The organism is Leuconostoc citreum (genome assembly GCF_007954785.1).
Classification (GTDB): Bacteria; Bacillota; Bacilli; order Lactobacillales; family Lactobacillaceae; genus Leuconostoc; species Leuconostoc citreum.
In genome coordinates, this window is record NZ_CP042410.1 from 230685 (window position 1) to 288355 (window position 57671).

The following is a 57671-nucleotide window of genomic DNA, read 5'->3' on the forward strand; positions in this document are numbered from 1 at the left end:
TTGAATATCAGTGTTGCGGAGGTAACGTAACAAGTTACGACGGCTACCAATCTTCTTCATCAAACCACGTTGTGAGTGGAAATCATGCTTGTGAGCTGCCATGTGTACGTTCAACTCATTAATATCAGCAGTTAAAACTGCGATTTGTACTTCAGCTGAACCTGTATCGCCTTCGTGGCGAGCATATTCCTTGATGATTTCGTTCTTACGTTCTTGTGTAAGGGCCATAATCATATCCACCTTTCTAAAATGTCGCCAATGACTGTGTAAAACGACGGTGAGACGCTGAACAAAGTCATTGGTCATGCTGTTTTTACAACATGATTAATTATACGCGATTTTTGATAAAATGCAAGCGTGTTAAGCACTTGAGTTATGGTAAAATGGATAAGTATATGTTTAGATGTGCAACGTGTTTGAAATGGCATGATATAGCACACAAGTAAAGGAGTAGATGAATGTCTGAAACAACAATTTCAAAAGAAGAAGTTGCCCATGTTGCTAAATTAGCTAAGTTATCTTTTGATGATAGCGAACTAACGCAATTTACAACACAATTAGGTGATATTTTAAATATATTTAATACTTTAGGTGAAGTAGACACTGCTGCAGTCGAACCCACTTATTCAGTCACTGAAAATGTTAACCATTTGCGTGATGATGTTGCACATAATTGGCACCAAAAGCAAGGCTTACTAGAAAATGCGCCACTGGCATCAGCTGGATTGATTAAAGTGCCGGCAATATTAGAGGATGAAGGAGAATAATGATGACGATTGATTTTTTTGATAACGATTTAACATCTCTTCATAATGGCCTTTTAAATAAGCAGTTTACGGCTAGTGAACTAACTAAAGCCACGCTTGAAAAAATCGAGAAAACTGATGACAAGCTACATGCTTTTATTATGACGAACCCAGAAATAGCTTTGTCACAAGCTGAAAGCATAGATGAAAAGCAAAATTTTGCTCACGTCTTATCGGGACTTCCATTAGCATTAAAGGATAACTTAGCTACTAAAGGAATTGAAACAACTGGTGCTTCAAAAATTTTGGAAGGTTTTAAGCCAGTCTATGATGCCACTGTTGTTGAAAAGCTTAATCAGGATGGTGCCATTTCTGTCGGAAAAGCGAACATGGATGAATTCGCAATGGGTGGCTCAACAGAAACATCATATTATAATAAGACAGCTAATGCATGGGATCAAACAAAGGTGCCGGGCGGATCATCTGGTGGTTCAGCGGCAGCTGTTGCTGCAGGATTAGTGCCGTTCGCCTTGGGTTCTGATACTGGTGGTTCAATCCGTCAACCAGCAGCATTCAATGGTATTGTCGGTATGAAGCCAACATATGGTCGTGTATCGCGTTGGGGGTTGTTTGCGATGGCTTCATCGCTTGATCAAGTGGGGCCTTTTACACGTACTGTAAAAGATAATGCATTGGTTTTGAATACCATTGCTGGTTTTGACATTAAGGACTCTACTGCTTCAAAACGTGAAGTGCCTGATTTTACAGCACAGTTAACCGGTAATATTAAAGGTTTAAAGATTGCTGTACCAAAAGAGTATTTTGGTGAGGGAATTGATCCTAAAGTGGCAACAACAGTTAAAGCAGCAATTGCGCAGCTCGAGGCAATGGGGGCTACGGTTGATGAAGTGAGCTTGCCACACACAAAGTACGGTGTTGCTGCCTATTATATTATTATGTCTTCAGAAGCATCTTCTAATTTACAGCGTTACGATGGTGTACGCTATGGCTATCGCGCTGATGATGTTAAAAATCTTGAAGATTTGTATGTTAAGACACGATCAGAGGGCTTTGGTGATGAAGTAAAGCGTCGCATTATGCTAGGGACATTTTCATTATCTGCTGGTGCTTATGATGCGTTCTTTAAAAAAGCAGCTAAGATTCGTACTTTATTAATAGAAGACTTCAATAAAGTATTTGCTAGTTATGATGTCATTGTCGGTCCCACAGCGCCAACTGTTGCTTATGGCCTAGGAGAAGAGGTAGATGACCCAACAGCTATGTACTTAGCTGATGTACTGACTGTACCGGTTAATTTGGCTGGTCTGCCCGGATTATCTGTTAATGCAGGGTTTGTAGACGGTTTGCCAGTCGGCTTGCAGATTATTGGTAAGCCATTTGATGAACAGACTGTTTACCAAACGGGCTATGCCTTTGAACAAGCCACGCGTCTATTCGAACAAATACCAGATATTGCAAAAGAAGACTAAGAAGGGGACAGTTGATTATGGGAACAGGAAATTTTGAAACAACCATTGGATTGGAAGTTCACGTTGAAATGCAAACCAATTCAAAGCTTTTGTCACCATCGCCAGTCCATTATGGTGATCAGCCAAACGAAAACACGAATGTGATTGATTTTGGCTATCCTGGTGTTTTGCCGGTTGCTAACAAAGGGGCATTAGAATATGGTATGCGTGCAGCGCTAGCCTTGAATGCCACCATCTCACCATTTATTCGTTGGGATCGTAAGAATTATTTTTACCCAGATAACCCAAAAGCTTATCAAACAACGCAATCACAGACACCTATTGGTACAAATGGCTATCTTGACGTCGTATTAGCTGATGGACAAACCAAACGCATTCGTATTAAAGAAATGCACGTCGAAGAAGATGCCGGTAAAAACACACACGGTGCTGATGGCTATTCATACGTGGATTTGAACCGTCAAGGAACACCTTTAATTGAAATTGTATCGGAAGCAGATATCGCCTCCCCAGATGAAGCTTATGCTTACCTAGAACAGTTGCGCCAAGCTATTTTGTTTACTGGTATTTCTGAGGCTAAAATGCAAGAAGGTCAAATGCGTGCGGATGTTAACATTTCAATTCGGCCATTTGGGTCAACCGAATATGGCACTAAAGTTGAAATGAAAAATATTAATTCATTCAACTATGTCCGTAATGCTTTGATTTTTGAAGAGAAACGCCAGGCAGAGGTGTTGCGCTCAGGTGGTGTCATTCAACAGGAAACACGTCGCTACAACGAACCAACAAAGTCAACAATACTCATGCGTGTTAAAGAGGGTGCAGATGATTACCGTTATTTCCCCGAACCAGACTTATCACCTGTTGTGATTGATCAAGAATGGATTGATCAAGTAGCAGCTGAATTACCAAAATCTGCTAAGGAACGCCAGCAGGACTATGTTACACATTTGGGCATTGAACAATACGATGCTGAGGTATTAACTCAGACTTTAGCGATGGCTGATTTTTATGACGCAACTATCGCAGCTGGGGCCGATGCAAAACGTGCAGCTAATTATCTAATTGGCGATGTGAATGCTTTCATGAATAAGCACCAAGTTGAATTACAAGAAACACAATTAACGCCACAGCATTTGGCAGGTATGATTAAGTTGATTGAGGCTGGTACGATTTCAACAAAACAGGCAAAACAAGTCTTTGAGGCAATTATGACAGGTGAGGAACCAGAAGCTTTTGCTAAGAAAAATGGTTTGGTTCAAATTAGTGATCCGGCTGTCCTACTAGAATGGATTACAGACGTATTAGATAATAATCCGCAATCCATTGAAGATTTCAAGGGTGGTAAGGATCGCGCAACTGGCTATTTGATTGGACAATTGATGAAAATGTCTAAAGGGCAAGCCAATCCTGGCATTATGAACAAATTATTATTAGAAGAGCTAGCCAAGCGTTAATAATGCTGGATAGTCACATAACAGGTAAACTTACCTGTGTACATAAGTTTTATGAAAGGATAGTGTGGCACGGTAACGTGTTTAACAAATAATTAGCATTATTTGTGATGTCACACGCTAACATGAGAGCAAGAATTATTTATAATCCAACATCCGGTCGTGAAGCAATTAAGCGGGAAATGTTGGACATTTTGCAAGTTTATGAGTCAGCTGGTTATGAAACATCGGCATTTGCCACGACGCCAGAACCAATGTCTGCTGCCATAGAAGCCAGACGAGCCGCTGAAGCGGGATTTGATTTGATTGTTGCTGCCGGTGGTGATGGCACGATTAATGAGGTGGTTAATGGTTTAGCACAATTAGATAAGCGGCCAATGATGGCGGTTATTCCAGCTGGCACTACAAATGATTACGCACGTGCTTTAAAGTTGCCTCGCGATGAACCTCTAGAGTCAGCCAAAGTTATTTTGCAAAATGAAACAATTAAGATGGATATTGGTAAAATTGACCAATATGGGCAGTCAAAGTATTTTATGAATATTGCAGCCTTAGGCACCATTAGTGAAGTTACCTATGCTGTGCCGTCATTAATGAAGTCATTATATGGGTACTTGGCATATCTAGTTAAAGGCGCGGAGTTAATTACAAGAATTAAGCCAGTAAACGCTAAGGTTGTGTACGATGAGGGTGAATATTCTGGGAAAATTTCGATGATTTTTTTGGCATTAACTAATTCAGTTGGTGGCTTCGAATCAATTGTGCCAGATGCTAAGTTAGACGATGGCAAGTTTACATTATTGATTATCAAGGAATCTAACCTTGCCCAAATTCTCCAGATTGTTGCGCAGATGCTCAATGGGGGGAAGCATGTTGATAACCCGCAATTGATTTATAAAAAAACTAACAAAGTGGAAATCATACCATTGGATGATGACCGGTTAAAGGTTAATTTAGATGGTGAATATGGTGGCGATGCCCCAATGCTTTTCACTGATTTACAGCAACATATTGAATTTATTGCGAACCGTTCTGGTATGCCAGAAGCAGCAACTGTTTCGGACCGAACTAAACAGCAATTTATGGCTGACGTCGAAAAACTCGACGTTAAATAATGTTTGTAGTGGGTGTCGAAAAACCCAAGAAAAGGAGTGTGCGATTAATATCATACGATGATGAATTATGTCGTAATGATGAGCACAAATATTATGGCAAAAGCAAATCGTGTCTATAAAACGAAGGATCCCGTAACCAAAAATCAACAAGTTGAGGCTGAAGTGGTTGATATTACTTATCAAGGTATGGGTGTCATTAAAATCGATAATTTTCCAATTTTTGTAATTGATGCCATACCTGGTGAAGTGGTACAAGTTGGTATTACCAAAGTGTTAAAAAGTTACGCTTTTGGTCGCGTGATTAAGCGCGTAAAGGCCTCACCAAATCGTGCCGAAAATGTCGATAAGGTCGCAATTACAACAGGCATTGCGCCATTGGCGAATTTGAAATACGAAGCCCAGTTGACATTTAAGCAACGGCAAGTAGAACAACTCTTTAAAAAAGTTAATGTTAGTGTTGAAGTGAACCCAACGATTGGGATGACAGATCCAACAAAATACAGAAACAAAGCGCAGGTGCCTGTCCAAATGGTTAATGGCCAATTGGAAACAGGCTTTTATCGGCGTGGATCACATAAATTAATGCCAGTAGAGGACTTCTATATTCAAGATCCAAAAGTTGACGAAGCTGTTTCCGTTACACGTGATGTGTTACGCGATCTTGGTATTTCGGCATATGACGAGGAAACACATAAAGGTGTTGTACGCCATATTATGGCACGTCGTGGTTTTTATTCACATGAACTGATGGTTGTGATTATCACCAATACGAAAAAATTACCCGAAGCCGATAACATTGCAGCAGCTTTACGTGCAAAACTACCTGAATTAAAGAGCTTTATCCACAATATTAATAATCACGATACCAACGTCATTATGGGTCAGTGGAATGAAACAGTATGGGGTGCAGATGAGATTCATGATCAGCTAATGGGAAAGGACTTCATCATTGGCCCAAACTCATTTTATCAAATTAACCCGCAGACAACTGCTGTTTTGTATACATTGGCTGCCGAGAAAGCAGGCTTAAAACCGACAGATGTAGTGGTAGATGCTTATTCAGGCATTGGTACGATTACCTTGTCAATTGCTGATCAAGTGGCCAAAGTTTATGGTGTGGAAGTTATTGAAGATGCTGTCCTAGATGCAGAAAAAAATGCCCAAAATAATCATATTGACAACGTTGAATTTGTTACAGCCGATGCGCCCGAGCAGATGACACAATGGGCAGCAGATGGTCTGAAACCGGATGTTGTATTTGTTGATCCACCACGTAAAGGCTTAACCAATGAATTAATCTCAGCTGTTAGTGCGATGCAACCGAAGACATTTGTATATATAAGTTGTAATCCTGCGACCTTGGCACGTGATACAGTTCAGATATTAGCAGAAGGTTTTCATATTGATGGGCCAATTCAACCAATTGACCAATTCCCTCAAACAACACATGTTGAAAGTGTGTTGGTATTTAAGCGTTAAGCACTATGTGAATACTATTTTGTCAAAACAACTCAAAATAATTTGACAAATATTGGTTAACTCTGTAATATATATTAGGGCTCCCATTAAATGGGACAGACGTTAAAAGCTCCCAAGTATTATACTTGGGAGCTTTTCTATTTTTATTTTTACCCCTGAAACGTTGCATGCGCGTAAGCGCTTAATCATGAGGAGGCATCATGGCAGAAAAACAAGTTAAGTATATTTTTGTTACCGGTGGCGTTGTGTCATCTTTGGGAAAAGGTATCGTAGCGGCTTCACTTGGCCGTTTGTTGAAGAACCGTGGCTTAAAATTGGCCATTCAGAAATTGGATCCATATATTAATATTGATCCAGGCACAATGTCCCCATATCAACACGGTGAGACTTTTGTGACAGGAGACGGTTTGGAAACAGATTTGGACATGGGGCACTATGAACGTTTCATGGACATTAATACAAATATGTATTCTAACGTGACAACAGGCCGTATTTATTCTGAAGTATTGGCCAAAGAACGCCGTGGTGATTATAATGGTGGCACAGTGCAGGTGATTCCGCATATTACTGATGCTATTAAAGATAAGATGAAAAAAGCGGCTGAATCAACAGATGCTGATGTTGTTATTGTTGAGGTTGGTGGCACTGTTGGGGATATTGAAAGTTTGCCATTTATTGAGGCATTACGCCAAATGAAATCAGATCTTGGCAGTGATAATGTATTTTATATTCACACGAGTCTTATTGTCTATTTGACAGCTGCGGGCGAAGCAAAAACTAAGCCCACACAACATTCTGTGGCACAATTGCGTTCATTAGGTATTCAACCGGATATGATTGTTCTGCGCACCTCTTCACCGTTAGAAGATAACTTAAAAAAGAAAATTTCAACTTTCACAGATGTCGACCCTGATGCAGTCATCGAGTCACGCGACGTTGAAACATTATATGACATTCCTTTGAACCTCCAAGCACAAGGGATGGATGACGTAGTGCTTAATAAACTAAAGGTTGATGCACCAAAAGCTGATATGGTGGCCTGGTCAGAAATGGTGGAAAATATCAAGCATCCAAAGAAGACAGTTAATATTGCTTTAGTCGGCAAATACACTGATTTGCCCGATGCTTATATCTCTGTCAATGAAGCATTAAAGCATGCTGGTTATGCCCAAAATACTGAGGTTAATATTAACCATATTAAATCTGAGACAGTGACTTCAGACAATGTGGCAACGCTCTTGGCAAACGCTGATGGCGTGATGGTGCCAGGTGGATTTGGTGAGCGTGGGACGGAAGGTAAGATTCAAGCCATTCGCTATGCCCGTGAAACAAATGTGCCATTCTTAGGTGTTTGCTTAGGGATGCAACTTGCTTCCGTTGAATTTGCGCGGCATGTTTTAGGTTATGACGATGCTAACTCAACTGAGTTGAATCCTGAGACACATGCACCTATTATTGATTTGATGAAAGATCAAGAAAATGTTGAAAATCTTGGTGGGACACTACGTTTGGGACTTTATCCGGCTATGCTAACACCAGGAACATTAACTGCTAAGGCTTATGGTAACGTTGATGAAATTGAGCAACGTCACCGCCACCGTTACGAATTTAATACGAAGTTCCGCTCAGAATTTGAAGCAGCTGGTATGATTTTTTCTGCAACGTCACCAGATAATCGTTTAATGGAAGTCATTGAGTACCCAAAAAATGATTTCTTTATCGCAGCACAATACCATCCAGAATTCTTATCACGTCCAGAGCGCCCAGAAGGTTTGTACCATGACTTTATTGGTGCAGCACTTAAGCACGAGGCAAAATAAATTTATTTTTGAACACGCGAACGCGTGTTTTTATTTTCGAACAAAATACTTGCTTTGCTTGGTATAATAATAATATGTTAGCAAATCCATCAAAACACATTGAACAAAAACTCGCGTTGCTGCCATCAGAACCCGGGTCATATCAAATGAAAGATAAGAACGGCAAGATTATTTATGTTGGTAAAGCCAAAAATTTAAAGAATCGTGTTCGCTCTTATTTCAAGCAAGATCATAGTGGCAAAACAGCAGAATTAGTGCAAAATATCACCGATTTTGATTATATTGTCACAAATTCCGATAAGGAAGCTTTTTTACTAGAAAACGAATTAATTAAAAAGTATAAGCCTTATTATAATATTCGCTTGAAGTATGGTACTGGTTATCCTTATATTAAAATTACTAAAGAGCGCGATCCTAAAATGGCTTTAGTTAATGAAGTCAAGCGAGATGGCGGCTTTTATTTTGGACCCTATCCAAACGTTTATGCTGCACAGGAAACCTTACGATTTTTGGAAAAAAATTATCCTCTACGACGCTGCAACGGTTATCAAGGCAGGCCATGCTTATACTACAATATGGGACAATGCTTAGGACCGTGCTGGCATGATGTACCACAAAAAGCGTATGATGATCAAATTGCGCGTATTAAACACTTTTTAGATGGTAATACTGCTTCAGTTAAAAAAGCCATTGCACAGAAAATGCAAATAGCTGCCGAAACATTAGAATTTGAGCGTGCGGCTGATTTAAGAGATCAACTCAAATATATTGATGAAACAGTTGAAAGTCAACGTGTACTCTCAAAAGACACGACACCTCGCGACTTGTTTAATTATTATCTTGACAAGGGTTGGATGACGGTTGAAGTCTTTTTCTTAAGACAAGCACGTCTAATTCGACAATACAAACAGACATTTTCGGTTGTCGGGGCAGCTGATGAAGAAATGATGAACTTCATGCAACAGTTCTATGCACAGCGTAACATTCAAAAACCCAATGAAGTATTAGTACCCAAAGGGATTGATATTAATGCATTATCAGAGATGTTACAAATTCCTGTACGTGTACCTGTGCGTGGTGAAAAACGTGATTTGCTAGATTTAGCTCAAAAAAATGCTCGAATTGCTTTAGAAGAAAAGTTTCGTTTGATGCAGTTGAATGAGAAAAAAACGACAGGCGCGATGCGCGAAATCACCCATGCTTTAAACATTCCTATGGGCAAAAGAATTGAGGCTTTTGATCATTCACATACCCAAGGTGTCGAAATTGTCAGCGCTATGGTTGTCTTTGATGATGGCGTGCCCAACAAAGACCTATATCGTAAATATAAAATTAAATCGGTCAGTCACGCTGATGAATGGTCTGAAACCCAAGAAGTAATCCGCCGCCGATACTCACGTATTTTGAAAGAGGGCGGTGAAATGCCAGACCTTATTTTAATGGATGGTGGAGAAATTCAGCTACACGCTGCCAAAGAAGTGTTAGAAGATGAACTTGGTCTAACTAGCTTGCCGATTGCAGCCATGGTGAAAAATGATAAGCATAAGACAGCTGATCTGATTGATGGGCGAACAGGTGAAGTAGTAGTTTTGAGTAAGCAATCTGAAGGTTTCTTCTTGATTCAGCGTGTACAAGAGGAAGTGCATCGGTTTGCGATTAATTTCCATCGCCAACTGCGTAGTAAGAACTCGTTAGCATCACGCTTAGATATGATTGACGGTGTCGGCCCTAAAACGCGACAGAAATTACTACGTGAATTTGGGTCACTACCAAAAATAGCTGGGGCTTCCATTGAAGCATTGCAAGCCATCGGCATTAATGAAAAATTAGCGCGTGTTATCCATATGAGTTTAAAATCAGGCATACAATAGTAATAAACCTCATGGTCGCACGACGACGCGTTTTATGTTAAACTAGAGTATTAAAAGTATCGCAAGCTCAATGATATGAGCGGACAAGGAGAATCGCATCAAACAAGACGCGTCCGATTAGTAACAGCGTGTCGGTTGGTTTGGTGCACTAAAGCTATGGCATTTGTAGATCAAGCAGAAATTGAAGTAAAAGCTGGAAAAGGTGGCGATGGTATTGTATCCTTCCGTCACGAAAAATTTGTGGCTATGGGCGGTCCATTCGGTGGAGATGGTGGCCACGGAGGGTCAATCATTTTTAAAGTGGACGAAGGTCTACGCACTTTGATGGATTTTCGTTATAATCGTCATTTTAAGGCTCAGCCTGGTGGCAACGGTGGCACAAAAGGAATGACAGGTGCCTCAGCCGAAGATCGATATATCAAAGTGCCACAAGGCACAACGGTAAAAGATGTTGAAACGGGCGAAGTTTTAGGCGACTTACTGGAAAATGGTCAAGAATTAGTTGTCGTAAAAGGTGGCCGTGGTGGCCGCGGCAACATTCATTTTGCTACACCAGCTAACCCAGCACCTGAATTGTCAGAAAATGGCGAGCCAGGTCAAGTCCGAAAGCTTAAGTTAGAGCTTAAGGTGCTTGCCGATGTTGGACTCGTTGGTTTTCCTTCGGCGGGAAAGTCCACGCTATTGTCTGTTGTTTCTAATGCAAAACCTAAAGTTGCGGCTTACCATTTCACAACGCTGTCACCTAATATTGGCATGGTTCGTCTAGATGATGCGCGCGATTTTGTTATGGCCGATTTGCCCGGTTTGATAGAAGGTGCATCTCAAGGTGTTGGACTTGGCTTCCAGTTTTTACGTCACGTTGAACGTACGCGTGTCGTACTGCACCTTGTGGATATGTCAGGTATTGAAGGAAACGACCCGTACACACAATATCGTAAAATATTAGATGAACTAGGTCAGTATGATGAAACAATACTAAATCGACCACATATTGTTGTGCCAACGAAAATGGACATGCCAGATTCTGAAGAAAATTTGGTTAAATTCCGTCAAGAAGTTGCCGCTGATTCAGGTTTGCCTGTACAACCGGAGATTATGCCTATTTCTGCTTTAACGCGTGAAGGGGTTCAACCTTTGATGCGATTAACTGCTGACTTATTAGCCACTGCACCTGTACCGGAAAGTTACCGTCCTGTGGTAGAAAAGGTGTCTAACGATAAAACTTATGACTTTAAGCCAGAACAGCATAACTTTACTGTTGAATGGTCCGAGGAGACAGAAGAGTGGGTTATTGGCGGCGCTGAAATTGAGAAACTATTCTTAATGACAAATATTCAGCGTGATGCAACGATTATGCGTTTTGGGAGACAGCTCAGGCATATGGGCGTTGATGACGCGCTTCGCAAAGCTGGTGCCAAAGACGGTGATGATGTGCGCATCAATAACTCGGATTTTGTATTCGAATTCAGTGATTAATGTTTTAAAACAGCCAGTGTACTACTGACTGTTTTTTATTGCTTAAAATAGTTTGTGAATAAAAGAACATTGATATAGCAAGCTATTTCACAATCTTTATTTCGCATAGACTAGTGAAAAGTGCTATGATATGGTTATTGAAAAAAGTTTGGAGGAAATGAGTGACACCACGCGATGAGTGAGAGCTATCATTCAAGCGCAGCGCACACTCCTTAATAAAATGGCAGAAAAAAAGTTTGGTGCAGATATTGTTGCACAAAGTCTAACAAACCACGGTGTCGATTTAGTATTCGGTATTCCGGGTGCGAAAATTGATCGCTTATTTGAGACATTGGAACACCCTTCAGCAGGTGTGAAAGTACCCCATTTGATTGTCACACGACACGAACAAAATGCTGCGTTCATGGCTCAAGCATTTGCCCGTATTACGGGTAAAACTGGTGTTGTCATTGTGACTTCAGGCCCTGGTGTTGGTAATCTTGTGAGCGGGTTGATGACCGCTAGTGCCGAAAATGACCCAGTTGTCGCTATTGGTGGCCAGGTACCGCGTCGTGATCTTTATCGTTTAACGCATCAGTCAACAAATTCTGTAGCACTCTTTAATTCGATTACTAATTTCAGTTCAGAAATTCAAGATCCTAATAATATTTCAGAAATTATTGCCAATGCTTTCGCAGCTGCTAATGGTGCCAAAAAAGGTGCTGCTTTCGTTTCTCTGCCCCAGGATGTTGATGATGCACCTGTAACCATTGATGCATTACCACAAGTGCCCGCAGCGCAACAAGGTGCCGCTTCTCTTGCTGATCTTGATTGGTTAGCTAACCAAATTAAGCAAGCACAGCTTCCTGTTTTGCTAGTTGGTGCGCGAGGTTCTGATGATCAGACTGTTGCAGCTTTGCACAGCTTGCTTGGCGACACACCACTACCAGTTGTCGAAACATTCCAAGGTGCTGGTGTTATATCGCATGACTTAGAACCAACAACTTTCTTTGGTCGTATTGGTCTTTTCCGTAACCAAACTGGTGATAAGCTACTAAAACAATCAGACTTAGTGATTACAGTTGGTTATGACGCTATCGAATATGAACCACGTAACTGGAATAAAGAAAACGACTTAAATATTGTCGCCTTAGATACGACACCGGTTCAAATTGATAATAATTTTGTGCCAAAACGTCAACTAGTAGGCAATATTGCGCAAAGTCTTGACTTGTTAGCTGAACGTATCAAAGGTTATGTATTACCTGAGGCTAGTCAAAGTCAATTAAAGGCATTGAAGAAAGATCTGAATGACACGGACGAGCCAACTTATACACCTGCTGAAGGCAACTTAAACCATCCGTTGAATATTATTAAGGCGCTACAAGCACGTGTCACAGATGACATGACAGTGTCCACTGATATTGGCTCACATTATATCTGGATGGCACGTCACTTCAAGTCATATGTCCCACGTCATTTCTTAATTTCAAATGGTATGCAAACACTTGGTGTTGGACTACCATGGGCATTAACCGCAGCCATGGTACGACCAAATGCTAAATCTATTTCTGTTTCTGGCGATGGTGGTTTCTTCTTTTCAGCGATGGAATTGGAAACAGCTGTTCGTCTAAACTTAGATACAGTGCACATTGTTTGGAATGATAATGCACACTATGATATGGTTAAATTCCAAGAAGAGTTAAAGTATGATGGTGAATCAGCTGGTGTTGATTTTGGTAATATTGATCTTGTCAAGTATGCCGAAAGCTTCGGAGCTAAAGGTTTACGTGTCAATACTCCGGCAGAACTCGATGCTGTATTGGATGAAGCCTTTGCAACTAAGGGACCAGTTGTGGTCGATATACCAGTTGATTATTCACATAATTTCGAGTTAGGTGAACAATTAATTGAGTCAGAAGGCTAATGATAATAGGTAAGTAAAAAGCACATTATTGTGCTTTTTTTGTGAACAAAATCTGTAATCAGATTGTTATTTTGTGAACTTATACATTGGAAAAAAGAAAATAGATGAACGTATAAGGTTATTTTAAAAAACTTACAAAAAATAATGAATAAATACTTGGTGTTATAGATTTAACAAATAACAAAACTGACTTGCTAATACGCTATTAAAAATAAATGAAACAAACATTCGCATGAATGTTTATACATAGAACAAGTGTTTGACATTAACCAGTAAAGGGGCGCATAATTCTAAATACAGTCATCAAATTGATTAGTCACAAAAATCACAATAAAATTAAAAGGGGAACAAGGGATGTCGTTAGGTCAAACATTACTAAAAGTCACAAAACAGACGGGGGAGACAGTGACGTTTCACGCTTATAAGGTCGCTTTGATACTAAATCTTTTGGGGGTAAAAGATGATGTTTATCAACAAGTGATGGCCGCGGTGGAAAACCAGACGAAACAACCACAATTAACAACAGCACAAATATATAATACTGTGTTATCCGAACTCAAAAAATTGGATGGTGCTGCAGCCGCAGCTTTTGAGCAAGAACATATTCGAGCAGAAAAAAAGTGGCAACAGGCCATTAATCCATCAAACAAAATCAATCGACTCATTGCGCAAGAAGATGATATTGTTCACGAAAATGCTAACAAAGATGCACAAGTTTTTAATACATTTCGCGACTTAACAGCTGGTATGGTTGGTAAATCAACAGGGCTGAAAATGTTGCCAGAAGATGTAGCTAAAGCTCATTTACGTGGTGATATGCACTGGCATGATTTAGATTATTCGCCCTTGAGTCCAATGACAAACTGTTGCTTAGTCGATTTTAAGTTTATGTTTGAGCATGGCTATACAATGGGCAATGCGCAAGTTGAACAGCCGCAATCAATCGGGACGGCCACAGCTCAAATGGCGCAAATTATTGCCAACGTTGCTTCATCACAATACGGTGGTATTTCTATTAATCGTGCTGATGAATTGCTCGCACCATATGCAGCAATGAATTACAAGAAGCACCTAGCTGAAGCCGAAACCTATGTTGTGCCCGAAAAAAGAGAAGCATATGCTGTGTCCAGCACAAAAAAAGATATATATGATGCGATGCAAGCATTAGAGTATGAAATTAATACGTTATCTTCAGCACAAGGACAAACACCTTTTACAACATTGGCTTTTGGTTTAGGAACAGATTGGTTAGCGCGTGAAATTCAAAAAGCTATTTTTGATATTCGCATTAAGGGTATTGGGCCAAACCATCGTACAGCGATTTTTCCAAAGCTGGTATTCTCGTTGAAACGTGGCGTGAACATGCTTAAAAACGATCCAAACTATGATATTAAAAAAATGGCGATAGTGTGTGCAACAAAACGCATGTATCCTGATGTTTTGAATTATGAAAAAATAATTGAAATTACTGGTTCATTTAAGGCGCCAATGGGCTGCCGTTCATTTTTACAAGGTTGGCGTGATGAAAATCAAACGGAAGTCAACGAAGGGCGTATGAATTTAGGTGTGGTAACCCTAAATATTCCACGTATTGCGATCCAGTCGGGTGGGGATGTGAATATGTTTTGGGAGATTTTAGCAGAGCGCCTAGCGTTAGCCAAAAAGGCATTACAATTTAGAGTAGCACGTACCAAAACAGCGATTCCTGAAAATGCACCAATTCTTTATCAAGGTGGCGTTTTTGGCAGTCAAAGTGTCACCGAAGTTGATAGTTTATTCAGAAATGGCCGCGCCACAGTGTCTTTGGGTTACATAGGATTATACGAAGTGGGCGCTTATTTCTTTGGTGCGAATTGGGAAGATAATAGTCAGGCACATGATTTTACGGTTGCTATTGTGCGCCGTCTTAATGAAGCATGTCAGCAGTGGGAAAAAGAGGATGGCTACCATTATTCTGTGTATTCAACGCCAGCGGAATCACTAACAGACCGCTTTTGTGAACTTGATAAGGCGCGATTTGGCGTGGTTGATAATGTGACTGATAAAGATTACTATACGAATTCATTCCATTACGATGTGCGAAAGCATCCTAATCCTTTTGAAAAACTACTGTTTGAAGAAGCTTATCCACATTATGCAAGTGGTGGGTTTATTCACTATTGCGAATATCCTAATTTAAAACAAAATCCAGCAGCACTTGAATCAGTTTGGGATTTTGCTTATGATCATGTTGGTTATTTAGGCACAAATACACCAATTGATAAGTGCTTTAAATGTGGCTATGAAGGAGAGTTTAAGCCAACTGCACGTGGTTTTTGCTGCCCAGAGTGTGGCAACCATGACCCAAAGACTTGTGATGTGGTTAAACGAACTTGTGGTTACCTAGGAAATCCACAAGCTAGGCCTATGATTCACGGACGCCATGCTGAAATTACGGCCCGTGTGAAAAATATGTCACAACATGAGGTGGATGAAGGCCATGTCTAAAAAATTAGAAAACGGTATTACTGTACCGGATAGTCAAGAATGGCGCTCGGAAGATTTGACACGTAATTTTGTAGCCGATTACAAACCCTTCGTTATGGTCGATGGCCCAGGCGTACGTTGCTCAATCTACTTGTCCGGTTGCAAATTCTTATGTCCTGGCTGTTATAATGTTGTCGCGCAAAACTTTCATTATGGCACAGAATATACACAGGCACTAGAAGATCAGATTATTGCAGATTTGAGTCAACCGTATGTTCAAGGATTGACTTTGCTTGGTGGTGAACCATTTTTAAATACACCTGTTGCCTTACAATTAACACGTCGTGTGAGAGCAGAATTTGGCGATACGAAAGATATTTGGTCTTGGACTGGCTATACGTGGGATGAATTAATGAAGGAAACCGATGATAAAAAAGCACTATTAGCAGAAATTGATGTTTTGGTAGATGGTCGATTTGTGCAAGCTCTGATGGACTTATCTTTAAGATTTAAAGGATCTGCCAATCAGCGCATCATCGATGTGCCGCAGTCGCTAGAGGCACAGCGCCTTATTTTGTGGCAAGATGAATATGGGATTTAAGTTTTAAAAGCACTAGTTTAGGTGCTTTTTTTATGTTGTTAACGCTCAAAATATCGTGTGTTTTGTGGCGTTCGACTATTTTGGTGTAAATAAGGTATAATAGTTAAGTGTTGTGACTTTTTCACACATGTACATTTAGTCGGAGGAAGGACATGACTGAAGATATTAAAAAAGCGGTTTATGAACCCAATGATCCACGTGGGTTAGATGAACCCTTCTTACCGGTGTCTGTGGCTAAACAGCTTGATTTACCCGGAAACCATAATAATTCAGAAGCACCACTGAAAGTAAGTGGCCGTTATATTACAAAAGAATACGATATGGGTACGTCCCGCAATGAAAAGATTCAAGCAATATTAAATCCTTTGAAATCAGATAAGGAAAAGTTTTGGGGCTTGAAGGGCATCTCTTTTGATGTCTTTGAAGGTGATGTTGTCGGCGTGATAGGCGTCAACGGCTCAGGAAAATCAACATTACTTAATATATTGAGTGGCGCCTTGGCTGAAACTTCTGGTCGTTTGAAAATTAAGGGGCAAACATCATTGCTATCGGTTTGGGATGGCTTACGCGATAATTTGACCGGATTAGAAAATATCCGATTGAAGTCACTCATGATGGGGTTATCAAATAAAGAAATTGATGACCAAATTGACGACATATCCGATTTTTCTGAACTTGGTAAGTTTATTAAACAACCAGTTAAAAACTATTCATCGGGGATGCGTTCAAAACTCGGATTTTCAATAGCAGTGCATCAAGATCCTGATATTATGATTATCGATGAAGCGTTATCTGTTGGGGACCAAACCTTTACACGTAAAGCTTTGAACAAAATGAAGGAATTTAAAGCTGCAGGTAAAACAATTTTCTTCGTGTCACATGCCCTAGGCCAAATTGAAGAATTCACAGACAAAACAATGTGGATTCAATATGGTGAGTTAAGAGCCTATGGTGATACGGAAACGATTCTGCAAGAATATAAAGATTGGACTAAATGGTACAATCAGCTCGATGATGATGTTAAAAAGTCGTATGTTGCAGCACGTAAACAAGCACAAAACGACTTCAATCGTCAACAGTTAACAGAACGTATAGCATTAGATCAGCATTTGACGAATACAGAAAAGAAAAAAATTGTCAGAGACAATGCTGTTGGTGGCCGCCTAAGTTGGTGGAACTGGCTACTTGCTTTTGCTGGTACGGGTATTCTGATTTATGCTGTGTACGCTTATATGTATTTTGGACGGTAAGTAAAACATGAAAGAAATATGGCTTGTGCTACGGGAGCAAATAAAATACTTTCCCGTTATTTTACGTTTAGCGCGCTATGAAACTCGCGCGAAATACATGGACCATTCTTTGGGTGTGCTGTGGGATATTATCAACCCTGTTATGCAGATTGCAACGTATTGGTTAGTCTTTGGTGTCGGTTTGCGGCAAGGCGGTGAAACTGATGGTGTGCCATATATTGGTTGGTTAGTAATAGGTCAGGCAGTATGGTTGTTTTTGAATACATCATTTATGGATGCTACTTGGAGTATTCGTAACAATGTACGACAAGTTTCTAAAATGAATTTTCCAATCAGCATTATGCCAAGTGTGAGAACTTGGATTAACGTCATCCCATTTTTTATTACATTAGCCGTGGGTGTTGTCATTGCTGTTTTGTCAGGTGTTCATCTAACGCCACATGCATTCCAATTTATTTATTATTTCTTTGCGATGCTCGTCTTTTTGCACGCTTTAGGCATATTTAATGCGACTATTACAGTACTTTTCCCTGATTATCAACAATTGATACAAACAATTATGCGATTCGTATTTTGGTTTTCTGGTGCAGTTATCGATATTGCACAAAAATTGGGCCCAACACACGCACGCATTGGTCGTTTAATAGAAATGAACCCGTTTTATTATTTAATTGCTGGTGTTCGTGATTCATTCTTGAGTACCGGCTGGGTATGGGATCATCCATCACAAAATATAGCCTTCTGGTCATTTGTGCTGGTTGTATTACTGTTAGGATCACATTTGCATTTGAAATTCCGTGCTTATTTTGCGGACCTTGTTTAATACTTAAGCGAAAAGAGGGTGCGGCCAAGTGGTTCGTACCCCCTCTTTGCATACATAATTACAATAGGAGTTAATCCATGACTGAACCAATTATTCATATCCCTAAAAATCATGACAAGCCTGTCACCATTGTTAAAAAAAGTCGTCGGGCAACAACAAAGCTAAGCGTTGTTGTGCCAATGTATAATGTGTCACTTTTTCTAAGAGAGGCGTTAGATTCTCTACTTAGGCAAGGTGTTGATGGGGGCTATCAAATTATTTTAATTGATGATGGTTCAAAAGACGCAACCCCTGAAATTGCGCGTGAGTACGTTGATAACTATCCAGAAATATTTGAATTATACCTGTTTGAGAACGGCGGACTGGGTTCAGCAAGAAATCGTGGGACTAATTTAGCCGAAGGTGAATTTATTACCTATGTTGACCCAGATGACATTGTCATCGATTTTTCGTATCGCAAAATGTTAAATATGATTATGCGTACGGGATCTGATTTGATTGGCGGAGCGGTTAGAAGGTTTAATAGTACAGGCGAATCGTGGACGTCTTATGTTCATCATAGAGCTTATCATGATACGTATGAAGCCACAACATTGGCAGAACATCCCGAAATGGTCTGGGATTCGACTGCATGGAATAAAATATATCGTCTCGATTTTATTTTAAAATATAGTCTTTATTTCCCAGAAAAAGTATTGTACGAAGATATGCCAACTGTTGTACCAATGTATAGCTTAGCGCAAAAAATTGATATTTTTGATGAGATTGTTTATTTATGGCGATTCCGTGATATTGGGGCACCTTCAATCACACAGGCAACAGGTCAAATTAAAAGTTTTACTGACCGCGTTAAAGGCATGAAGTTCATTCTCGAAAGCCTAAAAAAGTATGACGCTCCAAGAGGTGCACAAGATGAACAGCTACACAAAATGCTTGATTTTGATTTAACTATTCCTTTTACTTACGATAACTATTTAGTGCTAGATCAAGATTATAAAGATGTAATCTATCGTGAAGTGAAATCCTTTTTGGAAATGCTAACCCCACAACAATTTAATCAAGCACGTTTTTGGTATCGTGCACTATATACTATCTGGCTAAATGAGCCGTATAATCTTGTACAACAAGCAATTTTAACTTATGCCAAAAAAGAATTTCATATTAGCTTTAATCCAAAAACAAAGCAGTTGCATAGTAGCTACCAAGATGATTTTGATTTTGAACTACCAACATTCAAGCATGATTTTGAAAGTCGCACACGTTTATATGAAGTAAAGCAAGAAGATAATGTTGTCACCCTTGATGGCCATCTATATTATCAGTATTTGGATGTCAATAATTTAGATGATATTGGCGATGCTGAGGTAACATTCGTTAATAAGTATGGTGAGACAGTTGCGCCGTTTACAGGCAGCATCGTCTTCTCCGAAGATCCTAATATAACAGCGTACAGTGGCTTTGATAACACACAAACAAAAGTCGAAGTACCGGCACACCACTATCAATACAATCACTATCATATTGAAATACCATTAACAGACTTAACGGCGCTTACCGAACCAGCTTACATTAAAATTAGCCAAGTAGTACATGGTATGTCATTGCAGGCTATTGTGACGGAACCATTACCCGGTGATGATCCAAGACCTGAAGGATTTATGGTTGGTGATGACTTCATTGTGCCCGGTTATTCATCGGACTGGCGACTAAAATTTACTAGGTATCCCAAAGCACCCGTAGTTGTTTCTAGCCGGTATTATAATAATAATTACATATGGCAACTTACTCATACTAAGGCCCATGTCGCATTATGGGATGACGCTAATCAACGTTACTTACCATTAGGGCGTCAAGGACAAAACTATACAATTTCAGAAGCAGACCAGTCATTCTTAGGTGAGGCGGATCCTAATGCTAAACGGTGGTGGCAATTAATTACCACAGATGATTTATCTGATGTGACGAGTTACGAGAAAATCCGCATGTCACAACAACAGATTGCAGCACCGCAAAGTATTGGTGCAAATATGAGTATTTTTCATGTTTCTAATCATGTCGCCACTTTAGCTATCTCATGGGAATACCCAATTGTGAAGTCTTTTAGTGTGGATGATAACACAGCTAAAATAAAATTTTGGCTCGGAGGCTGGACAAAGACAGCATTGTCGGCCAAACTAACCTTTGCTGCAGATGGGTTATCAAATAGTTATCGTGCCAAAAAATTGACGCATGGTTTTGGCAAGCGCCAATTGTGGGAAGTATCGATGCCATTGTCATTTGGTCAATATCGTGATGTTGCATTACTGCATCCTGAAATTTCTATACATTTCTTGCGTCGTGATGATTTCACGATGCCTTTGCGATGGGGTAAGTCAGTTCATGAGTTACTGAATAAAACCATACCAATGGGGCAGTTAGAGTGGTTAATTAGTACAGACGATAAAGAGGAACATCGTCAAGTTGTATTAAGACAAAACACGAACCGTGAAGGCTTTAGAGATATGGCCGATAAAGTGGCCTTCTGGCAAACTGACTATCTAGAATACTTAAAGCAGCCATTATTGAATAATACAGTTGTTTATTCATCCCTTTGGGGAGACAAGTTTGGCGATAATCCAAAAGCTATTTATGATTACCTACAGGCACATACTCAAAAGTTTAACCATGTTGTCGTATTAAAAAATATAGTCGAAGAGGTCGACCTACCAAATACTAAATTTATTTCATTTGGCACAAAAGAATATTGGTATTATTTAGCTCGAGCAAAGTATTTTGTTAATAATGTTAATTTTGAACAAGATGAACGCATTAAACGGTCATCACAAGTTGAAATACAGACAATGCACGGGACACCATTAAAAAATATGGGATTTAATGTACTAAATGAATGGAATCCTGCTAACTACGAGCGTTATTTACGTAAAAATTTGAATTGGGACTATCTTACAGTCCCAAGTGATTATGTAGCGGAGGTAGCACAAGACGCATATCGCCACCAAGCTAAGGTCTTACCGACAGGCTATCCAAGAAATGATGCTTTATTTAGTAGGGCCAATTCTGAAAACACACAACAGATGAAGCAGAAGATGGGGATACCCACAAATAAAAAAATTGTTTTATATGCTCCGACATGGCGAGTTCGTGGCGAAATCGAATTGCCAATTGATTTTGTGCAATTAGAAAAAACTTTAGATAAAGAGCTTTACATGATTATTCACCCGCACTATTGGAATAATGTCAGTAATGTTCCAAAAGCTAAGAATATATCATTAGCTAATCAAGATTTTTCAATTGAAGACTATTACTTAGTTTCTGATGTGATGATTACTGATTACTCATCTACGATGTTTGACTATGCGTTGCTTGATAAACCAATGATTTTTTATACTTACGATTATGAAGAGTATGTGTCGTCACGTGGGCTGAATTTTGATTTTGAGCATGATGCGCCCGGACCACTAGTCTACAATCAAAACGAATTATTAGCAGCAATTAATAATTTTGAGGCTATTGAACATCAATATCGTGAAAAAATTGCAAACTTTAAGCATAAGTTTATACAATATGATGATGGTCATGCTAGCCAAAAACTTGTTGAAACGGTCTTTAAGGATGATATGGCATGAAACAAGCGATGAAGAAAATACAATGGTATCAGGCATACCCATATTTGATTATATTAGTCATTGCTTTGATTTTTGCCCTACCACAACTTCATAGCAGAGGCATCTATTTAGGGGCAGATACAGCATTTCATTTTAATCGTGCTTTTGAAGCTATGCAACGGCTCAAACACTTAAACTTTCATAATATGACGATGTCACTTTATGGTTTCGGTGCAACTGGGCGTATAGTCAATGCTTTTTACGGACCCGGATTAGGCTATTGTTTCGGTCTTATCTTGTTGGTGACACAGGCATGGCTGAAATTTCAATTAATCACTAACTTTGTTCTAACGTTTGGGACAATAGCTTTGAGCTATTGGTTGTTCAATAAGTATTCTAGACAGCCATTTTTCAGTTTGACTGTGGCTACGCTATTATCACTGACAAGTTATTGGGCATTAACTTATTGGTACCATAGTTCGGGGGGGATGCCGTGGGGCATGATGTTCCTGCCATTAGTAATTGATGCCGGTATGCAGATGACTAGTGGGCAAAAGCAGCTGGTGAAGCCCATAAAGCTTGGAATAACCATGGCCATTATTTTGGAATGTCACATGCTATCGTTTGTTTTTAGTGTCTTCATAATAGCTGCCTTCTTTATAGTTGCGTTAGTGACTACCAATCAAAAACTTATGCTTGTTAAGCAAATTGCTTTGGCGGGCTTAATCAGTGTTGGTTTAACGCTGGGATATTGGATTGACTACTTGACAATCATAAAAACACAGCCAATTTTGTCTCCATTTATTTTCACCTCACCTAAAGCATTATCAACGAATCCTTATCAAGGGCTGGCTTTTTGGTTAATTGTGTTGTCAATAACTTTGCTAGTTGCTTGTTTTAAACAAGTATCAAGGCAACAGTGGTTATTATTAATTTTTGGATTATTATTTCTATTCATTGCCTCGGCACCAGCGATTGTAACAAATCATTGGAATGATATTGCTTTATTTAAAATTGTGCAGTTCCCAATGCGGTTTACGCTACCTGGTTTATATTTACTTAGTTTTTTTGTTATTTTATCGTTGACGCAACTGATCAATACACTAAATTTAAAGAAACAATATATTTTAGCGATAAGCATTGGGCTGTTACTCATCGGCGGTATGACAATTAAAAATACTTATATTAGTAACGAAAACGCCAACCAAAATTTTTGGCGCCAGGATAATACGTTAGCATCAAAGTTGGTTATTCCAAATGATGAATCCAAAGAAGCTAGCCAAATACAGGACTTGTTACAAAAAAGGCAACAACAGTTTGACAAGAGTATGCATGTTGTTAATTTTAGAGCGCCGGATTACTTGCCCGGCAAAGATGAGGTTTTCTCAAATGATAAACATTATCAAGCTGTTGTCAATAATCTGATTTTACCGAGCCAGTTTAAAAAACGCATAAATAATGCTGGGAATCTGGAAATTACTTGGTATCAAGCACATCCGGCTAAGATACAAGTGCCAGCCGTAGCTTACCGACAAACAGTAGCTACCCTGAATGGCAAACAAATAATGCCTAAGACCGGGCTGGTGGGCGTGATTGATGTGGTTGGTCGTGAAGGAGAGAATCAACTGATATTGGGCATCAAAACATCTTTGCTACAAACAGTAGCGTATGTGAGTCCAATCATTGTAATCGTGATTCTTTTGAGCTATCGAGTTATAAGCATAAGGAAACGTCACAATGAATAATAGATACGATGTATTAGACATCTTTAAACTAATTGCGGCCATTTTTGTAGTAGGTATTCACATTGGGCCTTTGCCTAACTCAGAGAGTAATGTTGTTCTTTTCTTAGGCATCGGTCGCTTTGCCGTACCATTTTTTCTACTGACATCTGGTTTTTTGGTGCATAAAAAGTTAATGACTTTGCCATCGTTAGCTGAGCGAAAACAGTATACATGGCACTACCTTAAACGTCTATTTAAGTTTTATCTGGCTTGGTGGCTACTATATCTTTGGCTAATACCATTAGATTGGAGTGGTCATTTTCGTTTCAAAGGTGAGCATGGATTACGATTGGTATGGTCGTTGTTTAAGAAATATATTCTTAATTTTTTCACAGGTAGCACCTTTCAAGGCTCTTGGTATATTTCAGCAACTATCTTGGGCGGAATTATCGTCTTTGTATTACTTAATCGTTTAAATGTGTTAACACAGACTGCGATTGGGACTATTTGGTTGGCAATTTTACTTATTGTCCTGCTTAAGGGCAAGAATATACCAATGGTTATGACCACGCTTAAGCATATCCCAAATTTTTTGCCAGCTGAGTCTTTCCTAGTGGCTGTACCATTTTTGATTTTTGGCCGCTTTATTGCTGAATATGAGGGCTTTTTCCGAAGAATACCTATCTTGCTGTTGACTGTGTCAATCATGTTGATTCAACTATTAACTGTTAAAGAAGTATTTCATTGGCGTGCAGCAGGGACAACATTATCGACTGAGCAATTTATCTTTGTTGATTTATTGGCGGTAAGCGTTTTGTTATTGGCAATCAATGTCGCTGTCAGACAAATTACTATACCTTGTTCGAACGATATACGTCGTCTCTCTAGCTTTGTTTACATGGGACAATTTGGTTTAATCGTGTTAACAGCAATTTTACATAATCGCTTCGCTATTAACATGAGTGGTTGGACAAAATTTAGTTTGGTATTAACTGCCTTGATGTTACTGTTTAGTTTGTCTTATGCTTTACAAAAGAATACTAGACTTAAGTTGATTAGATATTTATGGTAAGCTGTGAGTTAGTGATGTGACACAAGATGAATTTGTAAAACACTGCTATTTTACGTATAATTGAACTACTGAACTTATGAAGGAAATAATCAGATGACTGACAAAACTGTCGCTGCTGCTATTGTGACATACAATCGCTTGCCATTATTGAAAGAATCACTCGCTGCGGTTTTAGCGCAAACAAATTATTTATCACATGTTATTGTAGTTGATAATTTATCAACTGATGGTACAAAAGAGTATCTGGATAGTTTGCATGATAGTCGCGTGGTTGTTTATCACGCTGACAAAAATTTAGGTGGTGCTGGGGGCTTTAATCAAGCTGTCCGCTTATTTGGTGAAACTTTAGAAGATGATTATGTCTGGTTAATGGATGATGATACGATTCCAGAGCCAGATGCTTTAAAACATCTTGTCGAATTTTCAGAATCGCATCCAGAAGCCGGTTTTGTTAACTCACAGGTGCGTTGGGGTAGTGTGACGGGTAATCCTTCTTGGATGAATGTCACGGCGCCACGTGCTTTTACTTGGCAAAGATACCTCACTGATAAGAACCAACCAGCAATTGAAGTTGTTAATTCAACTTTTGTGTCAGTTATGTTTTCACGTGAGATGGTAGCAATGGTAGGCTTGCCTCAAAAAGAGTACTTTATTTGGGGTGATGACATGGAATACACAAATCGTATTGCTGACATCAAACGAGGCTATATGGTTATTAATTCTATTGCTGTGCATAAATCAAAAGAAAACACTAAACCTGGTGATATAATTGCGGAAAAAGATGCTAGTCGTCTATGGCGTTATGATTATGAGTACCGCAATCGTGTCTTAACGGCACGTCGCATTTCTACCAAAGATATGATCAAAACGATTATCGGGGCAGTCATTTATGATTGGCGTCGGACTTTATTAAAGCGAGGCGTTCCTTTCCGAGCTAAGAAACTTGGTATGATTATCCGTGGTTTATGGCGTGGTTTGTTTTTTAAGCCAACAATTGAGTATGCAGCTGGATTACACCAAACAAAGACCATTAGTTTAAGAGAATTGGATTTAGAAGAATTACTTAACTAAAAAAGTTGTCACTTTCAAAGTGACAACTTTTTTAATTTGCAATAAATTCATGGGCTAAAATACCCATCATCATACTATCGTGATACTTACCTTCAGCGAAAAAATGACCCCGTAAGACACCTTCTTGAGTGAAACCAACTTTTTTATAAATATGAATAGCAGCAGCGTTGTCAACGTCAACATACAGGTAAACTTTGTGCATGTTCAAAACTTTAAAGGCATATTCAATGCCCGATTTGATAGCTGATTGAGCGTAACCATGTCCCTGGTGGTCTGGATGGATGATAACTTGTATTTCAGTATGGCGATGTAATCCATCAATATACATTAATTCAACCACACCAATAAATTGGTCCTTATCTTCAACGACAAAACGTCGTTCTGTCTGATCTAATACATGTCGTTCGTACAACAACTGTAACTCATCAAACGACGTGTATGCTTCCTGAAACCAAAGTGCCATCACTTTACGGGAATTTTCTTGTTGATAAATATAAGGTAAATCTCTTTTTTCTAGTGGCCTAATTTTCATCGCTAATCCTTTCGACAACATGATCTATTAAGATTATTATACCGCAACAGGCGCTTTAATCGCAGGCTCACTTTCATAATCGAGCACCTTGATGTCATCCATTGTATAGTCAAATAGTGACTTAACTTCAGGATTCAGCCATAGCTTTGGCAAATGGTGCATTGGACGAGAGAGTTGTTCGGTGATTTGTTCAATATGGTTATTATAAATGTGCGTGTCACCAATCGTATGGATAAAATCACCAACTTCATAGCCAGTCTGCGCGGCAACCATATGTAGCAGAAGAGAATATGATGCTATGTTGAATGGCACACCCAAGAAGAAGTCACCAGAGCGTTGGTATAATTGCAGGCTAAGCTTGCCATCAGCAACATAAAATTGACTGAGCACATGGCATGACGGTAATGGCGCTTGTGGTGTTGTTTCGGCATTCCAGGCAGTTAATATAAGGCGACGTGAATCAGGTGTTGCCTTAATTTGATTCACTAGGCGATTAACTTGATCAATGGCGTTTTCACCAGATATTGTTTCCCAGCCGCGCCAAAGCTTACCGTAGACATCGCCGATATAACCAAACTTCTCCATAAAATCATCATCATTGAGAATATTGTCCACGAAAATAGCTTTTTGTGCTTGATAAGCTGCAGCAAAATCAGCATCTTCTTGTGCACGATGGCTGAAGTTCGTCATATCAGGACCAGAATATTCTTCTGAAGATACCCAATTTTTAAAAGCCCATTCATCCCAAATGTGATTGTTGTGTTGGAGTAAAAATCGAATATTATTATCACCCCTTAAAAACCAAAGCAATTCTGACTTTATCAGTCCAAAAAAAACTTTTTTTGTGGTGAGTAGGGGAAAACCCTCTTGCAGATTGAAACGCATTTGTGATCCGAATAAAGAATGCGTGCCAGTACCAGTGCGGTCGCCCTTGAGGTGACCTTCATCTAGTATTTTTTGTGCTAAGTCGAGGTATTGTTGTTCGTTTTTTGACATGATTATATTATGTCGTGTTCATAGAACACGGTTATCCTTTCGCGTGTGGTAATGATTAAAATCTTAACAAATATACGATAAAATATTAATTTTGTCCGTGTTTTGTTTTTGCGATGATATCGCCAAATAACGGCTAATACGATTGTAGCATGTTTAAAAGCATTGGTAAAACAATGCTAAAATACGGTTAATGTATCATGATTAGATATTCGTTTTCTAAAACAAAAAACTGTGATAGAATAATAATAGTTCGTTATTAACAAATAATTCATTTTTTTTGGAGAGTATCATTCATGTGTGATGAATTGTTGCCAATTAATTTGTTGTGCTGTTTGTGGTAAAAAAGGGACTTGTTTGACGGTGACATGTTTTTGAGCCAGCAATTTTTCTGCAAAAGCGTTATTGTGATAATCGCGCATGAAGTTGATTTTTTTGATACCAGCTTGCAACAATAATTTGGTGCATTGAATACAAGGCACATCAGTCACATAAAATTCTGCTCCTGAGACGCTGATGCCCATTTGAGCGGCTTGCATTAAAGCGTTTTGTTCAGCATGTACTGCACGAACGCAGTGGCCATCAACCATTAAATCACCGACCTCGGTACAATGTGGCGTCCCTGAAACTGAACCGTTATAGCCGCTGGCAATAATGCGATTATTCTGGACAATTATCGCACCAACATGTAGCCTGGTGCACGTAGAACGAGTGGATAAAATAGCTGCCTGTGCAATAAAATATTGATCCCAGCTAATACGATTATTCTTCGACATATTGAATGACTCCCATGATCTTTTTGTTAAGAAAAATATAACATAAATCGCGAACAAACGAAGGAGCTTTTTGATGACTGAAATACTTGACGGTGCAGCAGTAGCAAAGTTAACTAACGAGAAAACTGCTAATCGTGTGGCAAAACTAGGGAAGCCAGTAACATTAGCTGTTATATATGATCCTCAAAATGACGGTAGTCGATTATATGTCGGCATGAAATCCAAAAAAGCCGCTGCTTTAGGTATTCAGACCAAAGATATTCCGACAGCAGCTGATGCAACGACAGAAAGTGTGTTGGCATTAGTCGCGTCACTGAATGCTGACCCTTCAATTACAGGAATTCTAGTACAAAGTCCGTTAGCAAAAGGCGTCAAAGAACGTGAAATTTTTTCAGCAGTGGCACCACATAAAGATGCTGATGGCTTAGGCGCAACGGTACAAGGGATGTTGTTTGGTGACGCATTAGATGATTACACTGTTGCAGCGACACCGCAGGGTGTGATGACACTATTAAAGCACTACAACATCGATATTTTTGGCAAACAAGCGCTTGTTATCGGTCGTTCTCAATTATTCGGCCGTCCAATGTTTGCTTTATTGACTAATGCTGACGCAACTGTAACGTTAGCACACCGCTACACACCAGAAAATGTCCTGAAAGATTATTTGAAGCGCGCAGATATTGTAGTTGTTGGTGTGGGCAAGCCAGACTTTATTCAAGGTTCAGACTTGAAACCGGGGGCTGTGGTTATTGATGTTGGCATGAATTTTGTTAACGGTAAAGCTGTTGGAGATGTCAATTTTGATTCTGTCCAAAGTATTGCCAGCTACATCACGCCAGTGCCTGGCGGTGTTGGACCAATGACTATTGCGACACTATTAGAAAACACAATTACCTTAGCAGAAAATTACCAAGCATAAAAAAGCAATGATCTTTCTATCAAATAGACGGATCATTGCTTTTTTATTGAAAATAAATCGCTTGGTGAAGGTGACATTTAGGATTAAATGCGTGCTGACATTGTGGACAGTTAGCTGATTTAAGATATATTGTGCCAGTCATTTCACAACCACAGTTACCACATCGCACACTTTTTGCTGTCAATGGTGCCGGTTGAAACGCATGACGACGTAATGAATCATGACACAGGTAGCAAGCAAAGTATTCCTGACATAGCTCGCATTGATTGGCAATGATATCAAAATCTTGGTGCCAATGTTGACATCGCCCTGACGCATCAACAGCAATCCCTAAAATCTTAGTCATGCTCTAATACACTAAAACGACGGCGCAGTGTGAGTGCAATTGTTGTGGCAAGTGCAGCTTTAATCAAATCGCCAGGAATAAAAGTAAGTTGCATCAGCAAGGCCTTAGAAAATGACATGTGTGTGATAAGAGTCAAACCAACAGCACCACTGACATCAATAAAGATAACTCCAAAAATAATAATTGCGATAAAAAGTGTTACAAAGTTGAACTTATTGAAATACTTTAAGTACTTAACAGATAATCCAATCAATAGTGCTGCAAACGGATAGGCCCAAATATAGCCAGCAGTGGGGGCGATGAAATGAACAAAGCCACCACTACCACCGACCAAGACAGGTAAGCCAATGGCAGCCATAATTAACCAAACGATAACAGCGATAAAGCCGCTGCGCCAGCCTAAAATGGCCCCTGCCAGCATAATGCCCATATTCTGCACTACAATTGGGACAATCCCGATTGGAATGGCCGGAATATAAGCCATGATAATCAATATGGCGATAATCGCAACGGTGAAGGTGAGTCTTTGTGTCTTCATAATTTCCTCTTGTTAACTTATTTTTCTATATAAGTTTACAGCTAGGCGGTGCAGTTGTCAAGAAAATAAAAAAAGCTATTTTAATAGCTTTTTAAGGTGTATCGTAGAAGAAATTTTTGACATGGTTGATAGCTACTTCATTAACAACAAAGTATAATGTATCGCCACGCTCAATCACAGCATAGGGACCAGGTGAAATCACTAATTCATCATTATGCATGAGGGCAACAATTGTTGCGCCAGTACTCTGCCAAAAATTCAAACTAGCAATTGACTGTCCAAATTTTGAACTATCTGAGGTGAGTTCAAGTTCAAAAGGATTGAGGGGATTGTGATACTGCACACGCTGAGTTTGATCGAATAAACGCGACATTGACTCTTCTAAAGTTTTAATTTCTCTTTTCTGTTGTGAAATTGTTTCTTTAATTTGGCTATGAATTGTTTGTATATCAGATGTTTCTTGTGCTTGGTTTAAAAAGATTTTAGCTTTTTCCCGTGACAAGACTTCAATACCACTGCCATGGACTGGTTTGACAATTTCCAAATCAGCTAATACGCTTATGGCTTTACGGGCTGTCTCAGATGACACGCCAAAAGCAGCTGAAAGAGTAGAACGTGCGTGTAGTTTACTACCCACTGGATAATTATTGTCAGCTATTTTCTGCGCAATTTGATAAGCTATTTTACGATAACGAGGTTCTCTAATTGTTGGCATCATGTCCTCCAAACGATAGGATAATTTGACAAAAGTGACAACTTATGACAAAATAGAAGACATCACTTAGTGGCAATCTATTATTTATAACAAGTTGTCACTTTGAAGTATAAGTTAAATCATAAACAGAGTCAATGAAAAAATAGCATTGTCATCATGCTATTTGAACAAAGTGGAGGATTTCATGGCGAAAGTAGAGATTAAGCATCTCACAAAAATTTTTGGGAAGCGTCCAAAAGCGGCGCTGAAAATGGTAAAACAGAACAAAAGTAAGAACGAAATTGTCGAAAAAACAGGGAGTACAGTTGGTGTCTATGATATCAACATGAGTATTGAAGAAGGCGAAATATTCGTCATTATGGGGCTGTCAGGATCGGGAAAATCAACGTTGATTCGCTTACTGAATCGCTTGATTGAGCCAACTGATGGTCAATTATTTATTGATGGGCAAGAAATCACTAAGTTTAATAAGAAACAAATGCTTGATATTCGTCGTAAAAAGATGAGCATGGTCTTCCAGAACTTTGGACTGTTCCCACATCGTACGCTTCTAGAAAATACTGAATATGGCCTAGAAGTACAAGGTGTTGATAAAGCAGAACGTCGCAAAAGAGCGGAAAAAGCATTGGATAATGCTAAGCTATTAAGCTTTAAAGACCAATACCCAAGTCAGTTATCAGGTGGTATGCAACAACGTGTAGGTTTGGCACGCGCACTGACAAATGACCCGGATATACTCTTGATGGATGAAGCGTTTTCTGCTTTGGACCCCCTTGTTCGAGGTGAAATGCAAGAAGAACTCTTGGATTTGCAAGCTAATGTCCGCAAGACAATTATCTTCATTACACATGATTTGAATGAAGCCTTACACATTGGTGATCATATTGCCATTATGAAAGACGGGCAATTACAACAAGTTGGTACCGGTGAAGAAATTTTGACGAATCCTGCTAATGAATATGTTGAAACGTTTATTGGCGGTGTTGATCGTACCAAAGTGTTGACAGCTGAAAGTATTATGATTCCAGCACTCACGACAAATATTGCGGTTGATGGGCCAACGGTTGCCTTACGTAAAATGTCTGATGAAGAAGTGTCTGGTTTGGTTGCAGTTGACCGTAACCGTAAGTTATTGGGTTATTTGTCTTCCGATTCTGCCGTTTCTGCACGTCGCGAACGTAAATCACTGACAGAAGTAATTGCAGAAATGCCGACTGTATCATTAGATACGTTAATTGCTGATATTATGCCGATTATTTATGATTCGCAGACACCGGTAGCTGTTATTGACAGTAATAATCGCGTGAAAGGTGTCATTATTCGCGGTGCGGTCATAGAAGCACTTGCTGACACAGAAGGAGATGATGAGAATGCTTAATATACCTCAACTACCCCTTGAAGACATTGTAACCAAGGGCGTCAATTGGCTAACAAATCACTTATCTGGACTGTTTAACTTAATGCAACATGTTGGACAAACAGTCATGGATGGGATGACCAACGCTTTAGTTGCTGTGCCAATGCCGTTAATGATTGCCGGCATTACGTTAATCGCTATCTTAACCACACCTAAAAAATATGGTTTTCCGTTATTCACATTTGTTGGGTTAGCCATTATTGCTAACCAGAATTTGTGGGATGACTTGATGAGTACCTTAACATTAGTTATCATGGCTTCTGTTATTTCCCTAGTCATAGGGATACCACTTGGTATTATAACGGCTAAATCACCAAAAACAGCCGCTGTTGTGAAGCCAATTCTTGATTTCATGCAGACAATGCCCGGTTTCGTCTACTTAATTCCTGCCGTTGCTTTCTTTGGTATCGGTGTGGTGCCTGGTGTGTTCGCATCGATAATATTTGCTTTGCCACCAATGGTTCGTATGACAGACCTTGGTATTCGTCAAGTACCTGTTTCATTGGTTGAAGCAGCAGATTCATTTGGGTCAACGACTTGGCAGAAATTAATTAAGCTCGAACTACCAAGTGCTAGAAATACTATCTTAGCTGGTGCCAATCAAACAATTATGTTGGCCTTATCGATGGTTGTTACTGCTTCTATGATCGGTGCGCCTGGACTGGGTCGTGGCGTCTTATCTGCCGTACAACATGCTAATATTGGTTCTGGATTTGTGAATGGTTTGGGTCTGGTGATTTTAGCGATTATTATTGATCGCTTCACACAAAAACTGAACTCTAAGCCTGGCGAAAAAGCAGAAACAAAGCCTTGGAAACGTTGGACTATCTTAGCAACACTAGTTATTATGATTGGTGGTGGGGTTGTCAATGCTGTCACCACTAAAAAAGAAACAGGGCAACGCGTTAATCTTGGTTATGTTGAATGGGATTCAGAAGTTGCTTCCACGAATGTCTTAGCCGAATCTTTAAAACAACATGGTTATAATGTGACGATGACCCCGTTAGATAATGCAGTGTTATGGCAGTCTGTTGCTAATGGGCAAGTTGATGCTTCACTAAGTGCATGGCTACCTATAACTCATAAGACTTTATATGACAAATTTAAGAATGATGTGAATGTATTAGGTTCAAATTTAAAAGGTGCTAAAACCGGTTTAGTTGTACCTGATTATATGAATGTTAACTCTATTGAAGATTTAACAAATCAAGCTGACAAAACAATTACCGGTATCGAACCTGGTGCTGGTGAAATGGTCTCAGCGAAAAAAACGCTGTCTAGCTACGCCAACTTGAATGGTTGGCAACTCCAAGGTTCATCATCAGGGGCTATGGCAATTGCTTTAGATAAAGCTTATAAAGCTAAAAAAGACATTGTGGTAACAGGTTGGTCACCACATTGGATGTTTAGTAAATACAACTTAAAATATTTAGCAGACCCTAAAGGCACGATGGGTAAAGGCGAAAGTATTAATACCTTTACAAGAAAGGGATTAAAGAAAGAGAATCCTAAGCTTGAAAAAGTACTTGATAAGTTCCATTGGTCAAAAGACGATATGGAAAGCGTCATGTTAGCTATACAAAATGGTAAATCACCAAAAGAAGCAGCAAATAACTGGTTAAAATCACACCAAAAATTAGCTGATAGTTGGTATCAATAATAAAAAAGCAATGCTGTTTAATTACAGCATTGCTTTTTTATTATTGATTCAATTGTTGGTCTTGCTGAATAATCCAATGATTCAAATTTTCATCAACCACACTTTGCGGGTGTTGCTTCAAAAATTGGCGATATAATGTGGCAATGCGCTTTCTAAATATGAGCGTATTAGGCGCTGAAAGTGAATCATCAAGTAACTGATAAGAGCGAATAGCCGCACTGATGAAACGTAGTTCAGCTTTGATGGCATCAGAAGATAACCCGTGTTCTTCTGATAAATAATGTTTTTTGGCTGCAAATCCAAGTGCTTGCTGGAAACGATTGAGATGTTCAGGATCAATCGTCGTTTCTTGACTAAGCTGTAGCATTGTTTCTTTGAAACTGGCAATTGCTTCAGGGCTTGCTTGATTAGTCAATTCGAATCTTTGAAAAGGAAGCCCATTGGCGGTGAGACGCTCTTCGTAAGTATACCACTTGGGATTTATTAGGAAATAAGGTTTATCATTCAACATTGTCTATTAATAGCCTCTAATCATGACGGGTTATATTTTTAATCAACTGTGACATGATTTTATCATCACTATATGATAAGACATTTTTTGCATAGATTTTTTTGCCAAACCAAGCTAACAAAATCAGTGATACGAATGCAATGATAAGTGAGATAATGCCACCAGGCCAAGTTTCTACTTTGGTTACTAATCTAACTGGCATCATACTTTGTGAAACAAAAGGAACATAGCTAAGGATTTTAATTGCAAAGTTATTTGGCATATTAGTCATAATGAAACTAAAAATATACCCAATCATTGCTAAGAAAGTGATTGGTTGTATTGCTTGTTGGACTTGAGAATTATCATTGATTAGCGAAGCTATCAAAGCTGTTAAGACAAGATATAAAGCAATAGCAACTAAAATGAACAGGATAGCGTATATAGAGAAGCCTAAGGTCATGCTAGAAAAAGTCTGAGAAAAGCTCTTAACTATGGCGTTATCCTTAAAGCTAAAGTATCCAATCGTCCCGGCTACCACATAAATTAGCATATGCGTAACAGCAAGGGCAAAAATACCAATCATTTTGCCGAAGTATTGAATATTTGAGGAAGTGGCTGCTAGTAAGGTTTCCATGATTCGCGATGACTTTTCATTAGCAATCTCGGTCGCAATCATTGATGTGTACCACATAACAACGACCCAAGTGATGATACCAATGGCCACGGCAATACCATAGTTGGCTGTAGTTGAATTATCGCCATTGGTTGACTTATTATTGGCCTGCTTAACCACTGATTTAAGGTTAAAAGGTTGACTGAGCGCTTGTGTCTGTTCCGCTGTTAAGCCAAAACTTGACGCCTTTTGTGTCCGTGATAGGTTGCCTAGGATACTGGCAATCGCTTCTTTGTTAATGTGGTTACTCTTTGGTTGAGTTGTTAAAGTTGCATTATCATTAGATGTGATAGTCACAACACCATCAAGTGACTGTTTATCAAGTGCAGTGTTTGCTTGTTTTGCATCAGTGATAGATGAAATTTTCATATCCAGTGTTTTATCGCTCTTCACAAAAATTTGTCGCACATTTTGATTGCCGATAATGGCCACTGTTGGGGTGGTGTTTCCTTGCATCTTAGTAACACCAAAAACAATACCACCAATGATAGCTGTAAAGATGATTGGTGAAAGCACGAGTAACCAGTATCCTCGTGATTTAAAGTGGTTACGATATGTTTGTTTGATAACGACGTTAAGTCCATTAAGCATTGTGTGCTACCTCCTGTCGGAAAATATCATCAAGTGTCGGTGGTTGTTGAGAGAAGGCTGGTATATAACCATTTTTGGTCACATAAGTAAAAATATCATGGCCGACATTGTCTTCTGTAATGGTGAGATCAAATCCAGCACCTTGTGGTATGACATTGATAACACCTGGCAAATGAGCTAATTCTTCTCGTGAGAAAGGCCCTTCAATGTACACTTTTGTGCGACCAAATTGTTCCCTGATTTCTTGGACGCCACCTTGTAAAATACTTTTTCCTTGCTTAAGCATTGTCAGATTATCAGAAATTTTAGTCACATTATTCATGTCATGACTAGAAAAGATAATCATTGCGCCTTGGTCACGCATACGCATGATTTCAGACATCATAATACTTGTATTGACTGGATCAAGGCCAGAAAAAGGTTCATCTAAAATAATAAATTCTGGTTTAAAAATTAATGATGCAATCATTTGAACCTTTTGTGCATTACCCTTGGAAAGAGATTGTACTTTATCTGATGCTTTACCAACAACATCTAAGCGCTTTAGCCAATGTGTTAATTCAGATTTGGCGTCGGCACGTGACATACCATGCAATTCTGCAAAGTATAAAATTTGTTCTTCAATCGTTAGTTTTTGATACAAACCGCGTTCTTCTGGTAAAAAGCCAATTTTTTGCTTATCTTTTTGTGTAATAGGGCGGTTGTCCCATGTAATTGTGCCAGATGTTGGCACGATAAAATTCAGAATCATGCGAAATGTCGTGGTCTTACCGGCACCATTTTGGCCAATTAATCCCATAACTTTTCCTGGCTCTAAAATCATATTAAGATCATTGACAGCAATTTTGTCTCCAAACTGTTTGCTGAGATGTGTGAGTTGAATCATAGTGTGCTCCTTATAGTAACTTATTGAGTAGCCAGCGTAAGCTTGCTCTTAGTGCAAGTAGTAGAATAAGCGGTATGATGAGAAAAAACCAACCTTGGTCGCTATTACTATAGCCGTATAGAGCCGCAGTAATTGCGAGTAGAAGTAAAAAATTGAGACTCAAGGCATCAGCACGTTGCCGTATGAATTGTGTTCGTTCATCTGATTCCATCACCTTGTGCTTATGTAGACGTTCAGGATGTGACAAGTCATATAAGATACTCAATTTAAAACCTAACGCGATAGCAAAAAAAAGTTAGACAAAGTAGCCAGGAAGGTTAGGTCAATACCAATGAAGTAATGTTTAACCAGACTGTTAATAATAATCGTCAAAATACCTAAGACAACAAATAATACTGTAAAGGCGTTTCTTCGATAGGTTGTTACTTTTTCATAGGTCTGATCAGACATACCAGGGTTAACTTTGATGAGTATTTTTTTTATCATCAGCTTCTCCGTTCTCAAAAATAAACACTTCTTCAATAGATAAATCAAAAAAATGCGCAATGTCATAAGCTAAAAATAATGAGGCATTATATTTTCCCTTTTCCAAAGAGATAATCGTTTGTCTAGTGACTGCTAATGCTTCAGCTAAATCAGCCTGTGTCATTTGACGCGCTTTTCGGAGTTCTTGAATTCGCGTTTTCATAGATATACCTCGATTTTAACATCATAAAGTATAGTTCGCTTTACAAAATGTAGTATAGCAAGCTTGACAATAAAAGTAAAGTAATAATTTTATATTTGTTGACGATTGCAATTTTTCATAAAAAGAACTATAACTGAGATTTAAGAAAGGGGCCCATAAAATGGCAGATGAAAAATATCAAATGTTAGATCTTCCGATGAACGAGGTGTTTGATTGGAGTGAGGACAAAACCCCATTACGTGACGCTCTATGGAACCATTATATGAATACAAGTAATAAGGATACCTTATCAACGTTGAAGCATATGAATGCATTTAAAACAATGAGCGGGGATGAAATTAAAGTAGAAGCAGAAAAAGTTTTGCACTAAGCCAAAATAGCTTTTGCTAAATAAACGGTTAACATTGTTTGTCAAATGTTGGCCGTTTATTTTTGACGTTTTTTTAATTGTTGTTTTATTTTACTGGTTGACGAGCGGTACTTTTTTCTGTATACTTATATCTTGTTATGGCGCTATGGTCAAGTGGTTAAGACGTCGGCTTCTCAGGCCGAAATCGAGGGTTCGACTCCCTCTAGCGCTATTATATTGCAGAGCGGTGCATCTAGTTTGAAAAAACTTGATGTATCGTTTTTTGTTATGAAAAACGTTGCACTGTATTTCATACAAAATGGGAAATGTTTCAAATAGGCAAGTCAGCACTGTAATAGCCATAGAATCCGAAAAAAGTTTAAGAGTCAACTATGACAAGTACAGGGCCGAATTGTTAAAAGGGGCGGGGTGTTTAATTTTATTGTCTTTTAAAGCGAACTAACAGGCAAATTAAACACTTTAGAACATTGATGAATATGTAAATAGCAGCGCCTAAATCGGCTCTTAGAGTGTTTAGTAGCATTGAAATTTTAATGTATACTGTACTAAGTATAAAGTTATGAGTGGGGAAGTATTATGTTATTGAATATTATTTATTGGTTCGTTATTTGTCTGTTAATTGTAGTTGGTGCATTGTTAATTTATAAAAATTATAAGTATCGTAATGTGAGCCTAGCTTGGTGGGATTATCTGCTATATTTTTCTGTGTTTATCTTATGGATTGTAGTGAAGAAAAGTGTTGATATTACATACCTGGTTTCTTTAATTACTACACTAGCTGTTCTGTATTTGCTGTTAGCCACTCACAAAAAGAGTTAATAAAAAAGCCATGCCCTAGATTAAACATAGCGCGTGGTTTTTTATTTTATATATGGGGATGAATTACTTGTTTCAGAGTCAACAATAAATTTTGCAAAGTTGTCTAAGCTACCTTTAAATAATTTAACATTATCCAAAAAATAGAACGTAGGTGTTAGGTCAAAATTCTCTATTTCATTATTAACATCTAAAATATATATTCTTTTCTTTAGAGCAGTGGCAATACCAAATTCAATGTTGGATCCTTTACCACTAGGAAAGATGAACACGAGAAAGTCAGCTCGTTCAACACCTTGTAACTCTTCGTTAGCAATCTTATGCAACGCTTCAATGGAGTCCGCTCTTTTATTTAACGTCCAGTTGTAGGTGCGTAAAAATGATGAGTGTTCTAGCATATCAGATAAATTATTAATTAATTCTGCATGTCTAAAGGAACCAGCAATATAAAATTTTGTTTTCTTATTTTGAGACATACCATTCTCCTTGAACAATATTATATAAATTGAGAAGAGGCGACGACGCAACATTTAAATAATTTTAATAAGTATGGGGATGAAATACAATATCTAATATTAAAAATATGCAAGCATAAAAGGTCAAAAAAATGTTATCAAATATCAGCATACAACTCCAGTATTTTCCAGTATGAACTCCTATCATTTCCTAGCATGTCAATATCAACAAATACCCTACGTCAAAAGGGGTTTAATCGTTGCTATAAATGGCTACACAAGCCGTTACAAAGTTTGTCGCAGAGTGTAACCTTTTATTTTTCTCATGAGTTGAAAATTACTACAAAATACTGCATTCGTATACTTATTCCAAATAATTTGCCAAATTAGTGGGAAAATTCATATCGCTTAAAATAGTTGCAAAAGTGATAGATAAAAATTCATTTTGGTAATCCGAAAAAAGTTGTCTTAATTCTCTCGAGAGCTTCTTAAATGTCTTCTTTTGGACAACAACCTTAAGTGACAATAATTAGTTCAAATATACCCGCTTGGGAATTCAGCGCAGTAGGTTGAATTCCTAAGTGCAATTTAATTTGTTGCAGCGGTAGTATTGAACGTTTAGAGATATATCAGTGTATCTAAAAAATTTAATGTAGCAGCTCTTTAAAAAAGTGCTCATATAACACTATAATTGATAAAAAAAGAAAGCTGCTTGAAAATAATTGTGAGAAGTAGTAGAATTTAGTTGTTATAAAAAAGGAGAATATTATGCGTATTAATAAGGAATCACTTCAGAAAGCAATCAACCTGAGTCCAACTAAAAGAAGTCAGACCATGTCCATAGGCGAGATGAGTAAAAAAATAGAGGATGGCAGTATTTCTATTCCTATGTATCAGCGTGGATTAAGCTGGAACAATGATAAGGTTGTTGCATTATTTAATTATGAGCTTTTTGGGAAAGCGCCAGTGGCTCCAATTTCATTTAATGAAATTAATTTGAATAATGATGTCCCTCAGTTGTCATTCGTTACTCGTGAATTTATTCAAAATGTTGAAGAAAATAAAGGTAATCTTTCGGTAGTAGATGGGCAACAACGGTTAACTACAAATTATAAAGCTTATTCTAATGATGAGTCGTTTAGTAACATAGTATTAGATGTTATTAATTCAAAGTTCAAAGAGATTAAAGGGATAGCAAAAAAAGGCCAAATACCCGTAGGAATATTGCTTAACCGAGACCAAGCTAAATTATCACAATACGTCTTTAATAATTATTCACAGAATGAAGTTACAAGCCTTTACCCGCTGCTGGTTGATATTCGTGGTAAGTTACTTGGCTATAGCTATACAATACATATTGCAGACGATATGACTGAAAACGAGCAAATTGAATGGTTTGAAGTTTTAAACAATGCAGGTAGTCGCGTATCCATGATTGAATTAACACTATCTAAGCTGAGACTGCATGATTTTGATATGTATTCCGGTTTTATAACACCCTATCAAGATATCATAAAAGAGTATGGATTTGATGAACTGTTTAGCCCTTTTTCTTCAAATGTGTCATATCCGATTGCTAGTTTAAATCCTGCTTATGAAGTAAAGCAGAAGAACGGAAGACATAACTTAAATTACGCTCCCATTCCTTCTGATACGAAAGAACGAATGATTATTAGGCTAACAAAGCAAGAATTAGAAGATATTAGCGATCTAACACTACAGTCACTTCGAAAGACTCTGGAATTTATATTTGAGAATGAGTTACAAAAGTATATAGTAAGAATGCAACATATTATGTACTTAACTGGTTATTTTGTATTTAATGAAGCTGTTGAATATAAAAGGACAGAACTAATTGAATGGGTAAAAAATGTTTCCTTTGACAATCTTGTTAATGGAGAAAGACGTAATATTTTTAATAACTTAATCACTAATAATATATAGTACAATGACTTACAAAATACAAAAGGTATTTTATTTTTGACTAGATGTTTAAAGCTGCTTTAGTTTATAAAAATGATATATTTTGATAGGATTAATAAAAAATAAAAAACGCTCTGACAATTCAGTGCGTTTTTTAGTGTGTATTTTAAATTGGTGACGAAATAGAAAAAACAGAAAGTTGAATTTGGCGTTGTAGCTTTAGTTTATTCTATGAATGCTTCATGTAATATCAAAACTTTTTAACGTGAACGCTTGGCACGTATGTACGCACTATGTGAGTGCCTTTAATCGATTAGAGTTAGGTTTATAAGTTACCTCTATGTTTGACTTTCTCAATTTGAGATTTAATATCTTTTTCATTCATAATTTTTGTTTGTGATAGCTCTTGTTTTAGTTCATCTTTATTTTCTAAGTTTGATTGCATTTTTTGTAAAATCTGAAGTTGCTGAAGTTGTTCCAATGAGTAGGGAGCGTTTACCTTAGCGCCTCTAAAATAGTCAACAAAAAGTTTTATGTTAAAAGAACTTAGCCCCAATCCTATTAAACCTATCATCCACTTGGACAATTCAAAAGCGTCTTTGTCTGATAAAAATCTATTCGATAATTGAAAGATTATATAAAATATAAATGAAAAAAACCCTAATAGTAGTACCGATAAACTTAGTATGTTGAACAAACCGTACCAAAAATGATTGTATGGCTTATCTGCAAATTTATCTCGCTTCACTGAATTAATAAAGGCGTATATTAATAAAAATAAAAAGAAATATTCAAAAAAACTCAAGTAGGCTAAATAGTTTGAATGACTGCCATTTATGTTTTCCACTACTAAAATAGAAAAATAAATTATCATGCTTCCAATGCAAACTAACAGATTTGACATATCAAATCTGTTAGTGTTTTTTATTTTATTGAAAGTAACCTTTATTTTTTTATCATATTTTTTTATTTTATTGAAAATAGGCTTAATTTTTTCATCGTATTTTTTTGTTTTAAGTTGATAAATCAAAAGGGACAGTAATACTAATGGAATAATAAATTTATATAGTATAAGTAAAAAATTGACTAGGGGTTTTAAAGTAACTGATAACATAATAAATATGATAAGAGAAAAAAATTTAGTCGTTGCTAGCATAATAAATATGATGAGAGAAAAGACTTTAATTGTTGGAGGCAAAATAATATTAGGAAAGAAAATTAACAAACTAACAAAAAATAAAATTGCTAAAAAGAGTGTGACCATATTTTTTTTTATAAAATTAACAGTTTTTTTCATTTTTAATAAATTCCCTATATATTCTTAAAAACAGCATTATCAAGCGACATAGGTATACCGAAGTACGGCATGAAGTCGTATATCTTGCTGTCTCTGTTGTGTTCTCATCAAAGTAAAAGTCAGCCAGCATTTTAAATGCTTAAACATTGGTACGTATGTACACACTCTGTGAGAGCTTAGCTAGTAAATCTGTGTGTCAAATATTTAATGCTACTAAATACAGTAAACAGGGAAAATAAAAATGCCATTGATCCATTTACTGATATTTCATTTTTAGATATTGTTAAAGCAAAACTTATTTCAAAACCAGTTTTGTAGCCTGCATAGATTGCCAATAAAGTAAATGACAATGTGATAATCAACCAGAGCGTAGTTTTTTTCATGAATATATCCCCCAATAATGAATTTAACGTGGTTCTGCACGTATGTACGCACTTTTTGAGTGCTTTTTATTTAATCTATATCCATGGACTTGCTATAAAATATAATCCCGCTATTAAAAATGAACTACTTTGCCAAGTTAGCTTACCGTCTTTCTTTATATCTGGAATAACAGAAAGTATTATTAGAATACCAATAAATACAGAACCAATTTTGGTATAAAGACGATTACCCGTTATTATGGTTGCTGTTATTAATGCAATTAGCATAGACAAGCTGATTACTGTAATTAAAATTGTCCTTGCTTTTTGTTTCATGTTTCATCCCCAATTAATGCTTTTAACGTGATTCAGTGCACGTATATTGTCCTAGCTATCCATTGCTTTTATAGAGTTAGCATCAATTAATTCAATATAAATAGTCCAATTTATTGACTTCTGAGCAGGGATGAACAGCTGAGGTGTTCATACATTTATTTTCGATCCTCACGCAACATCTTCACAAATGCAAGGATAGATTTTTTATAGTCCTCAGATAATTCTTTTCCCTCAAAAGACATAACTAGTTCATCATCATCTAAATCCACATGTTTTTTGCCCTCTCGAATAGCAGTAGCAGAACCGCTGTGAACTGTTTTAAACGCGTTGTCAGTTTTGCCTTGTAGATAGTCTACCGTGGTATCCAAAGCCTCAGCAATAATTGAGAGCACAGCAAAAGATGGCACACGCTCATCGCGTTCATACTTAGCTATAGTGCCACGAGAAGATTTTATAGTTTCAGCAAGTTCACTTTGAGTGAGCTTCTTTTGCGTTCGTAATTCTTTTAATCGTGTAGCTGTTACGGACATATTGATACTCCTCATTAAGAATTCATAAACATCTTAACTAAAAATAAAAGTTAATTAAGAAATCCTAAAACCCGTTGTATACATTGGGAACAAAACGTATAGTTTAAGTATTGTTTGTATACAAAGGGTACACAAATGAAAATAAATGCTCCTTTGTATACAACACATATCATACCAAACAAACAATACCATTTAAAGGCAAGTAAGGGTATTTAAGCGCAAGCGTGAACCATTAGAATCCCAAGAAATAGGAGAGTACCATGACAGTATCAAACGCCTTATTTAACGAGACACAAATAGTCAAGGACACAAACAGTGCTTTTGGGGATGTTGAAGACACATTAGCACACTCACTGGTGAATAGTGCTAACTGTGAGAGAGCATTTTGATGTAAGCCTAAGAAGAGTTAAAAGCTGGAAAAGGACTGACTTATTACAGGTTATAAACATGACGAAGTTATGATCTATGATATTAATGCCATTGAACGTGAATGATTTAAAGTAACGCAATAGAAAGGACAGCAGAGCATAAGAAGGCAAAAAAGTACATCCCCGAGTGACTAAACTAAAGGATGAGCTTTGCTACAATGCCTGATACGTGGCTTTTGCTAAACACATTTCAATATGGAAGATAATAAGAAGATAGAATTACATATTACACTGACGCAAGCCAACTACATTAACTCATTATTTGATAGACCAATGTTTGCCATTGATTTAAACAAAAAAACGTTTCGACCTGTTAATGATGTTCGTTTTCACGATTGGTTACAAAACCTTGCGCGGGGGGAACAAGAATGATAGGCTTTAAGCTTCGTGTTTGAGAGACGGTGTTGAGTGATAGAAGCAGTTTTGATAAGTATTACTGACCAATCTTTTAGTGTCACAAGCAAAAATTAATCAATTTAGCGCGCTATTGAAAACATGGCGCGCTAAATTGATTAATTTCGTAAGCGTAATATTATGTCTGCGTTTTAATGCAATAATAAGACGGGTTATAATTAGGTTTTATGATAAATGAAATCGTAATTATAAGGCGGTTAAAAAAGCAATGAGCCCAAAAATAATACCAGGAAAGTTAGCGAGTGCAACTGGAATATCTCGCTGATCCTTATATAAAGCATAGACAACCCATAATAGGCAGTTAATGGCTGCAACTAAAGGTTGAATGGGGTTACCCTTGGATCCTGATAAGTTATCCATTATCTGAGGAATGTATGATACATACATCATGATGGCCATAGCGGTGGCCACCCAACTCAGATATCGGATAAATCGTTTCTTTTTCATAATAGCCTCCATGAGTCGAATGATACAACAACTTTTATATAAAATCAAGTGAAATATGTAACAAATAAATGATTAAAAAATAATTAAACACTGAAAAAAGCGATATTTACAGGGATAAAACTGTAAATATCGCTTTTTTAATTTGTTACAATATAAACTAATTGTTGACTACTTGTTCGAAACCATTCTTGATGGCATCATTTTGTGTTTCTGTAAAGATTAAATCATCCCCATTAGTTGTCCGAGAAACATAAACTTTGGGTTGATTATTTTGAATAACGAATAAATAAAGTGCACGATTAAATGTACCTTGCGCGCCAACGTTTCCAGCAGCTGCTGCGACAACTTTTATAGGCGCATCACCTGAACCGTCTGGTGACCAAGTTGGTGTCACGTTCATGTTATCAAACTTAATATGATTATTATATTTACCGCTTGTTAGTGCCTCTGGAAACTTAACACCATATAGATCTGGCGTTTTATTATCATAGGTACCATCAAATTTTTGGTTCATTTGTGATTGCCAGCTTTGCATGAAAGTTGATAGTTCTTTTTGCTTCTCTAAACGCCAACCTGCATTGACGTGACTATGATTTTCATCTTTACTATCTGCTGTATTAGGACCAGTGACGACAGATGTTGAAGAGCTGGCGGTAGATGGTAATATAATAGAATCAGCTTTTTTTTCAGGTGATGCCCTATGCGATTTTGTTACGGCATTCTGTGTTGCATGTGGCTTATTATTGTTGCCGTAAATGAGTAATGAACTCATAGCAATAATGATGACTATAATGGTACTTACAGCGATAATGATTTTCTTTTTAAATGACATGTTAACGCTCTCCCATAACAACGAAATTATATTTAAATTATATCATGAATGTTACTAAAACGTTACATTTTAATAAAATATAGTCGTGTCTTCTGACTGCATCAGTGTGAACAAACAAAGTGAGCAAATATACTGTCTCAATCATGATAGCATGTTAAACTAATTGTATATCAAGCAATCTTTCATAAAGGAGAACATCATCATGTCAATTGAAGAAAAATTTGATAGCGCTAAAGACAAGATCGTTGGTAAGGCTAAGGAGTTAGAAGGTAAGCTAACTGGTGATAAAGTACGTGAAGCCGAAGGTAAAGCTCAAGGCGTTGTAGGTAAAGCAAAAGATGCTGTCGCTGATGTGAAAGATGGCGTCAAAGAAGCTGTTAAAGATTACAAAGAAGACAGCAAAAAAGAAATTGATAAGTAAGCAGTAGCTAAAAAAGTAATGAAAAAGCGCGTTGTCAAAATTGGCAACGCGCTTTTTCATTTCATCTTAATCCAACAAAATGTTAGCATAGAAACTAAAGGAGATTAAGATGTATACGAAACGATTTGTGCAACTATTCGTTATTTTTCTTGTGACAATGTTTATTGCCACGTTTATTTTGCAACAATTAAACATACAGGGATATGTTTATCAAGCACTAACCTTGACGATAGTGGGGTATATTATTCTGACAATTCCACTGACCATTTTGACCATATTAAAGCAACGCAAAAAATTTAATAATTCGACGTCGAACCAGTCAAAAGACATGCTACAAAAGACATTAGAGACGTTGGAAAATGTGATGGTGCTATCAACCGTATCTGAAAGTAAAGCGCTAACAACCAGTGTGATTACTTTCAAGCAATCACGGAGTGAATCAAATGTTTTTTACCTTGTTACAGCCGGTGACACACAACGTGTAGCACAAATAAGAGCGACAGGACGGGCCGCGTTTACGACATGGTATCAAGCGAAGACAGGGCAGCGTATCAGTTCGAATCAAGTCACTGCCACAATTATTGACGACAGAGAGTTACAGCATACGTTAGATAAACACCCAGAAATTAAAGAATTATCAGATGATTTTAGTCATCAAGTGATTATTAAATTGCATGTGCATACTTTAATCATTGAGTCCTTTAGAGACCAGCCACGCGTGATGACTTTTGAAAATTGACTAGGTTGATGTAGAAATTACTTTGTGATAAAAAATAAAAACAACTTGTGAATAGCTTTTTATTTTGTTAATCGTTTGCTTTTATTTATATGGCTTATCTGGCTAATATAATTTGTGAATTGGTGTTATAAAAGTTAGTGAAAAAACTTTTATTTTGATATTAGAAGGACTATAATGAAATTGTTGTTAAGTAGTTATGCAATCTGTATTGAAAGAAAGGTCGAAAAACATGAGTTACCAAACAGTTAATCCGTTTACAGCTGAAGTTATTAAGACATTCGACAATCATGATGATGCCTATGTCGAAAATGCACTTGCCAAAGGCCATGCCTTATACAAAAAATGGCGTAATGATCCGGTTGAAAGTCGTGCAGCAGCCCTTAATAAGGTTGCAGATGTCATGGCAGAAAAAGCCGATGAGCTTGCTAAAATTTTGACACTTGAAATGGGTAAGCGCTTTTCTGAAGCACAAGGAGAAGTGGCAATTAGTATCGCTATTGCGCGATACTATGCAAAAAATGCAGCTGAATTCCTTAAGCCAAAAGAAATCGCATCAGCCATTGGGCCGGCACAAACAATTTCAAGACCAACTGGTGTACTACTAATGGTCGAACCTTGGAATTTCCCATACTATCAAATTATGCGTGTGTTTGCACCGAATTATATGGCAGGCAATCCTATGGTTCTCAAGCACGCTAGTAATACGCCAATGGCTGCGGATGCTTTTGAAAAACTCGTTCAGGAAGCCAACTTGCCAGAAGGCGCCTTTACCAACTTATTTATAGACTATGATCAAGTCAGTCAGATTATTGCCGATGAACGTGTTCAAGGCGTGGCACTCACAGGTTCTGAAAGAGCCGGCCAGCTAGTTGCTTCTGAAGCAGGAAAGAATATGAAGCAGAGTTCGCTTGAACTCGGTGGTAGCGATCCGTTCATTGTATTGGATGATGCAGATTTATCAGAAATTAAAAAAATTATTAGCGGTGCACGGCTATACAATGCGGGCCAAGTCTGCACATCTTCTAAGCGTTTCATTGTAACAGAAAAGAATTATGATGCTATTGTAGATATGCTAAAGACAGCCTTTTCAGAGGCTAAGTTAGGTGATCCGATGCTACCAGAAACAACATTAGCACCACTTAGCACGGTGAAAGCAAAAACAAATTTGACCAAGCAAGTCAAAGCAGCTGTTGAAGCTGGCGCAACCTTAGCATTTGGTGACGTTGAACAAAATCAGCCAGCAGCTTTGTTTGAACCAGTTATTTTAACTGATATTACAAAAGAAAATCCAGCATTTTACCAAGAGTTCTTTGGTCCTGTAGGACAGGTGTATAAAGTTCGCGATGAAGCGGAAGCTATTGCGCTAGCAAATGATTCACACTACGGTTTGAGCGGCGTTGTCTTTGGTGGCTCAGCAGAACATGCTGCCGAAGTTGCTTCACAAATTGAGACAGGTGTTGTCTTTGTGAATAGTTTTGGTGGCACATTACCTGAATTACCATTTGGTGGTGTAAAAAATTCCGGCTATGGTCGTGAGCTCGGTGACTTAGGCATTGACACCTTTGTCAACAAGGAAACAATTGTGACAAAACACGAACCAATTGATCTAGATGATGCCTTTGGCGGTTTTGTCTAATCGCTATCTAAAAGCAGTGTTATTATTAAAAGCCTAAGCGGTGACCTTATCTTGGTCGCCGTTTTTTGAGTTAAAATGTTACAATAATAGCATGATGACACGTGATGATAATGTGAATGTATTGCCTGGTGTTGGGCCAAAAAGGCTCGAGGCATTACATGAAATTGGTATTTTTACAATTGAAGATTTAGTCACTTATTTTCCTTTTCGCTATGAAGATTTAGGTGAGCGGGTGCCTTCTGAAACGTTAGATGGGGACAAAGTGACATTTAAAGGGATTGTTAGTACACCAGCTGTAATGACACGTTTTGGCAAAAAAACACAGACACGTTTTGGATTGTTAATTGCCCATGAAAATATTCGTGTCACTTTTTTTAATCAGCCTTGGATTACGCAAAACATCATTGTTGGTGAGGAAATTGCAGTTTACGGCACATATAACGCTGCAAAAGCTGCTATGACAGGCATAAAAATGATTAATGCTTCGGTCGATGGGCTAGATCCTATCTACCCAGCAACCAAGCAAATTGCTGCTAAAACAATTCGACATTTAATTGAAATCGCTTGGTCTGAAGTCAGGGGAACAATACCGACACTTGTGCCGGAAACTATCCGACAAAAGTATCGTTTATTGGATCGCAATACCCAGATTGAAAATATGCATTTTCCAGTCGACATGGCTGCAGCGAAAGCAGGTCGTCGCAGTGCCGCATTTGAAGAGTTTTTCATTTTTCAAATGCGACTACAGTTACTAAAATTAGCAGACCAAAACTTTGCCGGAGAAGGTATTGATTATGATGAGACGGCGCTAGTTAATTTTGAACAAGCTTTGCCATTCGAGTTGACAGCTGCACAGCAAAAAGTTATTCAGGAAATACTTCAAGATCAAAAAAGACCGCGACACATGAACAGACTCTTACAGGGAGATGTGGGTTCAGGGAAAACAGTTGTAGCTGCTATGGCCATGTACGCAGCGGTGACGGCTGGTTGTCAGGCGGCAATTATGGCACCAACAGAAATTTTAGCGCAGCAACATGCGATGAATTTAGCCCAATTATTTGATAATGCTGGTGTTAACGTACGTGTTGAACTGCTAACTAGTGGGCTAAAAGTAGCAGCTCGGCGTCATTTATTAGAAGATCTTGAAAACGGTGCAATTGACATTTTGGTTGGGACACATGCGTTACTACAACCAGATGTTGCCTTTCATCATCTCGGTTTAGCTGTTATTGATGAGCAACACCGGTTTGGGGTTAATCAACGCGCAAAATTACGTGAAAATGGGGTTAATCCTGATATTTTAGCCATGACGGCTACGCCTATTCCACGGACATTGTCTATTACAGCTTATGGGGAAATGGATATTTCAGTCATTGATCAATTGCCCAGTGGGCGAAAGACCATACAAACAAAACGATTGCGTCACAATCAGTTAGATACAGCACTGGACTTTGTTAAACAGCAAATTGACCTGGGTGCCCAAGCTTATATTGTCACACCGTTAATCGAGGAATCCGAATCGCTGGATGTACAAAACGCTACTGCTATGTATGAAGCGATGCAACTTGAATTACCTCAATATCAGATTGGTTTATTGCATGGTCGTTTATCGAATGATGAAAAAAAGCAGTTAATGGAAGATTTCAAAGCTAATCGCATTCAAATTCTGGTGGCAACGACAGTCATTGAGGTAGGTGTTGATGTACCTAATGCTAGTGTGATGCTAATTTTGGATGCGGATCGTTTTGGCTTGGCGCAGTTGCATCAGTTGAGAGGGCGTGTCGGGCGTGGTAAGCGACAGTCATACACAATTCTCGTAGCTGATCCTAAAACTGATTATGGGACTGCACGTTTGGATGCTATGGTTGAAACAACCGATGGGTTTGTTTTAGCGCAACGGGATTTGGCCTTGCGAGGTGCTGGCGATATTTTAGGCACGAAACAATCGGGTGTGCCAGAATTTAATGTTGGAGACCCAGTAAAAGACTTGCGAATGTTAGAGATTGCCCAACAAGAAGCCATCGCTATCGTGAGTGATAAAACATGGGATCAAGCGCCAGCAAATCAAGCGTTGGTTAATTATTTATCTCGGACAATGGCGCAGTATCGACACTTTGATTAAACATACAAACAATTGAAATGAATTGAGGAGATAACTTTTTTATGGGTAAAATAGCTGATACCCCAATGATGGTGCAATATCATGAGATCAAGGCACAATATCCAGATGCTTTTGTTTTTTATCGGTTAGGCGATTTTTATGAATTATTTGAAGAAGATGCTATTCAGGGTGCTAAAATACTTGAGCTCACTTTAACGGCACGGAATAAAAATTCTGAAAATCCAGTACCAATGGCGGGAATACCACATCATGCGGCCCAAAACTATATCGATATTTTAGTAGACCAGGGTTATAAGGTAGCTATTGTTGAACAAATGGAGGATCCAGCAGTTGCTAAGGGGATGGTCAAGCGTGATGTGGTTCAACTTGTCACACCGGGCACAAAGATGGCGGATGGTGCTGGCGGAGATAAACAAAACAATTACTTAGCCGCAGTATTACCAGCAAAAAATGTTTGGTCTATTGCCTATGTGGATTTGTCAACGGGTGAGTTACGTGCTACCACAACGGGACGATTTGAAGATGTCATGGATGAGTTAAGTTCATTAGAGGTTAAAGAAGTTGTTTTATCTAAAAACGATGTTGCAACAACCGAACAACAAATTGCGAGTCAGTTAGGTGAACGTGGGATTGTCATTTCAGCGCAAGGCACAGCAGAACCTAGTGCAACTGTTAGCTTTTTGACGCAAGCACTTAAAATAACTTCAGAAATTGAAGCAACGACAATCTTGCTGAATTATATTTTTGATACCCAGCGGCGCAGTCTGGATCATATTGTACCAGCCACAAGTTATGAACGGCTTAAATTTTTAAAGTTTAATCAAGATACACGCAGTAATCTGGATTTAGTTGAAAATATGCGTACCAAGAAAAAAGCAGGTTCGCTGCTTGGGCTCATTGATCGTACAAATACGGCAATGGGCGGGCGTTTACTTAAACAATGGTTGTTGAAACCACTACGTGAAAGTAGCGATATTGAAGCACGTTTAGACCTAGTACAGTCGTTTCAAAATGATTTTTTAACACGTGGGGCATTGCAAGACCACTTAAAATCGGTTTACGATTTGGAACGTTTGGCAGCGCGTGCCGCAATGGGCACTATGAATGCACGTGAACTTGTACAACTCAAGCGGTCATTACGGGCGATTCCTGGGATTAAATCTGTTTTATTACAAGCTGACACGACACTTTCCAATGCCGGGCAGCAATTAGATGACATGACAGATTTGGCTGATTTAATTGATGTGGCTATTGTTGATGAGCCACCCGTTAGTGTGCGTGAAGGCAATATCATAAATGACGGTTTTGATGAACGGATTGATGGCTATCGACAAGTTTTAAAAGATAACCAGCAGTGGTTAGCGCAATTAGAAATAGATGAACGTGCACAAACTGGTATTAACTCTTTAAAAGTAGGTTACAATAAGAACTTTGGTTATTATATTGAGGTGACCAAAGCAAATATTGGTCGTTTAGCCACTGACCGCTACCAACGTTTACAAACGTTAACTAATGCTGAACGTTTTGTAACACCAGCCCTTAAACAGCATGAAAGCCTGATTATTGAAGCTCAAGCGAAACGCACAGAGCGAGAGTATGAATTGTTTGTCACCGTGCGTGAGCATGTCAAATCTGATATATCTCGTATTCAAACACTTGCACAACATATTGCGCGATTAGATGTGTTATCGTCATTAGCAGATGTTGCTGATAATCAACGCTTTGTTAGACCAACATTTACAAATCAACATGTCATCAATATTATGCAGGGGCGTCACCCCGTTGTAGAGTCGATATTAGACGCAGGTGATTTCGTTGCCAACGATGTTATACTCGATGAATCAATTAATATGCAATTAATTACTGGTCCAAATATGGCTGGAAAATCAACTTACATGCGTGAATTGGCCTTAATTGTGATTTTAGCTCAAATGGGGAGCTTTGTTCCAGCAGATGTTGCCGAATTACCAATTTTTGATCAGATTTTTACGCGTATTGGGGCTAACGATGATATGGCCATGGGTCAGTCAACCTTTATGGTTGAAATGGCAGAAGCTAATGATGCGTTGCAGCAAGCAACAGCAAATTCACTTGTTTTATTTGATGAATTAGGCCGTGGTACAGCAACTTATGATGGTATGGCCTTGGCTCAAGCAATTATAGAGTTTTTAGATAAACATATTCACGCTAAAACATTATTTTCAACGCATTACCACGAACTAACAGTTTTAGCAGATAATCATACAAGCATTGAAAATGTTCATGTTGGTGCTGTCGAAGATGATGAAGGACAATTACATTTTCTCCATCAGATACAATCGGGTCCTGCCGACAAATCTTACGGTATTCACGTCGCAGCATTAGCAGGTCTACCAAAAGAGCTGATTGATAATGCAACAAGCATTTTGCACGATTTAGAGGCTGGCAAGATGATTGTGACGCAAACAAATGATCAAGTGGCATCAGCTGTGATACAACCAGATGCTCATTTATCCGAGCAAGTTGCTTTGTTTGATATGACTGTACCGGATGACAAAACACAAAAAATTCTGGATGCGCTAGACAATTATGATATTCTGAACATGACGCCAGTGGATGCGATAAATGCACTTAACCGTTTGAAAAAAATGAGAAGTTAGGAGAGATGCGTCGCGGCGCAAAATAGTTATGGGTAAAATACATGAACTATCAAATTTATTAGCTAACCAGATTGCTGCCGGAGAAGTCATTGAGCGACCGGCTAGTGTGGTAAAAGAATTAGTAGAAAATGCAATTGATGCTGGTGCCACACAAATTGACATCGTGGTTGAAAATGCAGGTGAAACATTTATTCGTGTTGTGGATAATGGTGCTGGGATAGACCCAGTCGATGTCCCACTCGCTTTTACGAGGCATGCAACCAGCAAAATTACAGACAGGCATGATCTCTTTAATATCGTCTCTTTAGGGTTCCGTGGTGAAGCACTACCTTCCATTGCCGCAATTGCTGACGTTGAATTGCGCACAAAAACAACTGAAACAACAACTGGCTTAAACTACCATATTAAAGGTGGAAAGGAAATTAGTGCTACGCCAGCTAATGGCCGTCGTGGGACGGTGATTACCGTGCGTGATTTATTTTATAACACACCTGCTCGTTTAAAATATCTTAAAAAACACCAAACAGAGTTATCAAAAATTGTCGATATTATTAATCGCTTGGCATTATCATACACAGGCATTGCTTTTACAGTAAGTGCTGATGGTCGCTCATTGCTAAGAACCACTGGCAATGGCAATCAACAACAGGTAATTGCTGGCATTTATGGCCGTGATAACGCACAAAAGATGCTAGCAATTGCCGGTGAAAATGACGATTTTAACATAACAGGATTTATTTCCCTACCAGAATTAACACGTGGTTCACGTGAATATTTGACGGTATTAGTTAATGGTCGATATATTAAAAATTTTGCTGTCTCAAACGCTGTCATTCGTGGATATGGCTCAAAGTTAATGGTTGGCCGCTTTCCTATGGGTGTTATTAACATTAATACGAATCCATTACTCATTGATGTCAATGTGCACCCACAGAAATCTGAAATTCGTTTATCAAAAGAAACCGAATTAGCCGAATTGTTAGTCACAACCATTAAAAATCGGTTAGCTGAGGAAAATCTTATTCCAGATGCGTATGAAACACTTTATGGGCAACAAAATAAACAACAGAATACACAAAACACTTTCACACCAAAGGCACCATGGATTGCAGCAGAAGATAGCATGGACGGTCACAATGCTGAAAAAATGTCTTCACAACCGATTAGACGCTCACCAAGTTTGGTGACACCGGTTGAAATCACGAAGCGTGAAGAACTGTCATCTGACCGTGTTCTGACATTTACACAAAAGTATACGAATGAGCTACCACAACCTGTTTTCGAAACTGATAACGTAGTCGAGCAACAGGTGACTGAACCAACAGTAACGTATCAATCTCAATATTCAGAAACTGGCAGTCATAGTGAAGAAACCTTGCCGTTGTCAGAACAAAAGCCAACAGGTTTCCCCGCCTTAGATTATATTGGCCAAATGCATGGTACGTTTTTGTTTGCTCAAAGTGAGGATAGTTTCTTTTTAATCGATCAACATGCAGCGCAAGAACGTGTCAATTACGAGTTTTATCGCGAGCAAATTGGTCAGGTCACCAATGATCAGCAACGTTTATTAGTACCGATTACAATTGATTATTCAGTTTCCGAGATGCTAGCTATTGCTGACCATCAGCCGGAACTGATGGCACTTGGTTTGCGCCTGGAACCTTTTGGTGCAACGACGATGATTATTCGTGAACATCCAACTTGGTTTGAAAAGGGCCAAGAGGAAGAAACTGTTCGTGAGATGACAGACTGGTTATTACGCGACGGCCAGCTAACGGTTGCGCAATTTCGAGAAAAAGCTGCTATCATGATGAGTTGTAAACGCGCAATTCGAGCAAATATGCATCTGTCTGACACAGCTGCACGACAACTACTAGCACACTTGAGTATGGCAGAAAATCCATATAATTGCCCACATGGACGGCCTGTGTTAACACAATTTACATTGACAGAAATGGAAAAAATGTTTAAACGTATTCAAGAGTCACACGAGAAATGGGAAAGTTACGATAATCATCCGTTTTAAATAATACTGTCAGTTTGAGATTGGCATTTAGGAGAGAACTATGAATAATAATGATATTGTTATCCGCTTACGTTATGCGCTGAATATCAAAAAAAGCGATTTGATAAAAGTTTTTGCTTTAGGAGGTATGACATTAGACGAAGCAAAAGTTAATGATATATTAACTAAACAAGAGCCTGATAGTAAGCGTGATGATAAGCTCACTATGCAGCAACTAGAAGGATTTATGAATGGTTTAATTATTTCACAGCGAGGCCAAAAAATTGGGGCTGATTTGCAACCCATTGCGCCGACTTTTGACATGGCTAAAGAAGAAGACATTAATAATGTAGTGATGAAAAAATTGAAAATTGCTATGTCTTATACAAGTGATGATTATATGGCCTTTATGGCGAAAGCAGGCATTGAAGTATCTAACTCAGAACTAAGTGCTGTCTTAAGACGGCCAGATCATCGTAATTATAAGCCAGCTGGTGACCGCTACTTGCGAAATATATTAAAGGGGATGGCCATGACCTACCGTCCTGATAACGGCAAATCATAAGCTATTTATTGTATAAATATTCACAATTGTGTAGAATAAGGGTAGTGAAGCTTGTTAAGGAGAATAAAATGACAGAACAGACTTTCATTATGGTAAAACCTGACGGTGTATTACGCGGTAAAATAGGTGATATTATTATGCGTATTGAAAACAAAGGTTACCGTATCGTTGCTATGAAAATGTTGACCCCAACAGCTGAGCTGTTAGCCCAACATTATGCTGAACATGTCAATAAACCTTTTTACCCTGCGCTTGTGGACTACATGACATCTGGTCCAGTTGTCGCAATCATTGCTGAAGGGGAACAAGTTGTTGCCGGGTGGCGTCATATGATGGGCGAAACAAATCCAACCTTGGCAAACCCTGGAACCATTCGTGGCGATTTTGGGCGTGAATGGCAAGCGGAAGCGATGATGAATTTAGTACATGGTTCGGATAGTGTCGCTTCGGCGCAACGCGAAATTAACCTTTGGTTTGCTTAAATATGTAGCTTGAAATAGACGAAAATGGGTCTAATTTCAAGCTTTTTTGTTGCATTCTCAGTGCTGATGGTAAAAGTTTGGTAAAATAAAGAATATAGACTCGGAGATTAGAAAATGATATTAAATAACATGACAATACTCGAGAACCAACCACTTGCACCTTTTGCACATACTCAGGTTGGTGGCGTAGTAGACTATTTAGCAATTCCTAAGACGTTAACAGAATTAAAAGAAGTACTGGACTGGGCAAAAAAAGCCCAACATCAAGTGTACATTTTTGGCCGCCTATCTAATCTCGTTGTGCGTAATGGTGGGCTGCGAGGCGTGGTTATCTTATTACATGAGCTGCATACTATTCAAGTCACTGACGATACGATTACTGCAGAAGCAGGCGCAGACCTCATACTAGTTGCTGAGGTAGCCATGGAACATGGTTTGACGGGCTTAGAGTGGGGTGCTGGTATTCCGGGATCCGTTGGTGGTGCCGTTTTTATGAATGCAGGCGCTTACGGCGGACAAGCGGATATGGTCGTTAGTTCAGCCACAGCTATCATGCCTAATGGCACAATTCAGACTTTTTTGGCAGAGGCGCTTGACTTTGGTTATCGTCAATCTATTTTCCAAGAGAATCAAGGGATTATTATTAGTGCTACTTTCTGCTTGACATCAGATGATCAACGCGCAATTAAAGAGCGAATGGATGACAACAATTATCGACGTGCCGATAAGCAACCATTGAATTACCCGTCCAATGGCTCGGTCTTTAAGCGACCGGAAGGATACTTCGCAGGCAAATTAATTATGGATTCCGGTTTGCAGGGTCAGCGTGTTGGTGGCGTTGAAGTCTCCAAAAAGCATGCTGGATTTATGGTGAATGTCGCGCAAGGGACTGGCAATGACTATGAAGATTTGATTCATTTTGTTCAAGACACTGTTCAGGAAAAGTATGGTGTCATGCTCGAAACCGAAGTACGTATCATGGGGGAAAGGTAAGCTATGGCCATACTTGAACTCATTGTTATTCTAATTGTCTCAGTGACCGTTTCAAACGTGATTTCTCATTTTGTACCAGACGTGCCTGTCAGTCTTTTTCAAATTGCGATTGGTCTGATATTGGCTTGGGTATTTGGTGTTTTTATTGCGGTTGACGCACATTGGTTCATGCTTTTATTTGTTGCTCCACTTCTGTACAATGATGCTTGGCGCTTTCCTAAACGAGAGCTGTGGGAGTTACGTGGTCCAATTTTAGGGAATGCCATTCTACTGGTACTATTAACCACACTAGTTGGTGGGTTCTTGATACATTTGTTAATACCACAATTTCCAAAATCAGTCGCTTTAGCACTTGCAGCTGTTGTGTCACCCACTGATCCTGTTGCCGTACAGGCAATTGCAAAACGTGTTAAACTGCCTGCAAATGTGATGCACATTGTGTCTGGAGAAAGTTTGATTAATGACGCTAGTGGCTTGGTTAGTTTTAATACGGCAATTAAGGCAACCGTTGCGGGGACATTCTTACTAACAGATGCCATAGGTAATTTTTTTTGGATGACAATTATTGGCCTAATCGTTGGTTTGGTTTTGGGAAACATTGTTAGTCTGTTACGAGATACTTTTGATCGTGTGGGCTTAACAGATGTGGTCTTTCATACC

The 57671-nt window shown here is 38.4% G+C and carries 52 protein-coding genes, 1 tRNA gene and 1 pseudogene (2 of these 54 cut by a window edge); 35 read left to right on the forward strand and 19 right to left on the reverse strand.

All coding sequences use genetic code 11. The features are described from left to right. A protein-coding gene (rpsO, locus tag FGL72_RS01180; RefSeq protein ID WP_004902545.1) for a 30S ribosomal protein S15 crosses the window boundary here: on the reverse strand, positions 1–228 show its 5' portion. 42 nt of this gene lie to the left of the window's left edge; the window shows 228 of its 270 coding nt (coding positions 1–228); its start codon is at positions 226–228; its stop codon lies off the left edge, out of view. 230 nt (positions 229–458) lie between these two features. Between rpsO and gatC the strand changes: the two genes are divergently transcribed. The 17 genes from gatC to FGL72_RS01265 all read left to right on the forward strand — a co-directional run bounded on the left by gatC (position 459) and on the right by FGL72_RS01265 (position 25969). After that, positions 459–767, forward strand: a complete 309-nt coding sequence (gatC, locus tag FGL72_RS01185; RefSeq protein WP_004902542.1) for an Asp-tRNA(Asn)/Glu-tRNA(Gln) amidotransferase subunit GatC — start codon at positions 459–461, stop codon at positions 765–767. A gap of 2 nt (positions 768–769) precedes the next feature. Then, positions 770–2236, forward strand: a complete 1467-nt coding sequence (gene gatA / locus FGL72_RS01190; RefSeq protein ID WP_146992949.1) for an Asp-tRNA(Asn)/Glu-tRNA(Gln) amidotransferase subunit GatA — start codon at positions 770–772, stop codon at positions 2234–2236. Between the two features lie 17 nt (positions 2237–2253). Next, a complete protein-coding gene (gene gatB / locus FGL72_RS01195; RefSeq protein WP_004904776.1) occupies positions 2254–3693 on the forward strand; it encodes an Asp-tRNA(Asn)/Glu-tRNA(Gln) amidotransferase subunit GatB in 1440 nt (479 codons plus the stop codon). 122 nt (positions 3694–3815) lie between these two features. Next, the gene (locus FGL72_RS01200; protein WP_004902537.1) at positions 3816–4805 is read left to right on the forward strand and encodes a diacylglycerol kinase family lipid kinase; all 990 of its coding nucleotides are present in this window, start codon (positions 3816–3818) and stop codon (positions 4803–4805) included. 93 nt (positions 4806–4898) lie between these two features. Beyond that, positions 4899–6284, forward strand: a complete 1386-nt coding sequence (gene rlmD / locus FGL72_RS01205) for a 23S rRNA (uracil(1939)-C(5))-methyltransferase RlmD (RefSeq protein WP_146992317.1) — start codon at positions 4899–4901, stop codon at positions 6282–6284. Between the two features lie 200 nt (positions 6285–6484). After that, positions 6485–8104, forward strand: coding sequence for a CTP synthase (locus tag FGL72_RS01210; RefSeq protein ID WP_004909163.1), 1620 nt, complete (start codon positions 6485–6487; stop codon positions 8102–8104). 74 nt (positions 8105–8178) lie between these two features. Further along, on the forward strand, positions 8179–9975 hold the full coding sequence (uvrC, locus tag FGL72_RS01215) for an excinuclease ABC subunit UvrC (protein ID WP_146992320.1): 1797 nt from the start codon (positions 8179–8181) through the stop codon (positions 9973–9975). A 156-nt stretch (positions 9976–10131) separates the two neighbouring features. Next, positions 10132–11451: a GTPase ObgE gene (gene obgE / locus FGL72_RS01220; protein ID WP_004909159.1), complete on the forward strand. Its 1320-nt coding sequence runs from the start codon at positions 10132–10134 to the stop codon at positions 11449–11451. A 220-nt stretch (positions 11452–11671) separates the two neighbouring features. After that, complete coding sequence (gene alsS, locus FGL72_RS01225) at positions 11672–13357, forward strand: acetolactate synthase AlsS (RefSeq protein WP_012305386.1); 1686 nt, start codon at positions 11672–11674, stop codon at positions 13355–13357. Between the two features lie 354 nt (positions 13358–13711). Continuing rightward, entirely contained in the window at positions 13712–15844 is a 2133-nt protein-coding gene (gene nrdD, locus FGL72_RS01230; protein ID WP_040177312.1) for an anaerobic ribonucleoside-triphosphate reductase, read from the forward strand. Beyond that, positions 15837–16424, forward strand: a complete 588-nt coding sequence (gene nrdG / locus FGL72_RS01235) for an anaerobic ribonucleoside-triphosphate reductase activating protein (protein WP_004909153.1) — start codon at positions 15837–15839, stop codon at positions 16422–16424. Before nrdD ends, nrdG begins: the two co-directional genes overlap by 8 nt. Before the next feature lie 152 nt (positions 16425–16576). Beyond that, on the forward strand, positions 16577–17674 hold the full coding sequence (locus tag FGL72_RS01240; RefSeq protein ID WP_004902522.1) for an ABC transporter ATP-binding protein: 1098 nt from the start codon (positions 16577–16579) through the stop codon (positions 17672–17674). 7 nt (positions 17675–17681) lie between these two features. Continuing rightward, positions 17682–18497, forward strand: coding sequence for an ABC transporter permease (locus FGL72_RS01245; RefSeq protein WP_004902519.1), 816 nt, complete (start codon positions 17682–17684; stop codon positions 18495–18497). Between the two features lie 77 nt (positions 18498–18574). Continuing rightward, positions 18575–22123: a bifunctional glycosyltransferase/CDP-glycerol:glycerophosphate glycerophosphotransferase gene (locus FGL72_RS01250; RefSeq protein WP_146992322.1), complete on the forward strand. Its 3549-nt coding sequence runs from the start codon at positions 18575–18577 to the stop codon at positions 22121–22123. Beyond that, positions 22120–23847, forward strand: a complete 1728-nt coding sequence (locus FGL72_RS01255; protein ID WP_146992324.1) for a cytochrome B — start codon at positions 22120–22122, stop codon at positions 23845–23847. The genes FGL72_RS01250 and FGL72_RS01255 overlap by 4 nt, the downstream gene beginning before the upstream one ends. Continuing rightward, positions 23840–24898 carry an acyltransferase family protein gene (locus FGL72_RS01260; RefSeq protein WP_004902514.1) on the forward strand — a complete coding sequence of 353 codons (1059 nt, stop codon included), beginning with the start codon at positions 23840–23842 and terminating at the stop codon, positions 24896–24898. Before FGL72_RS01255 ends, FGL72_RS01260 begins: the two co-directional genes overlap by 8 nt. A 93-nt stretch (positions 24899–24991) precedes the next feature. After that, positions 24992–25969 (forward strand): glycosyltransferase family 2 protein, encoded by a 978-nt coding sequence (locus tag FGL72_RS01265; RefSeq protein ID WP_004902513.1) that lies wholly within the window; start codon positions 24992–24994, stop codon positions 25967–25969. Between the two features lie 31 nt (positions 25970–26000). Here the strand turns inward: FGL72_RS01265 and FGL72_RS01270 are convergent, their stop codons facing one another. The 3 genes from FGL72_RS01270 to FGL72_RS01280 form a co-directional block, all read right to left on the reverse strand. Beyond that, positions 26001–26501, reverse strand: a complete 501-nt coding sequence (locus FGL72_RS01270) for a GNAT family N-acetyltransferase (protein ID WP_146992326.1) — start codon at positions 26499–26501, stop codon at positions 26001–26003. A gap of 36 nt (positions 26502–26537) precedes the next feature. Beyond that, complete coding sequence (locus FGL72_RS01275) at positions 26538–27497, reverse strand: thymidylate synthase (protein ID WP_004904767.1); 960 nt, start codon at positions 27495–27497, stop codon at positions 26538–26540. 287 nt (positions 27498–27784) lie between these two features. Next, positions 27785–28270: a deaminase gene (locus FGL72_RS01280; RefSeq protein ID WP_146992328.1), complete on the reverse strand. Its 486-nt coding sequence runs from the start codon at positions 28268–28270 to the stop codon at positions 27785–27787. Between the two features lie 73 nt (positions 28271–28343). Here FGL72_RS01280 and FGL72_RS01285 point away from each other — a divergent pair, with 73 nt between their 5' ends. Next, a complete protein-coding gene (locus FGL72_RS01285) occupies positions 28344–29192 on the forward strand; it encodes a bifunctional 5,10-methylenetetrahydrofolate dehydrogenase/5,10-methenyltetrahydrofolate cyclohydrolase (protein ID WP_004904765.1) in 849 nt (282 codons plus the stop codon). A 338-nt stretch (positions 29193–29530) separates the two neighbouring features. On the opposite strand, the gene FGL72_RS01295 is transcribed toward FGL72_RS01285, so the two are convergent. Next, entirely contained in the window at positions 29531–30076 is a 546-nt protein-coding gene (locus tag FGL72_RS01295; RefSeq protein ID WP_146992332.1) for a biotin transporter BioY, read from the reverse strand. Positions 30077–30167: 91 nt separating this feature from the next. Further along, positions 30168–30791, reverse strand: coding sequence for a GntR family transcriptional regulator (locus FGL72_RS01300; RefSeq protein WP_146992951.1), 624 nt, complete (start codon positions 30789–30791; stop codon positions 30168–30170). Positions 30792–30975: 184 nt separating this feature from the next. On the opposite strand from FGL72_RS01300, the gene FGL72_RS01305 reads away from it, so the two are divergent. Together FGL72_RS01305 and FGL72_RS01310 are read left to right on the forward strand one after the other, a co-directional pair. Then, positions 30976–32169: a quaternary amine ABC transporter ATP-binding protein gene (locus FGL72_RS01305; RefSeq protein ID WP_004904764.1), complete on the forward strand. Its 1194-nt coding sequence runs from the start codon at positions 30976–30978 to the stop codon at positions 32167–32169. After that, on the forward strand, positions 32162–33868 hold the full coding sequence (locus tag FGL72_RS01310) for an ABC transporter permease/substrate binding protein (RefSeq protein ID WP_099044669.1): 1707 nt from the start codon (positions 32162–32164) through the stop codon (positions 33866–33868). The genes FGL72_RS01305 and FGL72_RS01310 overlap by 8 nt, the downstream gene beginning before the upstream one ends. A 40-nt stretch (positions 33869–33908) precedes the next feature. On the opposite strand, the gene FGL72_RS01315 is transcribed toward FGL72_RS01310, so the two are convergent. From FGL72_RS01315 to FGL72_RS01335, 6 genes are read right to left on the reverse strand one after another with little or no spacing between them, the layout of a single operon-like run. Further along, on the reverse strand, positions 33909–34379 hold the full coding sequence (locus FGL72_RS01315; RefSeq protein WP_004904762.1) for a hypothetical protein: 471 nt from the start codon (positions 34377–34379) through the stop codon (positions 33909–33911). A 16-nt stretch (positions 34380–34395) separates the two neighbouring features. Next, positions 34396–35625, reverse strand: a complete 1230-nt coding sequence (locus FGL72_RS01320; protein WP_099044667.1) for an ABC transporter permease — start codon at positions 35623–35625, stop codon at positions 34396–34398. Then, on the reverse strand, positions 35618–36511 hold the full coding sequence (locus FGL72_RS01325; protein ID WP_146992335.1) for an ABC transporter ATP-binding protein: 894 nt from the start codon (positions 36509–36511) through the stop codon (positions 35618–35620). The genes FGL72_RS01320 and FGL72_RS01325 overlap by 8 nt, the downstream gene beginning before the upstream one ends. A 10-nt stretch (positions 36512–36521) precedes the next feature. Continuing rightward, entirely contained in the window at positions 36522–36776 is a 255-nt protein-coding gene (locus tag FGL72_RS09810) for a hypothetical protein (RefSeq protein ID WP_243130146.1), read from the reverse strand. Between the two features lie 8 nt (positions 36777–36784). Next, positions 36785–36997: a hypothetical protein gene (locus FGL72_RS09815; RefSeq protein ID WP_243130147.1), complete on the reverse strand. Its 213-nt coding sequence runs from the start codon at positions 36995–36997 to the stop codon at positions 36785–36787. Further along, positions 36969–37199: a helix-turn-helix transcriptional regulator gene (locus FGL72_RS01335; RefSeq protein WP_099044666.1), complete on the reverse strand. Its 231-nt coding sequence runs from the start codon at positions 37197–37199 to the stop codon at positions 36969–36971. The genes FGL72_RS09815 and FGL72_RS01335 overlap by 29 nt, the downstream gene beginning before the upstream one ends. A 160-nt stretch (positions 37200–37359) precedes the next feature. Here FGL72_RS01335 and FGL72_RS01340 point away from each other — a divergent pair, with 160 nt between their 5' ends. Then, positions 37360–37569: a P8 family protein gene (locus FGL72_RS01340; protein WP_004904757.1), complete on the forward strand. Its 210-nt coding sequence runs from the start codon at positions 37360–37362 to the stop codon at positions 37567–37569. A gap of 139 nt (positions 37570–37708) precedes the next feature. Then, positions 37709–37780 (forward strand) — tRNA-Glu (locus tag FGL72_RS01345). A gap of 649 nt (positions 37781–38429) precedes the next feature. Here FGL72_RS01345 and FGL72_RS01355 read toward each other — a convergent pair. Next, positions 38430–38861 carry a TIR domain-containing protein gene (locus FGL72_RS01355; protein ID WP_146992337.1) on the reverse strand — a complete coding sequence of 144 codons (432 nt, stop codon included), beginning with the start codon at positions 38859–38861 and terminating at the stop codon, positions 38430–38432. A 747-nt stretch (positions 38862–39608) separates the two neighbouring features. On the opposite strand from FGL72_RS01355, the gene FGL72_RS01360 reads away from it, so the two are divergent. Beyond that, the gene (locus tag FGL72_RS01360) at positions 39609–40784 is read left to right on the forward strand and encodes a DUF262 domain-containing protein (protein WP_146992340.1); all 1176 of its coding nucleotides are present in this window, start codon (positions 39609–39611) and stop codon (positions 40782–40784) included. A 304-nt stretch (positions 40785–41088) separates the two neighbouring features. Here FGL72_RS01360 and FGL72_RS01365 read toward each other — a convergent pair whose 3' ends face one another. The 4 genes from FGL72_RS01365 to FGL72_RS01380 all read right to left on the reverse strand — a co-directional run bounded on the left by FGL72_RS01365 (position 41089) and on the right by FGL72_RS01380 (position 43288). Then, complete coding sequence (locus FGL72_RS01365) at positions 41089–42060, reverse strand: hypothetical protein (protein ID WP_146992342.1); 972 nt, start codon at positions 42058–42060, stop codon at positions 41089–41091. 176 nt (positions 42061–42236) lie between these two features. Then, complete coding sequence (locus FGL72_RS01370) at positions 42237–42443, reverse strand: hypothetical protein (protein WP_146992345.1); 207 nt, start codon at positions 42441–42443, stop codon at positions 42237–42239. A gap of 75 nt (positions 42444–42518) precedes the next feature. Beyond that, a complete protein-coding gene (locus FGL72_RS01375) occupies positions 42519–42758 on the reverse strand; it encodes a hypothetical protein (RefSeq protein WP_146992347.1) in 240 nt (79 codons plus the stop codon). 155 nt (positions 42759–42913) lie between these two features. Further along, positions 42914–43288 (reverse strand): helix-turn-helix domain-containing protein, encoded by a 375-nt coding sequence (locus FGL72_RS01380; protein WP_146992349.1) that lies wholly within the window; start codon positions 43286–43288, stop codon positions 42914–42916. Positions 43289–43548: 260 nt separating this feature from the next. Here FGL72_RS01380 and FGL72_RS09930 point away from each other — a divergent pair. Both FGL72_RS09930 and FGL72_RS09695 read left to right on the forward strand, forming a co-directional pair. Further along, positions 43549–43782: pseudogene (locus FGL72_RS09930) on the forward strand (hypothetical protein). 129 nt (positions 43783–43911) lie between these two features. After that, positions 43912–44088, forward strand: coding sequence for a hypothetical protein (locus FGL72_RS09695; RefSeq protein ID WP_186727981.1), 177 nt, complete (start codon positions 43912–43914; stop codon positions 44086–44088). Between the two features lie 228 nt (positions 44089–44316). Here the strand turns inward: FGL72_RS09695 and FGL72_RS01385 are convergent, their stop codons facing one another. Both FGL72_RS01385 and FGL72_RS01390 read right to left on the reverse strand, forming a co-directional pair. Beyond that, positions 44317–44577 (reverse strand): SemiSWEET family transporter, encoded by a 261-nt coding sequence (locus FGL72_RS01385; protein WP_004903587.1) that lies wholly within the window; start codon positions 44575–44577, stop codon positions 44317–44319. A 157-nt stretch (positions 44578–44734) separates the two neighbouring features. After that, the gene (locus tag FGL72_RS01390; protein ID WP_004904747.1) at positions 44735–45409 is read right to left on the reverse strand and encodes a DUF4767 domain-containing protein; all 675 of its coding nucleotides are present in this window, start codon (positions 45407–45409) and stop codon (positions 44735–44737) included. 202 nt (positions 45410–45611) lie between these two features. On the opposite strand from FGL72_RS01390, the gene FGL72_RS01395 reads away from it, so the two are divergent. The 10 genes from FGL72_RS01395 to FGL72_RS01440 all read left to right on the forward strand — a co-directional run. Then, complete coding sequence (locus tag FGL72_RS01395) at positions 45612–45830, forward strand: CsbD family protein (RefSeq protein ID WP_004903582.1); 219 nt, start codon at positions 45612–45614, stop codon at positions 45828–45830. Between the two features lie 109 nt (positions 45831–45939). Next, positions 45940–46569 (forward strand): pyridoxamine 5'-phosphate oxidase family protein, encoded by a 630-nt coding sequence (locus tag FGL72_RS01400; protein WP_004909036.1) that lies wholly within the window; start codon positions 45940–45942, stop codon positions 46567–46569. Between the two features lie 229 nt (positions 46570–46798). Continuing rightward, complete coding sequence (locus FGL72_RS01405) at positions 46799–48205, forward strand: NAD-dependent succinate-semialdehyde dehydrogenase (RefSeq protein WP_099044661.1); 1407 nt, start codon at positions 46799–46801, stop codon at positions 48203–48205. 91 nt (positions 48206–48296) lie between these two features. Further along, positions 48297–50327 (forward strand): ATP-dependent DNA helicase RecG, encoded by a 2031-nt coding sequence (gene recG / locus FGL72_RS01410; protein WP_004904744.1) that lies wholly within the window; start codon positions 48297–48299, stop codon positions 50325–50327. A gap of 41 nt (positions 50328–50368) precedes the next feature. Further along, positions 50369–52966 (forward strand): DNA mismatch repair protein MutS, encoded by a 2598-nt coding sequence (gene mutS, locus FGL72_RS01415; RefSeq protein WP_146992352.1) that lies wholly within the window; start codon positions 50369–50371, stop codon positions 52964–52966. Positions 52967–52994: 28 nt separating this feature from the next. Next, on the forward strand, positions 52995–54992 hold the full coding sequence (gene mutL / locus FGL72_RS01420) for a DNA mismatch repair endonuclease MutL (RefSeq protein ID WP_146992354.1): 1998 nt from the start codon (positions 52995–52997) through the stop codon (positions 54990–54992). Between the two features lie 40 nt (positions 54993–55032). Then, positions 55033–55536, forward strand: a complete 504-nt coding sequence (locus FGL72_RS01425) for a YehS family protein (protein ID WP_004904741.1) — start codon at positions 55033–55035, stop codon at positions 55534–55536. A 68-nt stretch (positions 55537–55604) separates the two neighbouring features. Further along, complete coding sequence (gene ndk / locus FGL72_RS01430; protein WP_004903564.1) at positions 55605–56018, forward strand: nucleoside-diphosphate kinase; 414 nt, start codon at positions 55605–55607, stop codon at positions 56016–56018. Between the two features lie 114 nt (positions 56019–56132). Further along, positions 56133–57011 (forward strand): UDP-N-acetylmuramate dehydrogenase, encoded by an 879-nt coding sequence (gene murB / locus FGL72_RS01435; protein WP_004903562.1) that lies wholly within the window; start codon positions 56133–56135, stop codon positions 57009–57011. A 3-nt stretch (positions 57012–57014) separates the two neighbouring features. Then, positions 57015–57671 carry the beginning of a Na+/H+ antiporter gene (locus FGL72_RS01440; protein WP_146992357.1) on the forward strand. It continues 1440 nt past the right edge of the window, so 657 of the gene's 2097 nt are visible here — the first part of the coding sequence; its start codon is at positions 57015–57017; its stop codon lies beyond the right edge, outside the window.

Bases quoted from the DNA above. Each gene is read 5' to 3' on its own strand.
- gatC (WP_004902542.1), top strand. From the start codon at position 459: ATGTCTGAAACAACAATTTCAAAAGAAGAAGTTGCCCATGTTGCTAAA.
- gatA (WP_146992949.1), top strand. From the start codon at position 770: ATGACGATTGATTTTTTTGATAACGATTTAACATCTCTTCATAATGGC.
- gatB (WP_004904776.1), top strand. From the start codon at position 2,254: ATGGGAACAGGAAATTTTGAAACAACCATTGGATTGGAAGTTCACGTT.
- FGL72_RS01200 (WP_004902537.1), top strand. From the start codon at position 3,816: ATGAGAGCAAGAATTATTTATAATCCAACATCCGGTCGTGAAGCAATT.
- rlmD (WP_146992317.1), top strand. From the start codon at position 4,899: ATGGCAAAAGCAAATCGTGTCTATAAAACGAAGGATCCCGTAACCAAA.
- FGL72_RS01210 (WP_004909163.1), top strand. From the start codon at position 6,485: ATGGCAGAAAAACAAGTTAAGTATATTTTTGTTACCGGTGGCGTTGTG.
- uvrC (WP_146992320.1), top strand. From the start codon at position 8,179: ATGTTAGCAAATCCATCAAAACACATTGAACAAAAACTCGCGTTGCTG.
- obgE (WP_004909159.1), top strand. From the start codon at position 10,132: ATGGCATTTGTAGATCAAGCAGAAATTGAAGTAAAAGCTGGAAAAGGT.
- alsS (WP_012305386.1), top strand. From the start codon at position 11,672: ATGGCAGAAAAAAAGTTTGGTGCAGATATTGTTGCACAAAGTCTAACA.
- nrdD (WP_040177312.1), top strand. From the start codon at position 13,712: ATGTCGTTAGGTCAAACATTACTAAAAGTCACAAAACAGACGGGGGAG.
- nrdG (WP_004909153.1), top strand. From the start codon at position 15,837: ATGTCTAAAAAATTAGAAAACGGTATTACTGTACCGGATAGTCAAGAA.
- FGL72_RS01240 (WP_004902522.1), top strand. From the start codon at position 16,577: ATGACTGAAGATATTAAAAAAGCGGTTTATGAACCCAATGATCCACGT.
- FGL72_RS01245 (WP_004902519.1), top strand. From the start codon at position 17,682: ATGAAAGAAATATGGCTTGTGCTACGGGAGCAAATAAAATACTTTCCC.
- FGL72_RS01250 (WP_146992322.1), top strand. From the start codon at position 18,575: ATGACTGAACCAATTATTCATATCCCTAAAAATCATGACAAGCCTGTC.
- FGL72_RS01255 (WP_146992324.1), top strand. From the start codon at position 22,120: ATGAAACAAGCGATGAAGAAAATACAATGGTATCAGGCATACCCATAT.
- FGL72_RS01260 (WP_004902514.1), top strand. From the start codon at position 23,840: ATGAATAATAGATACGATGTATTAGACATCTTTAAACTAATTGCGGCC.
- FGL72_RS01265 (WP_004902513.1), top strand. From the start codon at position 24,992: ATGACTGACAAAACTGTCGCTGCTGCTATTGTGACATACAATCGCTTG.
- FGL72_RS01270 (WP_146992326.1), bottom strand. From the start codon at position 26,501: ATGAAAATTAGGCCACTAGAAAAAAGAGATTTACCTTATATTTATCAA.
- FGL72_RS01275 (WP_004904767.1), bottom strand. From the start codon at position 27,497: ATGTCAAAAAACGAACAACAATACCTCGACTTAGCACAAAAAATACTA.
- FGL72_RS01280 (WP_146992328.1), bottom strand. From the start codon at position 28,270: ATGTCGAAGAATAATCGTATTAGCTGGGATCAATATTTTATTGCACAG.
- FGL72_RS01285 (WP_004904765.1), top strand. From the start codon at position 28,344: ATGACTGAAATACTTGACGGTGCAGCAGTAGCAAAGTTAACTAACGAG.
- FGL72_RS01295 (WP_146992332.1), bottom strand. From the start codon at position 30,076: ATGAAGACACAAAGACTCACCTTCACCGTTGCGATTATCGCCATATTG.
- FGL72_RS01300 (WP_146992951.1), bottom strand. From the start codon at position 30,791: ATGCCAACAATTAGAGAACCTCGTTATCGTAAAATAGCTTATCAAATT.
- FGL72_RS01305 (WP_004904764.1), top strand. From the start codon at position 30,976: ATGGCGAAAGTAGAGATTAAGCATCTCACAAAAATTTTTGGGAAGCGT.
- FGL72_RS01310 (WP_099044669.1), top strand. From the start codon at position 32,162: ATGCTTAATATACCTCAACTACCCCTTGAAGACATTGTAACCAAGGGC.
- FGL72_RS01315 (WP_004904762.1), bottom strand. From the start codon at position 34,379: ATGTTGAATGATAAACCTTATTTCCTAATAAATCCCAAGTGGTATACT.
- FGL72_RS01320 (WP_099044667.1), bottom strand. From the start codon at position 35,625: ATGCTTAATGGACTTAACGTCGTTATCAAACAAACATATCGTAACCAC.
- FGL72_RS01325 (WP_146992335.1), bottom strand. From the start codon at position 36,511: ATGATTCAACTCACACATCTCAGCAAACAGTTTGGAGACAAAATTGCT.
- FGL72_RS09815 (WP_243130147.1), bottom strand. From the start codon at position 36,997: ATGATAAAAAAAATACTCATCAAAGTTAACCCTGGTATGTCTGATCAG.
- FGL72_RS01335 (WP_099044666.1), bottom strand. From the start codon at position 37,199: ATGAAAACGCGAATTCAAGAACTCCGAAAAGCGCGTCAAATGACACAG.
- FGL72_RS01340 (WP_004904757.1), top strand. From the start codon at position 37,360: ATGGCAGATGAAAAATATCAAATGTTAGATCTTCCGATGAACGAGGTG.
- FGL72_RS01355 (WP_146992337.1), bottom strand. From the start codon at position 38,861: ATGTCTCAAAATAAGAAAACAAAATTTTATATTGCTGGTTCCTTTAGA.
- FGL72_RS01360 (WP_146992340.1), top strand. From the start codon at position 39,609: ATGCGTATTAATAAGGAATCACTTCAGAAAGCAATCAACCTGAGTCCA.
- FGL72_RS01365 (WP_146992342.1), bottom strand. From the start codon at position 42,060: ATGAAAAAAACTGTTAATTTTATAAAAAAAAATATGGTCACACTCTTT.
- FGL72_RS01370 (WP_146992345.1), bottom strand. From the start codon at position 42,443: ATGAAAAAAACTACGCTCTGGTTGATTATCACATTGTCATTTACTTTA.
- FGL72_RS01375 (WP_146992347.1), bottom strand. From the start codon at position 42,758: ATGAAACAAAAAGCAAGGACAATTTTAATTACAGTAATCAGCTTGTCT.
- FGL72_RS01380 (WP_146992349.1), bottom strand. From the start codon at position 43,288: ATGTCCGTAACAGCTACACGATTAAAAGAATTACGAACGCAAAAGAAG.
- FGL72_RS09695 (WP_186727981.1), top strand. From the start codon at position 43,912: ATGGAAGATAATAAGAAGATAGAATTACATATTACACTGACGCAAGCC.
- FGL72_RS01385 (WP_004903587.1), bottom strand. From the start codon at position 44,577: ATGAAAAAGAAACGATTTATCCGATATCTGAGTTGGGTGGCCACCGCT.
- FGL72_RS01390 (WP_004904747.1), bottom strand. From the start codon at position 45,409: ATGTCATTTAAAAAGAAAATCATTATCGCTGTAAGTACCATTATAGTC.
- FGL72_RS01395 (WP_004903582.1), top strand. From the start codon at position 45,612: ATGTCAATTGAAGAAAAATTTGATAGCGCTAAAGACAAGATCGTTGGT.
- FGL72_RS01400 (WP_004909036.1), top strand. From the start codon at position 45,940: ATGTATACGAAACGATTTGTGCAACTATTCGTTATTTTTCTTGTGACA.
- FGL72_RS01405 (WP_099044661.1), top strand. From the start codon at position 46,799: ATGAGTTACCAAACAGTTAATCCGTTTACAGCTGAAGTTATTAAGACA.
- recG (WP_004904744.1), top strand. From the start codon at position 48,297: ATGATGACACGTGATGATAATGTGAATGTATTGCCTGGTGTTGGGCCA.
- mutS (WP_146992352.1), top strand. From the start codon at position 50,369: ATGGGTAAAATAGCTGATACCCCAATGATGGTGCAATATCATGAGATC.
- mutL (WP_146992354.1), top strand. From the start codon at position 52,995: ATGGGTAAAATACATGAACTATCAAATTTATTAGCTAACCAGATTGCT.
- FGL72_RS01425 (WP_004904741.1), top strand. From the start codon at position 55,033: ATGAATAATAATGATATTGTTATCCGCTTACGTTATGCGCTGAATATC.
- ndk (WP_004903564.1), top strand. From the start codon at position 55,605: ATGACAGAACAGACTTTCATTATGGTAAAACCTGACGGTGTATTACGC.
- murB (WP_004903562.1), top strand. From the start codon at position 56,133: ATGATATTAAATAACATGACAATACTCGAGAACCAACCACTTGCACCT.